The following is a 57671-nucleotide window of genomic DNA, read 5'->3' as shown; positions in this document are numbered from 1 at the left end:
CGCAAATACGGATGCACCATGTCGCCCTGGATCGGCCCCGGCCGCACGATCGCGACCTCGATCACCAGGTCGTAGAAGGTCCGCGGCTTCAGGCGCGGCAGCATGTTCATCTGGGCGCGGCTCTCGACCTGGAACACGCCGAGCGACTCCCCGTCACACAGCATGTCGTAGACTTTGGGATCGTCCTGCGGAACGCTCGCCAGAACCCAGCGCTCGCCCTTGTGCTGGTCGATCAAGTCAAAACATTTGCGGATGCAGGTCAGCATGCCCAGCGCAAGCACGTCGACCTTCATCATGTTGAGCGCGTCGACGTCGTCCTTGTCCCATTCGATGAAGGTGCGGTCGTCCATCGCGGCGTTGCCGATCGGCACATAGGTGTCGAGCCGGTCCTGGGTGAGAACATAGCCGCCGACATGCTGGGAGAGATGGCGCGGGAATTCGATCAGCTCGGTCGCAAGCTCGACCGCGAGGTTGATCATGGGGTTTTGCGGATCAAGCCCGGCCTGCTTCACCTGCATGTCGTTGAGGCCACTGCCCCAGCTTCCCCAGACGGTGTCGGCGAGCGCGGCGGTGACGTCCTCGGTCAGGCCCAGCGCCTTGCCGACGTCGCGGATGGCGCTGCGCGGACGATAATGGATGATCGTGGCGATGATCGCGGCGCGGTGACGGCCATAGCGGCGATAGACATATTGCATCACCTCCTCGCGCCGCGAATGCTCGAAATCGACGTCGATGTCGGGCGGCTCCAGCCGCTCCTTGGAGATGAAGCGCTCGAACAAGAGATCGACCTTGGTCGGGTCGACCGAGGTGATGCCGAGCACGTAGCACACCGCTGAATTCGCCGCCGATCCCCGCCCCTGGCACAGGATGTTCTGGCTGCGCGCATAATGGACGATGTCGTGCACGGTGAGGAAGTAGTGCGCGTATTTCAGCTCGGCGATCAGCGCGAGCTCTTTCTCGAGCGTAGCACGCAGCTTGTCATCGATCTTGCCGGCGAAATATTTATCGACGCCCGCCCAGGTCAGATCCTCCAGATGCCCTTGCGCGGTCTTGCCCGGCGGCACCGGCTCGTCCGGATATTGATATCTAAGCTGGTCGAGCGAGAAGTCGATCTTGTTCGCAAAGCGCATGGTCTCCGCGATCGCGTCGGGGAAGTCACGGAACAGCCGCGACATTTCGCGCGGAGTTTTGAGAAAGCGCTCGGCATTGGCCTCGAGCTTTCGTCCGACCGCCTCGATCGTGGTCTTTTCCCGGATGCAGGTGAGCACGTCCTGGAGGGGACGGCGCGCAGGATCGTGATAGAGCACCTCGTTGGTCGCGAGCAGCGGCACCTTTGCCGTCGTCGCGAGATCGTCGAGCCGCGCCAGGCGGCGTCGGTCATCGCCACGATAGACCAGGCTCGCCGCCAGCCACACGCCCTCGGCGCGGGTCGCTTTGAGCTTTGCAAGGAAATCCAGCGCCTGCGCCGGCTCGAAGCGATGCGGCAGGGTCAAGACCAGGAGCTGGCCTTCCGAAAACGCGAGGAGATCGGAGAAGGCAAGACGGCACTCGCCCTTCTCGATCCGCGTGACGTCGTCGCCGCGCTTGCCCCGGGTCAGGAGCTGGCAGAGCCGGCCATAAGCGGCGCGGTCGCGCGGATAGACAAGAATGTCGGGCGTGCCGTCGATGAAGACGATGCGCGCGCCGATCAGCAGCTTCGGCTTGTGCAGCACCTTGTCATTGTCGAGCTCCTTGTAGGCCCGCACCACGCCGGCCAGCGTGTTGTGATCGGCGATGCCGATCGCGGAGATGCCGAGGATGCTCGCCTGGTGCACATAGGCCCGCGGATCCGAACCGCCCCGCAGGAAGGAGAAATTGGTGGTGATGCCGATCTCGGCATAAGCAGGCGTGTTCATGCGAAGAGACCGTGCACATACCAGTTGGGAGGAGCGGGCTTGCCGTCGGCGTCGAACACCTCTCCCTCGTAAAGACCGTCGCGAAAAATCCAGAAGCGCAGGCCTTCGGCATCCTCGATGCGGAAATAATCCCGCGTCAACTGCTTGCCGTCCTGACGCCACCATTCCATCGCGATGCGCTCGGGCCCTTCCACCCGCACCACCGCGTGTTTCGCGCGCCGCCAGGTGAATTGATGCGGCGGACCATCCGGCACGGTCGCGAACGGCACTGTGACCGGCTCCGGCTTGTCGAACAGCCGCAGGGGGCGCAGCGGCGGCTCGCCCTCGGCGCGCGCCGGCCATTCGGCCTGCATGGCGGCGGCAAGGTGATGCTGCGCCGGCGCGGCCAGCACCGCACATTCAGGGACATGCGTGTCCTGCGGCAGGTGCACGACGACGCGCTTTCCGCCGATCCGCGCCGCGATGCGGTCGATCAGCGCGGCGAGCTCGTCATTGTCGTGGACATGGGCGTCGAGATCGCGCTGCTCCTGCACCACGATCTCGGTGCGGCTCGCCGACAGCCGCACCATGTCGAAGCCGAAGCCGGGATCGAGGGGATCGGCGAGCGCATCGAGCCGCTCGCGGAACAGGCGGTCGATGACGGCGCTTCGCGTCACCGGCCGTCCGGTCTCGACCATGATCGCCCGCACCACGCCGTCGGTGCGGAAGAAGGCGGCTTCCAGCCGCCGCGCGCCCTTGCCCTGCTTCTCCATGGACGCGATCAACGTGTCGGCGAGCCGCGACAGCGTCATCGCGATCATCGTGTCGGTCGCGATCGGCTCGGCAAAGCGCTTCTCCACGATGTAGTCAGGCAGCGGCTTTCGCGGATTGATCGGCGCATCGCCCTGCCCCAGCGCGTGCGCGAGCAGCGTGGAGAACCGCGCGCCGAACCGCGCCGTGATCTCGTGGGCGCCGCGCGATGCGACATCGCCGATGGTCTTCAGGCCGGCACGGCGCAGGCCGGTGGTGATGGCCTCGCCCGCGCCGAGCGCGGACACCGGCAGCCGGCTGATCGCCTCCGCCTCCCCGCCATCGACGACGATGGTGCCGGAGACCTGGCGCGTCAGCGTCCGCGCGCAGACCGAGGTGCCGGCAATCGCCGCGCTGACGGCAAAGCCTTGTCGGCCGAGCGCGCGAATGAGCGTCTGCAACAGCGCGGCTTCGCCGCCGAACAGATGCGCGCAGCCGGTGATATCAAGGAACAGCCCGTGCGGCGGATCGAGCGCCACTAGCGGCGTGAAACGGTCGCACCAGTCGGCGATGTCGCTCAGCGTCTTCGCATCGGCGACGACATCGGCATCGAACACCCGCAAGTCCGGGCACATCGCCCGCGCATTGGCCAGGGGCTGGCCGATATGCAGGCCCAGCCGCGACGCCGCATCGTCAAGCGCATGGATCACCAGCGCATTGGTCTCTTTGATGACGACGATGCTGGGCTCGTCTTTTTGTTTTGACGCGTTTTCTTCACGCGAACCGGTACCCACTTCGCTCGAAAACGCTTTGGTCTTACCCAGCCCGCCGTTGAAGAACCGCTGGATCCGGTCGATGGGCAGGCGCGGCAGCCACAGGCTGAGAATACGTCGACGGTTCACTGAACTGGCACTCATCACATTTCCATTCCATGATCCACCGGCCGCACGGGCCATGACGATTGCGCAACAGCTCGGCATCGAAGCGCGGCGCGCCCCAGGCATTCCACATCGTGCCCGGCGGCGAATGCGCCGCGCGCAGCATCCATCTGGTCTCGGCAGTCGAGGGCAGCGGCTGCGCGGCCATCCGCAACAGCAGGCCGGTGACGCCGGAGCCTTGCGCGGCCAGCGTCAGCTTGCGGCTCGCCACGAGATCGAATTGCCGCGTCTCGCCCCAGAGCTCGAGCACGACCGCGCCGAGCGCATCGCAGGCCAGTGCATCGGCCGAAGTGCGCAGCGCACCCTCCACGTCGGCCGCGCGCACCATCACCACGCGGCGCGGGTCGAGGCCGAGCTCGGCGAGCCCGCTCATCGACAGCGCGCCGGCTTCCAGTTCCGAAAAATCCTGCCGCACCCACAACAGCGGCCGGCGCGCGGTCACGCGTCCCGCAACGCCCATGACAAACCCGGTCGCGGCGGCGCCCTGGCGCCCCTCGCAAAACACCTCGTGGATCGCCGCGCGCGCGAGCCCGCCCTTCAGCGCGCTGTCGACCTCGCCGTGGCCAAGCGCGACGCGATCATGCTGATGCACGACCTCCGCCGTCTCGATGCGCTCGATCTGGCTGCGCAAGGTCGCAAGCGCGCTTGTGCGTGCGCCGCTCATATACGCCGCTCCTTCAGAGGTGATTGCCGGTGGCTCTCAAAAAGAGAACCAGCGGCTGGCTCATTTGTTCATGATATGTTCTAATATAAAGCTAACGGCGCGCCTGGAGTCAATCGAATTGGCGCGCCCATGGATTCATGAGCGGAATCAAGAGGATTCGAGTGCCATGTACCTCGTCACCCTGGACAGCGAGACCGATTTCGACGGCTGGCGTAAAGCCGCACGCGCATTCGCGCTGCACCACGTCGCCCCAGCGGACGTGGTGTGGCACGTGCAAGGCCAGACGAAAGACCAGATGCCGCCCGGCCTGTCCGAAGCGCCGAGCCTTCCGCCGATCGAGACCGAGAGCACGTTCACCGTGCCGGCCAATTTCATCGAGCTTGCCCGCATCGCGATCCTGCATCGCGAGGGCGAGCGTTTTGCGCTGCTCTATCGCCTGCTCTGGCGGTTGAAGGCCGATCACGACCTGCTCGTAACGATGAGCGATCCCGACGTGGCGCAGGCAACCGCGATGGCTGGCAGCGTGCAACGCGATGCACAGCGGATGCGCGATCTCGTCCGCTTCCGCGAGATCGGGCGCGAGCAGAAGGCGCATTACGCCGCCTGGTTCGAGCCGGAGCATTACATCGTCGCATTCGCCGCGCCGTTCTTTGCGCGTCGTTTTGCCGACATGCCCTGGTCGATCCTCACGCCTGACGTTTGTGCCCATTGGAATGGTCACGCGATCTCCTTCACGCCCGGAATCAGCCGGACGGAGTGGCCGGCACCAGGCCGCCTGGAGGAAACCTGGCGGCGCCATTTCCAGCCCGGCCGGCTGATGACGACCGACGCGCCGGTGAAGCGCCGGAGGAACCTCCAGGACGCATCGGTACTTGGATCGATACTTGGACCCCTGCTCGCCGATGCCGAACGCTGGACCGGCGGACGGATCTCCCCACGTCCGGAAGCCATCATGGGACACAAAGCCGCCGCCAACGATCTCGAAGCGCTCCGCGAGGAGGCCGCGCATTGCCGTGCCTGCCCGCTCTACAAGGACGCGACGCAAACCGTGTTCGGCGAAGGCCCGAAAGACGCCACCATCATGCTGGTCGGCGAGCAGCCCGGCGACAAGGAAGACCTCGCCGGCCATCCCTTCGTCGGACCGGCCGGGCAGATGCTCGACCGCGCGCTGGAGGAAGCCGGCGTCGACCGCAAGAAGGTCTATGTCACCAATGCGGTGAAGCACTTCAAATTCGTGCCGCGCGGAAAGATCCGCCTGCACCAGAAGCCGGCAACACCGGAAATCAAAGCGTGCCGGCCATGGTTTGAGCGGGAAGTTGCGGCAATCCAGCCCGAGCTCATCGTCGCGATGGGCGCCACCGCCGCGCAAAGCGTATTCGGCAAGATCACCCCAATCGGCAAGACCCGCGGCCGGCTCATCGACCTTCCCGACGGCCGCAAGGCGCTGGTGACGGTGCACCCGTCCTATCTGCTGCGACTGCCCGACCCGGAAGCCAAAGTGCTGGAATATCAGCGCTTTGTCGAAGACCTGAAGATCGCCGCCAGCCTGCAGAGGAAATCCGCGCGCGCCGCCTAAATACGGGCGGGAAAACGCCTTTCAACCACCGCTTGTCATCCAGCCTTCAAATCCATCGCGGACAATACCCTTACCTGAAAGTTAAGGGGCGTCCAGACATGACCGATGTAGCATTCGACCGCGCGGTAGCCGATCCCGCGCCGATCCAGCCGGCCTCGCGGCCAAATCTCGACAAGGGCTTCAATCCGCTGACGATGATCCTGTTCTTCGGCATCCTCGCCGCGGGCCTGCTGTTCGTCGCCTACAGCATCTATGCCGACGTCAACGCGACCGGCACGCGGGTCACGACCTTCCTGCCCTACATCCTGCTGTTCGTCGCGCTGCTGATCGCGCTCGGCTTCGAGTTCGTCAACGGCTTCCACGACACCGCCAATGCGGTGGCGACCGTGATCTACACCCATTCGCTCCCGGCTGAAGTCGCCGTGATGTGGTCGGGCTTCTTCAACTTCCTCGGCGTGCTGCTGTCCTCCGGCGCGGTCGCCTTCGGCATCGTCTCGCTGCTGCCGGTCGAGCTGATCCTCCAGGTCGGCTCCAGCGCCGGCTTCGCAATGGTGTTCGCGCTGCTGATCGCCGCGATCCTGTGGAATCTCGGCACCTGGTATTTCGGCCTGCCCGCCTCGTCCTCGCACACGCTGATCGGCTCCATCATCGGCGTCGGCATCGCCAACGCCGTGATGCGCGGCCGCGACGGCACCTCGGGCGTGGACTGGAGCAAGGCTACCGAGATCGGCTACGCGCTGCTGCTGTCGCCGCTGGTCGGCTTCGCCTGCGCCGCCGTGCTGCTGCTGGTGCTCAAGTTCATCGTGCGCAACCCGGCTCTGTACGCCGCGCCCGAAGGCAACAAGGCTCCGCCGCTCTGGATCCGCGGCCTCCTGATCCTGACCTGCACCGGCGTCAGCTTCGCGCACGGCTCGAACGACGGCCAGAAGGGCATGGGCCTGATCATGCTGATCCTGATCGGCACCGTTCCAACCGCTTACGCGCTCAACCGCGCTCTGCCGGAATCCCAGGTCGCCCAGTTCCAGAAGACCTCGGATGCCGCCGCCAGGGTGATCTCGGCCAAGGGCGCCGGGCACAGCATCATCGGCGATCCCCGTCCGGCGGTGACGCAGTACATCGCGCTGCATCAGATCAACGAGGGCACCTATCCCTCGCTCGCCGTGCTGGTGAAGGATGTCGGCGACCAGGTCGCCAAATACGGCACGCTGAACAAGGTGCCGGCGGAAGCCGTCGGCAACACCCGCAACGACATGTACCTGACCTCGGAAGCGATCCGCTTCCTGATGAAGGACAAGGAGAACGATCTCAACAAGGACGAGGTCGCGACCCTGAACGCCTACAAGGGCTCGCTCGACGCCGCCACGAAGTTCATCCCGAACTGGGTGAAGATCGCGGTCGCCATCGCGCTCGGCCTCGGCACCATGATCGGCTGGAAGCGCATCGTCGTCACGGTCGGTGAGAAGATCGGCAAGACCCATCTCACCTACGCACAGGGCGCCTCCGCCGAGCTCGTCGCCGCCGCCACGATCGGTGCCGCCGACGTGTTCGGCCTGCCGGTCTCGACCACCCACGTGCTGTCGTCCGGCGTCGCCGGCACCATGGCCGCGAACGGCTCGGGCCTGCAGATGGCGACCATCCGCAACCTGCTGATGGCCTGGGTGCTGACGCTGCCCTGCGCGATCATGCTGTCGGCCACGCTCTACGTGATCTTCTCGCGAATCTTCTGAAGACCTCTCCTCTCCCTCTCCCCGTTCTTACGGGGAGAGGGTTGGGGTGAGGGGCTGCCTCCGCGATCACGGTGAGAGACGGACTCGCGGAGAGTCCCCCTCACCCGGATTTTACGCTTCGCGAAAAATCCGACCTCGCCCCGCAAGCGGGGCGAGGTGAAGGACGCCGCGCCTACGACGCTGCGAGCGACTCCTCGACCAGCTTGACCCAGTAGGACGTGCCGAACACGATCGCCTCGTCGTTGAAATTATAGGCGGGGTGATGCAGGCCGGCGCTGTCGCCGTTGCCGCAGAAGATGAAGGCGCCGGGGCGCGCTTCCAGCATATAGGCAAAATCCTCACCGCCCATCAGCGGCGGCATCTCGTGCACATTGGCTTCGCCCGCGACCTGCCTTGCGATACGCCGCGCCACCTCGGTCTCCGCGGCGTGGTTGTTCACGACGGGATAGTTGCGCTTGTAGTGCAGGTCGATCTTCGCGCCGGTGATCTGCGCCACGCCCGCCACCACTTCGTGCACGCGCTTCTCGACCAGCTTGCGCACGTCCGGCGACAGCGTGCGGATGGTGCCCCTCAGCGTCGCGGTCTGCGGAATGACGTTGCGGGCGTTGCCGGCGTGGAATTCGCAGATCGAGATCACGGCCGATTCCAGCGGATCGACGCTGCGCGCCACGATCGACTGCAACGCGGTGATCACCTGCGCGCCGACCAGCACGGAATCGATGCATTTGTGCGGTCGCGCGGCATGGCCGCCGAGGCCCTCGATCATGATATCGACCTCGTCGGTCGCCGCCATGATCGGGCCCGGCCGGATCGCGAACGAGCCGATCGGGATGCCCGGGCCGTTATGCATGCCGTAGACCTGCTCGATGCCGAAGCGCTCCATCAGCCCGTCCTTGACCATGGCCGCGCCGCCGGCACCGCCCTCCTCGGCCGGCTGGAAGATCACGACAGCATCGCCGGCAAAATTCCGGGTCTCGGCGAGGTAGCGGGCCGCCCCAAGCAGCATCGCGGTGTGGCCGTCATGGCCGCAGGCGTGCATCTTGCCCGGATTCTTCGAGGCGTAAGGCAGGTTGGTCTGCTCCTCGACCGGCAGCGCGTCCATGTCGGCGCGCAGGCCGATGGTCTTCAGCCCTTCGCCGGCTGGCTTGTTGCCCTTGATCACGCCGACCACGCCGGTCTGGCCGAGGCCGGTCACGACCTCATCGCAGCCGAATTCACGCAGGCGGTCCGCGACGAATGCTGCGGTGCGGTGAACGTCATACAGCAATTCGGGATGCTGGTGGATGTCCCGGCGCCAGGCCTGAATATCGGGTTGAAGGTCGGCGACGCGGTTCACGATGGGCATGGATGGTCTCAAGCTTTGTTGGGAATACAGGACTGTCTACCATGCAAGCCGCAGTCCACCTAACCGCCGCGGATCGGGGGGAGCCCTGCCCTCTCGTCATGGCCGGACTTGTCCCGAACCGCTGCGTCTGCCTATTAGGACGGAACATCAAGTGACCATCCGGGTGGAAGCAGAATGCCAAGGCGGCTCGAAGGTGAGTTTGACTACATTGTCGTCGGGGCAGGCACGGCAGGATGCATTCTCGCCAACCGCCTGTCGGCCGATCCGAAAAATCGCGTCCTCATTCTCGAAGCCGGCGGCGACGACAACTGGATCTGGTTCCACATTCCGGTCGGCTACCTCTTCGCGATCGGCAATCCGCGCTCGGACTGGATGTTCAAGACCGAGGCCGAGCCGGGCCTGAACGGCCGCGCGCTGGCCTATCCCCGCGGCAAGGTGATCGGCGGCTGCTCGGCGATCAACGCCATGATCTCGATGCGCGGACAGGCCGCCGATTACGACCATTGGCGCCAGCTCGGCATGACCGGCTGGGGCTATGACGACGTGCTGCCGCTGTTCAAGCGGATCGAGGATCACTTCCTGGGCGCGAGCGAGCATCACGGCGTCGGCGGGGGCTGGCGCATCGAGGCGCCGCGGCTGTCGTGGGAGGTTCTCGATGCCGTCGGCGATGCCGCAGAAGAAATGGGCATCAAGCGCATCCCGGATTTCAACACCGGCGACAACGAAGGCACCAGTTATTTCCACGTCAACCAGAAGCGCGGCCGGCGCTGGTCCTCGGCGCGCGGCTTCCTCAAGCCCGCGCTGAACCGGCCCAACCTGCGGCTCGAGAAGCACGTGCTGGTCGACCGTCTCATCATCGAGCAGGGCCGCGCCGTCGGCGTGCGTTTCGTCCAGAACGGCGAGATCATCGAAGCGCGCGCGAAGCGCGAGGTGATCCTGTCGGCCGGCGCGATCGGCTCGGTGCAGGTGCTGCATCGCTCCGGCATCGGGCCTGCCGACTGGCTGTCGCCGCTCGGCATCGACGTGATGATGGACAAGCCCGGTGTCGGCCGCAATCTGCAGGACCATCTCCAGCAGCGCGCGATCTACAAGGTCGAGGGTGTGCGCACGCTGAACGAGACCTATTACAACCTGTTCCGCCGCGGCCTGATGGGGCTCGACTACGCCTTCCGCCGCCGCGGACCGCTGACGATGGCGCCGTCGCAACTCGGCATCTTCACGCGTTCCGATGCGACGCGCGCACGCGCCAACATCCAGTTCCACGTACAGCCGCTGTCGCTCGACAAGTTCGGCGATCCCCTGCACCGCTTCCCCGCCATCACCGTGAGCGCCTGCAACTTGCAGCCAACCTCGCGCGGCACCGTGCGGCTGCGCTCGGCGAGCCCGGACGAGAAGCCGATCATCGCGCCGAACTACCTGTCGACCGACGACGACCGCCAGGTCGGCGCCGACGCCATCCGCACCACCCGCCGCCTGATGCAGCAGAAGGCGCTGGCAAAATATCACCCGAGCGAATATCTGCCCGGCCCTTCCGTCGGCGACGACGATGCCTCGCTCGCCAAAGCCGCGGGCGATATCGGCACCACCATCTTCCATCCCGTCGGCACGGCGAAGATGGGCGCGGCGAACGATCCGATGGCGGTGGTCGACGAACGTCTCCGCTTCTACGGCCTCAGCGGCCTTCGCATCGTCGATGCCTCGATCATGCCGACGATCACGTCGGGCAATACCAACACGCCGACCGCAATGATCGCCGAGAAAGGTGCGACGATGATCTTGGAGGATGCGAAGTAAGTCAAACTTCCAGTCCTTAGGTCGAATGATTTCGTTTTTGACTTCCCACGTCATCGACCGCCCGTCGGCCTGCAGGTATGAGGGCCAGGCGCAGCGCGGACAGGCGTCTGCGCTCTCAGCGGGTGACGCAAGACGAGGAAGCAAAAAATGAATTTGAACGAGCTTGCCGATCGATATGTGGCTGTGTGGAACGAGCGGGACTCTGAAAAGCGGAAGCGACAAGTCGCGGAATTATGGATTCCGCAAGGTGAGCACTATGTCGAGTCGCGCAAGGTCGTTGGGCATGATGCGCTCGAGCTGCGCATCATTGAATCGCACAACGAATTCGTGCGCGATGCGGGAAATCGCTTTCGCGCAGTGCCCGGCGCTCGCCGGGAAGGCAACGTGGTGGCATTCTATTGGGAGATGTTGCCAGCCAACGCGGATACCGTGCTGGGCAAAGGCCTGGAATTCGTTGTCGTCTCGGATGCTGGAAAGATAGTCCAGGACTACCAGTTCTATCCGGCCTGACAGGCCCGCATCGCAATGTCCGACGACACGAAGGCGGAGTGATTCATGCCCGTTTCATATGCCATCGAGTTTCAAGTTGTCCCCGGCAAGCGGGAGGAATTTCTGGAGCGCCTCTGTGAAGTCCTGGACGCGATGAAGGTCGAGACGACATATTGTGAGGCGGTCCTGCACCAGGATCCGACGTCCGAAAACCACTTCATGCTCTACGAGACGTGGGACAACCACGATGATGTCGTCAACGTGCAACTGAACCGTCCCTACCGGCACGCGTGGCATGATGCTCTCCCGAGAATACTGGCGAGTGAGCGCAAAATCGGCGTGTGGGAACCAATCAGGGCGGATCCGAAGCGCTCCCCGAAGACCAGATGACCTCGTGGAGAGTCGGGCGGCGCTATCTGCGCATGAGCACGTACTCTCTGGCGCCTGCCCGTCCCCTCTCGACAGCGACCGGCGATGTCTGATCGACAAGCTCCGACTGCATCAGGTTTGCAAGCTCGATCGTACGGTTGTCTGCCGGAAACAGCATTTCGAGGGCGAGTTCGGCCAAGGTGATGTCAGTGGCGGTGCCGAAGACGGTCACGGTATTCAAAAAGGACATGGTGCCGAGGCGCGTCGTGATACGCAGCGGGGTGGCTAGCCGCTCGGACTGCTCGAAGCCCATGCTGGTGGTCGAGTCTGACGGGGCGGGATACGCTGCGACCTCTGCGAGCAGATTTTGCAGCCAGGGATCGGCGCCGGCCTCGATCTGCTGACGCAGCACGCTCAAGCAATAGGCGCGCCATGCCGCGAGGTTCAGGATTCGCGGTCCCATGCCTGCCGGATGCAGCATGAGACGCATCGCGTTGATGGGTGGCTCTAGGAGTGCTTCCGAACATCCTTCATAGAGCTGGGGAAGAGCGCCATTTGAAAGCACCACGTTCCAACGCCGATCCACTGCGAAGGCGGGAAAGGGCTTGTGTGCCTCGAGAATGCGATCCATCGCCGCCCTCGCTGCTTCGAGGCCGTCGATCGACGTCTCCTCGTACGCTGGCGCAAACCCCGCCGCGAGCAGCAATCTGTTGCGATCCCGAAGCGGAACATCGAGAAGGTCTGTCAGACGGTTGATGATGGCCCGGCTTGGTTGCGCTTTCCCGGTTTCGAGGCATGACAAATGCCGGGTTGAGCTATTGGCCGCGAGAGCCAGATCAGTCTGCGTGAGGCGTCGCCGCTCGCGCCAACGTCTCAAGAGGATCCCGAAAGGAAGCTGGTGCGCTGTCATGGGGCCAGCCTAGCTTTGAGCCCAGCCATAGAAAATGACCTCCGAGGTCAAGATTTCCATGCTTTCCAAGTCGCGGCACCTCCCGACTTCACGAAATCGTCATCCGATCCGGGAATAAACCCCGCCCTCCCCCAATCACCTCCCCGAAGCCCAATTCCGGGCGAAGTGGAGACGTTGCGATGAGCGGACACGATCACGGGGATGACGGCGTCAACCGCCGCAAGGTGCTGGAATGCATGACCTGGGCCGGCACCGGGGTGCTCTGGACCATCACGGGCGGCGTGCCGCGCTCGCTCGGCATCATCGATTCCGCGCAAGCCGCCACCGCGGCCGCGCCCGGCATGACCTTCCTCCAGATCAGCGACAGCCATGTCGGCTTCGACAAGCCGGCCAATCCCAACGCGCTCGGCACGCTGGAGGAAGCCATCAACAAGATCAACGCGATGCCGGCCAAGCCGTCGTTCATGATCCACACCGGCGACATCACCCATCTGTCGAAGGCCGCCGAGTTCGACAATGCCGAACGCATCATCTCGCAGACCAAGCTCGACGTGCACTACGTCCCCGGCGAGCATGACTTCATCGACGAGGAGGTGAAGCTCTATCGCGAGCGCTACGGCCGCGGCACCAAGGGGCACGGCTGGTACTCCTTCGATGCCGGCGGCGTGCACTTCGTCGGCCTCGTCAACGTCGTCGACCTCAAGGCCGGCGGCCTCGGCAATCTCGGCGCCGAGCAGCTTGCCTGGCTGGAGGACGACCTGCGCGGCAAGTCGAAATCGACGCCGGTCGTGCTGTTCGCCCACATCCCGCTCTGGACCGTCTATCCGGAATGGGGCTGGGGCACCGAGGATGGCGGCCGCGCGCTCGAATACGTCAAGGGCTTCGGCTCGGTCACCGTGCTGAACGGCCACATCCACCAGGTGATGCAGAAGGTCGAAGGCAACGTCACCTTCCACACCGCGCGCTCGACCGCCTTCCCGCAGCCGGCGCCGGGGGCAGCTCCTTCGCCCGGACCGATGAAGGTCGAGGACGCAAGGCTGCGCTCGATGCTCGGCGTCGCCAGCATCAACTTCAAGCAGAACGAGCAGCGGCTCGCGATCATCGACACACCGCTCCAGGGCTGAATCCAAGGTTGAATGGAAGCTGACAATGAAGACACTCAATCGCCGCGACTTCGGCGTCGACCTCGGTCTCGCTCTGGCCGCGGCCGTCCTGCTGCCCGCAACAACCGCCCGGGCCGACGACATGGACGTGCACATCGACAATTTCGTTTTCCAGCCGGCCGAGCTCAAGATCAAGGTCGGCGCCACCGTGACCTGGACCAACCGGGACGACATCCCGCACACGATCGTCTCGGCCGGCAAGTTCAGGTCCAAGACCCTGGACACCGACGACAAGTTCTCGTTCACCTTCACCAATGCGGGCGACTACAAATATTTTTGTTCGTTGCACCCGCACATGACGGGGATGATCAAGGTTGAGTAACGTCTCCAACCAAGGCATCAACGTCTTGCCCGGCCGGTGGTCCCACGCCGGCCGGGCTCGTGTGCGTTCCGTCACACACAGGGACGGAACGAAGCCACAGGCAGAACAAGAGGCAAAGCGAGGAGCGATGCCCGCCACCGACGATCTGCAGAAGGCGCAGCGCTTCCGCGAAGCGGCGCTGCCCTATCTCGACGACGTCTACACGCTCGCGCGCTATCTGCTGCGCGACGCCTCCGATGCCGAGGACGCGGTGCAGGAGTGCTATCTGCGCGCGCTGAAGCACTTCGACAGCTATCGCGGGCCGGCGATGAAGCCCTGGCTGTTCGCGATCCTGCGCAACGTCTGCAACGCAGAATATGCGCGTCGCGCGCACAGGCCCAGCGCGATCGAGGATACGCCCGGCGCCGCCGAGCAGACGCCGATCTGGCAGGAGACCGGGGCAAGCCCGGAAACCGAAGTGCTGCGCAGCCGCGATGCCGGCGCCATCCGCAAGCTGATCGATGCGCTCGCCGAGCCGTTCAAGGAAACCTTCGTGCTGCGCGAGATCAACAACCTGTCCTATCGTGAAATCGCCGAGGCCGTCGGCGCCCCCGTCGGCACCGTGATGTCCCGCCTCGCCCGCGCCCGCGCCATGCTGCGCGCGGCCTGGACGGCGGAAGAGGAGCATCCAAGATGACCTGCGACGAGGCAAGAATCCTGCTTCACGCGCTGATCGACAACGAGCTCGATGCCGGCCACGCGCGCGAAGTCGAAGCCCATATCGCCGGCTGCCCGGCCTGCGCCGCGGAGCTTGCGGCACAACGCGACATGCAGCGCGTGCTGGCCGACACCAATCTGCGCTACACCGCACCGGCGAGCCTGCGCGCCCGCATCGAGGCCTCGATGCCTCAGCCGCAGCGCCTGCAACCGACCCGCCGCTCCGTGCTGCGCGGCTTTGCGATGGGCTCGGCGGTCTCCGCGCTCGCCGCCTCCGGCGTCGTCGCCGTGGTGCTGCGCCAGGACGACCAGCAGCGCATCCTGTCGGAGGTCGTCTCCGCCCATCTACGCTCGCTTCAGGCCGGCCATCTCACCGACGTGATCTCGACCGACCAGCACACCGTCAAACCCTGGTTCAACGGCAAGCTCGACGTCGCCCCGCCCGTGATCGACCTCACCGCGCAGGGTTTTACGCTGGTCGGCGGCCGGCTCGACTATATCGACGCCCGCGCCATCGGCGCCGTCGTCTACCGGCGCCGGCAGCACGTGATCAACCTGTTCGTGTCGCAGACCTCGAGCACCGAACACCGGCCGCCGAAGACCCAGACCATGCAGGGCTTCAACTGCCGCCGCTGGGGCGATCGCGGCCTGAATTTCTGGGCGGTCAGCGATCTCGGCGCCGACGAGCTCGCCGAGTTCGTCGACAAGTTCGGGGCGGCGATGAAGGTGAATGTGGAGGGGTAGCTTCTTCAGTCAAGGTGACGCTGGAGATCAAGCGCTCGCACTGCCACGACAAATGCCACCATCAGGATCGACGCCATGGCGGCAACCATGGCCGCGATCCTGAAGCGCTTAAGGTACATCAAGCAGGCCTCGGACAGAGCAGGCTCGTAAGGAAGGTGCACTGTACGCATGGACGCACGTATGGCGGTGAGAGGTCCGACTATGTGGGGTTTAGGCACCGATCGCTTGTAACTATCATAGCTGAGCCAAGCGAAAGAGACGGATATCGCGAACGTCAGAAATAAGAGAACCGAGACAAGCGCAATCATCGATCGCATAGAACGAGATCTCTACCCTTGCCCGCATTGCGCGAGGCCAAGCGCTCCCGCAAACTATATCGATAACGCGGACGGTGCCTAAGCCGACCTTCGCACCGCGTTGTCCACCAGCGTCTTGCCGAGCGACCAGATCGCACCGGGGACCTTGTGGCTGCCGGCGATGACGTCGTCGAAGGCGCGCTCGATCCAGCCGCAGTCTTCCTCGGTGATGGTGAGCGGCGGCAGCAGCTTGATGGTGTGGCTGCCGTGGCCGGCGACCTGCGTCAGGATCTTGTGATCCTTGAACAGCGGCACGGTGATGAGCTGGCAGAACAGGCCCTTGTTGGCGGCCTCCAGCACGTTCCAGGACGCCCGCAGGCGCAGCGACTTCGGCGGGCCGAACTCAACGCCGATCATCAGGCCCTTGCCGCGCACTTCCTTCATCAGCTCGTAGCCGGGCACCATGCGCGTCAGCGCAAGGCGCAGCTCGGCGCCGCGCTTGGCGGCGGACTCGATCAGCTTCTCGGACTCCATGACATCGAGCGTGGCGATGCCCGCGGCCATCGCCAGATCGTTCTTGGAGAAGGTGGAGCCGTGCACCACCGCGCGATCCATCTGGTTGAAGATCTTGTCGAAGATGCCCTTGCGCGTCAGCACCGCGCCGACCGGCACGTGGCCGCCCGACAGCGACTTCGACAGCAGCACCATGTCGGGCTCGACGTTCCAGTGCTCGACCGCGAGGAAGCGGCCGGTGCGGCCCATGCCGGTCTGGATCTCGTCGGCGACGAACAGCGTGCCGTATTTCTTGCAGAGTGCTGCCGCACCGGGCAGGAACTCGTCGGTGGGCATGTTGACGCCCTTGCCCTGGATCGGCTCGACGACGAAGGCCGCGACCTCGCGCGAGGCCAGCGCCTTTTCGAGCGCGGCGAGATCGTTGAAGGGGACCGGGGTGCAGCCGGGCAGCAGCGGCTCGAAACCGGTGCGGAAGTTCGAGTCACCCGTCAGCGACAGCGCGCCATAGGTCAGGCCGTGATAGCCGTGGGCGCAATAGACGATGCCGGGACGGCCGGTGGCGCCACGTGCGAACTTGATCGCGGCCTCGACGCATTCCGCCCCGGAATTGGCGAAGAACGCCTTGTCGAGATAGGGAACGTATTTCAGGAGGCGCTCGGCGAGCACGCCGGCGAGCGTCGAGACGTCGAACTGGACGAGGTTGGGCAGGTCGGCATCGAGCACGCTCTTGAGCGCATCGCGCATGACCGGATGATTGCGCCCGATCGCAAACACGCCAAAGCCGGACAACAGGTCGAGATAGCGCGCCCCGTCGCGGTCGTAGAGGTACTGCCCCTGCCCCTTCTGGAAGCCGACGTCGTAGCCGATGGTCTTGAGAACCCGAACGAACTGCTCGTTCAGATACCGATTATGCAGGGCACTGCGCTGGGCCTGACGGTCCGCGAACAGTTGAGACATGTCTGGATTTGGGCTGTGCATCCGCTACATACTTCGGTTGAGGGCCGTCTCGTCAACTGGAAACGGACCGTTACAGAAAACGGTCTGTGCGGCCTTTTGCCCTTTTTCGGACCATCTTCGCAAGCACAGCTTTAAACCATGTTGCACTGCCAAGGAACACTCATGCGTTTGGCCCTTTACACCGGAATTATACTGGCTGGCGGTTACGCCTGCCTGACTCCTGCTCTCGCCGCCGACCCCACCGGCGACTGGCGGGTCGCCGACGGCGTCGCCAACATCCGTGTCGCCCAATGCAATGGCAGCATGTGGGGCGCGGTTTCCTGGGAAAAGCAGCCTGGCGGCCGTGACGAGAACAACCCGGATGTCTCGAAACAGAACAGGCCGACGCTGGGCATGGCGACCCTGATCGACATGAAGAAGAAGCCCGGCGTCGATCAGTGGGAAGGACAGGTCTACAACGCGAAAGACGGCCAGCTCTACAGCGCGACCATCACTCCGGCCGGTACCGACCAGCTTGAGATCAAGGGCTGCGTGATGGGCTTCCTCTGCGGCGGCGAAACCTGGACCCGGGTCGGACCGCCGATCCCCTTGAGCCCCGCCAACGCCATGGCCAAGGGCGCGCCGAAGCCCACCGGCGCGGCGCCGAAAGCCCAAGGCACTGCACCACCCCAAGGCACGGCGCCCCAAGGCACGACGGGCGCCACAGCGCCTGCGCCCGCGCCGGCCCCGAAAACCGCCACGACGGCCAAGCCCGGTCAGAAGGGCGCCGCCGACCCCGTCGGCGACATCTGCCTACTCCCTGAGATTGCGGGGCTTGCCCATTAGGGCCGGCTGGAACAGCAGCACGGCGGCGAGCGTCGTCACCAGTGAGAGCGCCAGCAGCTTGCCCATGCTGGACGTGCCGGGATGGCTCGACAGCCACAGGCTGCCGAACGCCGTCGCCGTCGTCAGCGCGCTGAAGAAGATCGCGCGTGTCAGGCTGGTCTGAAGCAGGTTTGTTCTGCCCGAGCGCCAGGCCACGACATAGTAGATCTTGAAGGCAACGCCGACGCCGAGCAGCAGCGGGAACGCGACGATGTTGGCGAAGTTGAGCGGCAGGCCGATCAGCACGCAGATCTCGAGCGTGACCGCGCCGGCAACCAGGAGCGGCACCAGCGTCATCAGCACGTCCACGAACCGGCGGAGCGTGATCCACAGCAGAAGGCCGATCACCAGCAGCGCGTAGACGCCGGCGTGGATGAACGCCTTCACCACGGTGTCGCCGGATTTCAGGATCGAGACCGGCCCGCCGATCGCGGTCGGCTCGGCAACGAGCACCGCCGCCGCAAATCTGCGCAGGGTGTCGTTGTCGTTGGGATCGCCCTTGGGCAGCGCCTCGACGCGGATGATGCCGTCCTTGCTCTTCCAGGCGCTGACCAGATCGGGCGGCAATGACTTCAGGGTGACCGGCTCGGCCTGCATCGCGTTCCTGAGCTGGTCGAACACGATCTTCATCGGCGTGACGAACACGTCCTGCGCCTTGTTGCGCATGGCCTCGTCGGCATTGGCGAGCTTCTCGAGCGCGTCCGCAAGGCGGCGCGAGGCGACCGCGCCCGGCCCCTTCGCATCGCCGGCGGTCCGGCGCAGATTGTCGACCGAGGATTTCAGCGCATCGACGTTCTCCTTGTCCGACGGCGCGGCATCGATCTGGTCGGGATTGAGCGCGGGGTTCAGCACCTTGGCGCCCTGTGCGATCAGCTTCAGCTTCGGCTGCTGGTCTTGCGGCACGAAGCTGTCGAGCGACATCACGCGCAGCACCTCCGGCACCTTCTCCAGCTTCGCCTCGACCTGCCGTGCCTGCTCCTCGGACGTCGTCATCACGTTGATGGCATTGGCACCGGTGTTGGGATCCTTGCGCAGGTCGAGGAAGGTCGCGATCGATTCGGCCTTCGGGTTGCGCAGGTTCATCGGGTTGAAGTCGAACTTCATGAAATAGAGCAGCGGCAAGCCGGCGAGCGCGAGCAGCAGCGTGCCCCCCACCACCAGCACACGATGCTTCTCCAGGAAGTGATCGAGCGGCGCCAGGAAGGCGTAGCCCACCGGCTCCTTCTCGCCGGGTGGGTTGAGCAGCTTCAGCATTGCCGGCAGAACGGTGATCGAAGAGAGGAAAGCCACCAGCATGCCGACGCCGGCGATCTGGCCGAGCTCCGCGATGCCTTGATAGTCCGTAGGCATGAAGCAAAGGAAGCCTGCCGCGGTCGCCATCGCCGCAAGCGACAGCGGCACCGCAGAGCGCTTCGCTGCCAGCACCAGCGCACCCGAAAGGTCGTTGTGCTTGTAGCGCTCCGAGCGGTAGCGGACGCTGTACTGGATGCCGAAATCGACGCCGAGGCCGACGAACAGCACCGCGAACGCGATCGACAGCAAATTGAACGATCCGACCATCATCAGGCCGGCGGCGGTCGTGATGGCAAGGCCGACGAAGAGATTGACGAACACCGCGAAGATGATCTTCGCCGAGTGCAGCGCCAGCCACAGGATCAGCAGCACGACGAGGACGGTGCCGACGCCGTTGACGACGGCGCCTTCCTGGACGGTGGCATATTCCTCATTGGCGATCGGCACCGGGCCGGTCAGTCGCACCCGCGCCTGGTATTTGGTCGCGAAATCCAGATCCGCCGCAGCCTTGCGGATCGCGTCGGTAGCGCCCTTGCCGGGCTCCAGCGCGTTGTAGTCGAGGATCGGCTTGAACTCGATGAAGGCGCGCTTGTCGGAATCCGACAGCGGCTCGTCGCTGACGAGTTCGCGCCACGAGAAGCTCGCATTGCCCTTGTTGAGCACGGTCTCGACCGTCTGCGCGATCAGGTTGAAAGGCCGCGCGGTATTGTCGAGCTTGACCTGGCCGCGCTTGACGCCGGCAAGTCCCGTCTCCAGCGCGCCGGTCAGGCCGCGGATCGAGGGGTCGCCCGCCATGATCTCGATCAGGGGCGCCGCCGATTCGAACTCGCCGGTGACCTTGGCGACCTCCTCGGTCGGCAGGAACAAGAGGCCGTTCTTCTCGAAGAACTCGCCGGTGCCGAGCTGCTGCATCGACTGGAAGTTGGTCTTGTCGTCCTTTAGCTTGGCAAACAGCGCGTCCGATGCCGCGGTCGCCATTTCCGGCGTCTTTGCCTCGACCACTGCCGTAATCGTCGCGTCGCGGTCGAAGGCGCGGTCGAATTGCTGGTCGCGCTGGCGCCAGTCCAGATTCTGGGCAATCAGCGAGTTGATGTCGGTGTTGATGGCGAAGTGCTTGGACGTGTAATAGCCGGCCCCCACCGCAAGCAGGAGCCCGAGAACGACGACGAGGGAGGCAAACCGGGTACAGGCCCTGACGATGGCAACGACTACGCTTTGCAGCACATCTTTTCTTTCTGGTGTTAACAGCTTGCCGAAAACGCCCGCTGTTTATCGGAGTTCCCGGGCGAAACCTATTGCTGTTTTAAGTGGCTCTCGCCGCAAGAAGGTTCGAGGTAAACGGCGCGGACCGTGGCAAAATCATGCGGGGCGGTCGGTATAGCCGGGGAGTTGAGGCGGGAAAGTGACGAAGGGGTGAGCACAAATGTCGCCATTTTGCTCATGGCAATTTCCATACTATAATACCGTGCGATTGAGCCGGCGGGGAACCAAAGGTCTATCCGACCTTTCCTTTCTGCCGATTTTTTGACACAAAGTATTGCGCCTCCATGCGCCGGAGCCCCGACGGGGGTGGGTGGCTACCGCGTGCGCGAAACCAATGGTGCGGATATTGCAACTCATTGGTCAGTATCGAGGTGCCGCCGGGAACTTTGAAGCGGATTGGTGCAACTTGCGTGATGGGCGTCCTATGGAAGTTTATCTAGCGCAACCGCGCGGTTTCTGCGCGGGCGTGGTGCGGGCGATCGAGATCGTGGAACGGGCGCTGGAGAAGTTCGGCCCGCCCGTCTACGTGCGCCACGAGATCGTGCACAACAAATACGTGGTCGAGAGCCTGAAGAACAAGGGTGCTATCTTCGTCGAGGAGCTGTCCGAGGTTCCGCCAAAGGCGGTGACCGTTTTCAGCGCCCATGGCGTCGCCCGCAGCGTCGAGGAAGAGGCCGCCGCGCGCGACCTTCCGGTGCTCAATGCCACCTGCCCCCTGGTCACGAAAGTTCACAATCAGGGGAAGCGCTATATCACCAAGGGCCGCACCCTGATCCTGATCGGCCATGCCGGCCACCCCGAGGTCGAGGGCACGATGGGCCAGGTTCCCGCCCCCGTGCTGCTTGTTCAAAGCGTTGAAGAGGTTAACGCCCTCACGCTGCCGGCGGATACGCCAGTGGCCTACATCACCCAGACCACCCTGTCGGTGGACGACACCAGGGACATCATTTCGGCCCTTCAGGCCCGCTTTACAGATATTCAAGGCCCGGATATCCGGGATATCTGCTATGCGACACAGAACCGCCAATCTGCGGTAAGGGACTTGAGCAAGCTGGTCGACGTGATCTTGGTGGTGGGCGCTGCCAATAGCTCGAACTCGAACCGGCTCCGCGAAATCGGCACTGAAGCCGGTGTCGCGAGTTATTTGATTGCCGACGGCAGCGAGCTCAATCCGGAGTGGTTGAAAGATGCCAGGACCGTCGGCGTCACGGCCGGCGCCTCGGCGCCCGAGGTACTCGTGGATGACGTGATCGAAGCGATGCGGCGGATCGGACCAGTCAAGGTCCAGGTGCTGCCGGGCCGCGAGGAAAACATCGAATTCCGGCTTCCGGCCGAACTGGCTGCGAGCTGACCCACCCGAATTTCAAGCCCAGAAAGAAACGTGTAATGGCTATCCCCTTCTTCAAGGAAATGCGTATCGGCGGCTATTTGCTCAAGCAGAAACTGCTTGGCCGCAAACGCTATCCGCTCGTGCTGATGCTGGAGCCGCTGTTCCGCTGCAACCTCGCCTGCGTCGGCTGCGGCAAGATCGATTATCCGGATGCGATCCTGAACCGCCGCATGACGGCGCAGGAGTGCTGGGACGCGGCCGACGAATGCGGTGCGCCGATGGTCGCCATTCCCGGCGGCGAGCCGCTGATCCACAAGGAGATCGGCGAGATCGTGCGCGGCCTCGTCGCGCGCAAGAAGTTCGTGTCGCTCTGCACCAACGCGCTGCTGCTCGAGAAGAAGCTCGATTTGTTCGAGCCTTCCCCGTATTTGTTCTTCTCCGTGCATCTCGACGGCTTGAAGGACCATCACGACAAGGCGGTGTCGCAGAAGGGCGTGTTCGACCGCGCCGTCTCCGCGATCAAGGCGGCCAAGGCGCGCGGCTTCACGGTCAACGTCAACGCCACCATCTTCGACGGCCATCCGGCCGAGGAGATCACGAAGTTCCTCGACCTCACGGTCGAGCTCGGTGTCGGCGTCTCGATGTCGCCGGGCTACGCCTATGAGCGCGCGCCGGACCAGGAGCACTTCCTCAACCGCACCAAGACCAAGAAGCTGTTCCGCGACGTCTTCGCGATGGGCAAGGGCAAGAAGTGGAACTTCATGCATTCCGGCCTGTTCCTCGACTTCCTCGCCGGCAACCAGGAATACGAGTGCACGCCGTGGGGCATGCCCGCGCGCAACATCTTCGGCTGGCAGAAGCCCTGCTATCTGCTCGGTGAAGGCTATGCCAAGACCTTCAAGGAGCTGATGGACACCACCGACTGGGAGACCTACGGCACCGGCAAGTACGAGAAGTGCGCCGACTGTATGGCCCATTGCGGCTACGAGCCGACCGCGGCGACCGCAGCGCTGAACAACCCGCTGAAGGCGATGTGGGTGTCGCTGCGCGGCGTCAAGACCTCTGGCCCGATGGCGCCGGAGATCGACATGAGCAAGCAGCGCCCGGCGCAGTACATCTTCTCGGAGCAGGTCCAGAAGAAGCTCTCCGAGATCCGCAAGGACGAGGCCGCCGCCGCCGAGCAGAAGGCCGCACGGAAGGCCTCGACGGCGGCGTAAGCGAGAACAACGCCACGAACGAAAAAGGCCCGGTCGCCAATGGCGACCGGGCCTTTTCTTTTGTCAGATCGAGACGCTCAGACCGTCTCGGCGACCAGCGCCTCGCTGTCGACCAGCTCGGTGCCGATCAGGAAGTCGCGGCAGCCGCGCAGGGAGCGCAGCGCGCGGTTGAAGTCGATGCCGGTCGAGACCAGGGCATGCAGCGTCGTCGGATTGCGCACGATGCCACGCAGGACGGCCGCGAGGTCGATCTGGCCGTTCGGCTTGATCGCGGCGCGGGCGAGCGCCGGCAGCGCGCGATGGGCGGGGTCGCTAATGACGCGGACCGCGGCAAAGGGCAGCCCCGCCTCGGCGGCGTAGGCGGCCGCGATGTGGCTTTCCATGTCGACGGCGGAGGCGCCGGTCTCCGAATGCAGCGCCGCCTTGCAGGACCGCCCGGTGACCACTTCCTCGGCGCCGGCGAGGCTGCCGCGCACCACGCGGCGGCGCCCTGACGTGAGGCGGTCGATCAGGTCGTCGCCGAGCGATAGGCCAGCAGCCCAACGGGTGTCGCCTGACAGCACCTCGGTCGCCAGCACGACGTCGCCGGAGCGCAGCGTCGGGTCGAGCCCGCCGGCCACGCCGAACGAGATCACGCCGCGAATCGTCTCAGGATCCACCACGGTCAGGAGCGCCCGCAACTGGGTCGGGCTGCTGGACGAGCAGATGACGGCCATTCCGGGGCCCGCCGCGATGCGGGCCTCCTGAACCAGACCGGTCACAATGAGTATTGGCCGCGGATCAATGGCATTGCCCGCGGTAAGATAGTCCCCCGTCCCCAAAGTCACATTCCGACCCCTACCACCCTGCTGTTGGTGTTCCGCAAGTTCCGGTACCGCGCCAGCGCCCACAGCGGGAAGAACTTCGAGTAACCATGATACCGTAGATAGAATACACGGGGAAAGCCTGTGGCGGTGTACCGCTGCTCGTCCCACAGTCCTTTTTCGTTCTGTGTTGCAATCAGGTACTCCACCCCGCGGGCGACGGCCGGGTGATCAACCTCGCCTGCCGCCATCAGGGCAAGCAAGGCCCATGCCGTTTGCGAGGCGGTCGAGGGGGCGGCTTCCCAGCCCTTGTAGTCCAGCCGGTAGCTGACGGCGTCCTCGCCCCAGCCCCCGTCCTTGTTCTGGATCGAGGCCAGCCAGTCGGCGGCTTTCCGAATCATCGGGTCGTCGTGGCGGACGCCGGCCATGTTCAGGGCGCAGAGCACCGACCAGGTTCCATAGATGAAGTTCATGCCCCAGCGGCCGTACCAGGACCCTTCCGGGTGCTGGGTCTTGCGGAGGTAGGCGACCCCGTCGGCCACATGCTTGCTGGTCTTGGCGGTCTCGCCGAGCTGGGCCAGCATCGAGACGCAGCGCGCGGTGACGTCCTCGGTCGGCGGATCTAGCAGTGCGCCGTGGTCCGAGAACGGGATGTTGTTCAGGTAATATTCGAGATTGTTGACGTCGAAGGCGGCCCAGCCGCCGTCGTCGCTCTGCATGCCCTCGATCCACTCCCGGCCACGGTCGATCGCGGAATCATAGCCGGTGACGCCGTGCTCCCGGCGCATCCGGTCCATCGACATCACCACGACCGCGGTGTCGTCGAGATCGGGATAGTAGGCATTGTTGTACTGGAACGCCCAGCCGCCCGGGCGCACGTCGGGCCGCTTCACGGCCCAGTCGCCCTTCACCTCGAGCTCCTGCTTCGGGATCAGCCAGTCGAGGCCTTGCTTCGCCGCAGGCACGGCCTTGTCGCCGCCGGCTTCCAGCAGCGCGTGGGCGGTCAGCGTCGTATCCCACACCGGCGAGACGCAGGGCTGGCAATAGGCCTCGTCGTCGCCGATCACGAGCAGCTTGTCGATGCCCCGGCGCGTGACCGCGCGCGGCGGATAGTTCTCGTCCTTGCCGAGCGCGTCGTACATCATGACGAGGTTGGCCATCGGCGGATAGATCGCGCCCATGCCGTCCTCGCCGTTGAGCCGCTCCTCGCTGAAGGCGAGCGCGGTGTCGATGGCGCGCTTGCGCAGGCTCTTCGGAAACAGCGGCTCGATGACGCGCAAGATCGCATCGAGCGAACGGAACAGCAGGAACCAGGCCATGCTCTGGTGCGGCGCCTTCGCGGTCATGCCGATCGAGCGCGGATCCTGGAGAAACAGCTCGTCGATGCCGACGCCCTTCGGATTCTTCGCGCGCGGCTTCAGCGCGGCGATCACCATCAGCGGCACCATGGTGGTGCGCGCCCAGTAGGAGATCTTGTTGATGTGGAACGGCGACCAGAACGGCAGCAGCATGATCTCGATCGGCAGCACCGGCACCGCGCGCCAGGTCACGATGCCGAACATCGCGAGCATGAAGCGCGTGAAGACGTTGCTGTGAATAGCGCCGCCGCGGGCGTGGATCGCCTCGCGCGCACGCACCATGTGCGGGGCGTCGATGGAATCCCCGATCATCTTCAGCGCGAAGTACGCCTTCACGCTGGCGCTCATGTCGAACTCGCCGTCATGCACGAGCGGCCAGCCGCCATGGGTGCCCTGCACGCGACGGAGATAATTGCCGATCTTGGCCTCGAGCACGGTGTCGACCGGCTCGGCGAGATAGTGGCGCAACAGAACGTATTCGGCCGGAATCGTGCAGTCGGCCTCGAGCTCGAACACCCAATGGCCGTCGGATTGCTGGAAGCCGAGGACGCCTTGCGTGGCGGACGCAATGCTCGATTCCAAGATCTTCGATTCCAAGATCTTCGATTCCGAGATCTTGGATTCCTGGGCTTCGCGGGCGGTCGCGTTCAAGGAATCCATCTGGCTCGATTACTCCGATAGTTGATTTGAATTGACCGGGACAAATTCCCGTCAGGGCCGCTGTGCGGCCAGCACCAGATCGGCGGCGCGATCACCGGACCGGACCGATCCCTCGATGGTTGCAGGCAATCCCGTAGCAGTCCAGTCGCCGGCGAGGAACAGGTTTTTCAGCGCGGTGACCGGCCCCGGACGCAGGGCATTCTGCGCCGGCGTGGCGGCAAAGGTGGCGCGCCGCTCGCGCACGATCTGCCAGGGAGGCAGCTCGCCGGAAACGCCGCCTGCCTCGCAGACGTCGTTCCAGATCGCTTGCGCGAGTTCCTCGCGCGGCATGTCGACGAGACGGTCGCCGTTGCTGATGGTCACGGAAAGCCGGTTCGGGAACGCGAACAGCCATTCCACGATGCCGCCGATCACGCCCAGGATCGGCGGCGAACCCGGCGGCGGCTCAAAACGGAAATGTGCATTCACGATGGCGCGGAATTCGGTCGGCGTCTTCAGGCCCGGCAGCAGGCTGGCGGCGGCACGCGGCGGCACCGCCATCACGACGACATCGCCGTCGGCGAGCTGGATCACGTCCTCGCCGCCGAAATTCAGCGCGCCGGCCTTGCCGTCACTGGTCACGAACGCGCGCAGCTCATGGCCGAGCTGAACCGAGTGGCCGCGCTCCTGCAAGAACTTCACGGCGGGCTCGATCAGCACGGCGCTAAGGCCGTCGCGCGCGATCAAGGGACGGCAAGCCTGTCCGCCGGCAAGCAGCGTCTCGCGCACGATCGCGCCGGCGAGTCCGGCCGAGCCCTCGGGCGGATCGACGTTGAGCGCGGCGAGCAGCAGCGGCTGCACCAGGCGCTGATAGAGCACGCCTTCGGTAGGAATGGACTTGCCGACCAGCGTCTCCTCCGAGGCCCAGATCAGCGGCGCCAGCTTGAGATAGTCGGTGAGGCCCGTGTCGGGAACGCGGCGGCTCTCGTCGAGCACCCAGGTCGGCAGCCGGCCGGTGCCGAGATCGATCTGCCAGCGCTGCCCGGTCTTGATGTCGACGAAGGGAAACTGCGCGCTTTCAGGGCCGACCAGGCCCGCCTCGGTCCCGATCGAGCGCGCATAGGCGCGCGCATGGCTGTTGCCCGACAGCAGCAGATGATTGCCGTTGTCGATGGTGAGGTTGGTTGCGCCGTCGAAATAAGAACGGCAGCGGCCGCCGGCCTGGTGCGTCGCCTCGTGCACGGCGACCTTGAAGCCGGCATTGGCGAGCCGCACGGCGGCGGAGAGGCCGGAAATTCCAGCGCCGATGATGTGAGCTGTGTTTTGCATCAGATGAAAGCGTAACGGAGCAGGATCAGGATGCGTGTGACCTTCGACACACGCACCGGCTCGCGCGGCGCGTTGAAGCCGCGCGCGATCAGGAGGTCCAGAATGGAATGATAGTATTTCGACATGATCCGCGGCGCACGCACGGTGCGGCGCTTGTTGCGGTTCATGATCTCGTCCGACTTCTCGAAATGGACCTTCGCGCGCTGCGCCAGCGGCAGGCAGACCTTCGGCAGCGCACGCTCGGCGATGACGCGGTTCGGGTCGTTGGAGGTGATGCCGGCATGCAGCAGCGCTTCGCGCGGCAGATAGAGCCGGCCGAGGCCGGCGTCCTCGTCGATGTCGCGCAGGATGTTGGTGAGCTGAAGCGCGCGGCCGAGATGATAGGCGAGCTGGATGCCGTCCTCTTCGGGCAGGCCGAACACCCGCACCGACAGCCGCCCCACTGCGCTGGCGACCCGATCGCAATAGAGATCGAGCGTCGCCATGTCGGGTGCGCGGATGTCCTGCGGCACGTCCATCTCCATGCCGTCGACGATGGCCAGGAAATCCTCGCGCTTGAGCCCGAAGGTCTTCACCGAGGCGACGTAGTCCTTCAACCGCGGCGGCGGATTGCCCTGATAGAGCGCGTCGATGTCGGTGCGCCACGCCTGAAGCGCGGCGAGCCGCTCCTCGCGCGGGCCGTCGGAATCGGCGATGTCGTCGACCTGCCGGCAGAAGCTGTAGATCTGGAACATCGCTTCGCGCTGGTCATGCGGCAGGATGCGCATCGCGGCGTAGAACGAGCTGCCGGATGCGGTCGAGCCATAACTGGCGCCGGGCGAGGTCGCCTCAAGCGTCATGTGCAGTCCCCGGTCTGGAAATGGCCTTGCGTCCGATCGCGCGGCGGCCGACTTCGCCGATCATGCCGGCGAGGCTGAAGGTGAGGAGCTCGAACTTGTTGAGATGCACGCGCTCGCGCAGGGGATCGCGCACCTTGAGCAGGCGCACGATGCGGTCAGCATAGGCTTGGATCACCGCGACGTCGATGCCGAGGCGGAAATCCCGGATCTCCGCAGTTAACGACCTGCCCTCGTCCAGCAGCGCTTCGTTGCGCACGGCGAGCCCCTGAAGGCAGGCCAGCATCGCCGGCGGCGACTGGGCAAGGCCGAGCTGCTCGACCGAGGCGCCGCTCGCGGCCAGCGCATCGCGCGGCAGATAGACGCGGTTGAGCTCGCGAAAATCCTTGCCGCAATCCTGGAGGTGGTTGTTGATCTGGAGCGCCGCGCAAAGCGCGTCCGACGCGGCCCAGGTCGAGGTGCTCTCGCCGTGGACGTCGAGCATGAAACGGCCGACCGGCATCGCCGAGTAACGGCAATAGTGGATCACCTCGTCCCAGTTCTCGTAGCGCAGCTTGGTGACGTCCATGCGGAAGGCGATGAGCACGTCGAGCGCGTGGCGCGGCGCCATGCCGCGCTCGGCGAGCGCGCGCCGCAAGACGACGGCTTCGGCCTGGGTGTCGCCCTTGCCGAGCAGTTCCGCCTCGAGCAGGTCGAGATAGGCGAGCTTCTGGTCGCCTGGCAGCGTCGCGTGGTCGGCGATGTCGTCGGCAGTACGGACGAAATTGTAATACGCCAGGATCAGCGCGCGATGACGCGGATGAATGATCCAGGACGCGACGGGAAAATTCTCGTCGCGGTCACCCTTGCCGGATCGCAATTCGCTCGCAGAGGTCATCGAGGGCTGGTTTACAATCGTTTGGACAGGAAGAGCTTTTTCGCTCGCGCGGGCTCGTGCCGGCGATGCCGCCGCGGCCCCCATATAGGGGAATACGGCCGCAAAACCAATCCTGTCTCTCGAAGGCTGCCCTGCGGATCCGGCCTGAAAAAGGCGGCCCCGGGGCCGCCCTTGTGGGCCAGTGGCCGAGCTTACTGGTTGTGGTTCTTCAGAACTTGGTCGCAGGCCTGCGAGATCTTGGTCCGGTTCTCCTTCAGGCAGGCCAGGATGGTGAAATCGCCCTGATCGATGACCGGACGGCAGAACTTCTGCACATCGCGCGTGCAGGCCTTCTGCTCGGAGTCCGTGCCACGCCCTTGCTGGGCAAATGCCGCCGTGGAAAGGGACGCCGACAGCAGGGTGAGAGCGACGAGAAGCTTACGCATTGTATTCCTTCATTCTGACGGCAGAATCGCACCAATCCCGGACAGCACAGGGCGGACGACCGGAACGGAATGTTCTGATGGCAAGTCGCCGCGGAGCGTGCGGCCTCGGAGAAGGCACAAGCACTGGCAAATGCGGCCAAATTGGCGCCACATCCACCAAATCAGGTCTTCCCTGCGCCTTCATTGGCAGATGTAAGGGATTGATACTACGTCATAATTCAGGCGGCCCGCATTTTACTGCACGCCTGTTGCAGAGCTGCATCGCTCAGCCCCTCCGTTTCGGCCGGAAACATGCCGAAACACGGGAAATCGCAGCCGCCGGGCATGGCGCAAGGCCTCATGAACCGCCATCTCTGGCGGCCAGGCTTTGAACCTGACACGGGCTCGAAGCACTAAACCTTCGATGTGGCGAGACGTCCCGATCTTGAGCGGACGTCGTTCCAAAACGGGATATTTGTGATGAAATTCTTTGGGCGATCTGGACTGGCAATCAAGGCGGCCGGCATCGCGGCTGCGCTGCTCTTCTCGGTTTCGGCAAGCCACGCACAGTCGTCCGGACCGTTTGCCGGTTTTGACGGCGCGTGGACCGGCACCGGCACGGTGTCGCTGTCCGACGGCTCCACCGAGCGCATCCGCTGCAAGGCCGACTACAAGGTCGCCGGCAGCGGTCTCAACCTGAAGCAGGCGCTGCACTGCGCGTCCGACAGCTACAAGTTCGACCTCACCAGCGACGTGACGAGCCAGGGCGACCGCATCTCCGGCAACTGGAGCGAGGCCAGCCGCAACATCTTCGGCAATCTCCAGGGCACCGCCGGCGGCGGCCAGATCGAGGTGTTCGTCGAGGCCAACGGCTTCGCCGCCAACCTGTCGCTGCGCACCAACGGCACCAAGCAGACGGTGCAGATCAGTTCCAAGGGCGAGATCCGCGGCGTCAACATCACGATGACGAAGGGCTGACGCCCTTTCCGCATCGAGAGAAACACGCCCCCGGTTCTCGCGAGCCGGGGGCTTTTTGCTGACATTGTTGCGGACATGGACCCAATTCGCAGACATCTGCTCAAGGCCGCCGGCCTTATCGTCGCCAGTCGCGCCTTCGCAAATGACCAGCAAGGAACGAGCATGCAGCCTTCGTCCGTGAAACCACGTCACGTGCTCTGCTTCCTCGGCAAGGACGACAGCCTGCTGCAGCCACCGAAGGCGGTGGCCAGGACGATCGCGGATTTCAACTTCGAGATCGACCGCACCTATTCGCAAGCCAAGCCCGATCCGCACCTGGAGCGGTCGTTCGGCGTGTGCTGGGACCGTGTCTTTCCCAATGCATGGTCTGCCGCCGACGAAGCAGCCGTGGCCAACCACAAATCGGTGCTCTACGTGCTGAGCCCGCCGATGGACCAGCAGAAGACGGTCGCCTATTCGGCAGCGGCCTTGCGCATCGTCGAGGAGATGATCGAGGCCGGTGCCACCGCCGTGAAGGGCGAAAGCGCAGGCGTTGCCCACGGGCTTGCGCGATGGCGCAGTCTCGCCGATCAGGCACGCACAGGCGCAAAGACCAGCGAGGGCCTTGGCATGACGCTCGCCCTCGCGAAGGCCTGTCGTCTTGCCTTCGCCAAGCGCCCGCTCGGCGGCGATCGCTATTACGAGACCGTCGGCTATCACCTCCTCGGTTTGCCGGAGGTCTATGTCGCGAAATCGCGCGGCAACGAATGGTCCGCGGTGATGCTCATGGAGGAGATCGCAAACGCGATGGCCGAGCGCGGCATCGACGCGACGCTGCGCGATCGCAAGCTTACGCTCTCGCGGGAACAGGACTACGCCGAGGACGACTTCAAGTTCAACCCGTACGGCATCATCCGCATCGAAGCCTGAGCACAGGGCAGCGTTCGCCGCCCCGCGCTTAGATCGCGCGCTTGTCCGCGCCCTGAAGCTTGGCGTGCAGGTTGATCAGCCACATCGCCGTCGGCCGCAGGATGAAGAGGTCGGCGACGAGGGCCATGACCATCGAGAAGGCGCTGAGCCAGCCGAACAGCCGCAGCGACGGCAGGTCGGAGAACACGGTGACGACGAGGCCGCAGGCCAGCACCACCGTGGTCAGGATCAAGGCCGGTCCGACCAGCACGGTCGCCCGCTCCACCGCGAGCGCCGAGCCGACGCCCGGCTTGCTCTCCAGCCTCAAGCGATTGAGGAAGTGGATGGTGGCGCTCAATCCCAGGCCGAACGAGACTGTGAGCGCGACGACGCTGGCGAATTGCAGCCCCTCGCCCATCGCCCACAGCACCGTCCCCGACATCACGACAGGGAAGATGCCCGGCAGGATGCAGGCGAACATCACCACCCAGGAGCGGAAGGCGAGGCCGATGAAGATCGCGACCAGTGCGAATTCGACGGTGAGCCCGCGGTTCAGCTTCTCGATCATGCTGGCGGAATTGCGCGCCGCGATGGCGGCAAGGCCCGTCACCGCGACCTCGTAGCCGGGATGCTTCTTGCGGACGGCGTCGAGCTCGGAATCGAGCTTGTCCACGATCGGCAGGAGTTGGCTGGAATCCTTGTCCGGCACGCGGCCTGCGACCACGACCGCATCCTGCTCGGCGTCGATGAACCGCCGCACCAGATGCTCGGGAATGACGCCGATATATTCCTTCAGCGTCGCAACGTCGGCGCTGCCGGCCTTTTCCGCGAGCCAGCGGCGCAGGGTCTCGACCGACCAGACGTTGCCGACACCGGCCGCCTTCTCCACGGTCGCATGCACGTCGGCGATCGTCTGCAGCGTCTCCGGCGAATAGAGCGATTCACCCTTGGGGAACTGGACCAGCACGTTGACCGGGTTGGCGCCGGTGAGCTTGGCGTCGAGCCGGTCGCTGGCGGCGACCGCCTGGCGCTTGTCCGGCACCTGGTCGGCAAGCCGGTAGCGCGGCTCCAGATTGGCGTAGATGACGCCGAGGCCGCCGACGAACAGCACCGCGATCAGGCTGAACAGGCCTGGCCGGCCGACCATGCGCACCGCGATCCAGTAGCAGAAATTGCGTAGCGCCTGGACGCCGGCGTCCGCCCCCTGGAACTTGACCGCGAAGACCTTCTCGTTGCGCACGAACAGCACGCCGAACACCGGCACCAGCGACAGCACCGCGACCAGCGCGATGATGGTGGCGGCGAGCCCCGCCTCGCCGAACTTGCGGATCAGGTCGGAGCTGGAGAACTGGAGCGCGATGAAGGAAATACCGGCGGTGCCGTGCGTCAGCACGCAGGCGGGTCCCACCACCAGCACGGCGTTCTTGAACGCGGTGAACTTGTCCTGGCCCGCGATCAGCCTGTCGCGCGCGGCGAAAGTCAGCTGCATCGAGTCCGAGAAGCTGATGACCATGATGAGCGGCGTCATCACGTTCAGGAACATGTTGAGATTGAAGTTCGCCCAGCCCAGCGCGCCGAGCGCCAACAGGATCGCGATCATCGGCGGGAACGCGGCCGCGATCATGAACGAGATCTTGCGGAAGAAGATGATGGCGATGACGCAGCCGGCGAGAATGCCGAGGATGTTGTAGGTCAGCCCGTCGCGCTCGACCGCGTTGCGGATCTCGAGCTGCATCACCGGCACGCCGGAGAGCTGCACGTTGAGCCCGGTGTCGCCGAGATCCTCCTTCATCAGCGCGCGGATGTCGGCGACGGTCTTGGTCAGCTTGCTGGAGGCGACCACCTCCGGATCGAGCGACAGCACGATCAGGGCCAGCGTGCCGTCCTCCGACAACAACTTGCCGCGGATGATCTCGTTGTTCTTGACGGTCTCGATGAACTTGTCATAGGCCGCGCCCTCGGGCAGCTCGGGCGGGAACAGCGCCGCCGGCAGCTTGCCCGGCGCCGGTGCCTGACGCGCCGAGAACAGCGAGACGAGGCCACGCGTGCCCTCGACCAGCTGCATGTCGGTGATGAAGTCGCGCAGCTTCTCGAGGTTGTTCCGAGCCAGGAGGTTCTTGCCTTCGACCACGACGAGGACGTCGAACTCCTCGGCCGGAAACTTCTTCGTCACCTCTTCGTACTGGTGGAATTCGCGGGTGTCGGAGCGGAACAGCTGCGACAGCGAATCGTCGATCTTGATCCGGTGGATGCCGAAAACGGCGCCCACGATCAGGACGAGCAGGACGATGCAGGAGACGATCGGCGCCCGGACGGCGATCAGCCCGATGCGCTCCAACCCGAAGGCGATGGAGGACGCGGGTCCCTGCTCGACCTTGTCGACATGAACCTCACTCTCGCTGTGCTTTTCGAGCATGCCTTATCCAGTTCCTAAATCGGCTCGGTCTGTGAGCTTATTGCGCTCCGCGAACGGCTTGAAAACGCCATACCAATGGGAGGCTTGCCCCTTGAAAATGCGCGGAAAATCGCCGCGAGGGGTTTAGCAGGTCCATAGCCTCCCTCGCAAGCAGGCGAAGTGTGGCCAAATCGATCAAGATGTAGCGATTTTGCCGGAATGCCCGTTATTCGGGCAAGGACGTGCCAATTCGACGCGGCGCCCGGTCCGCGCTCTCGTCTTTCAGTGCGACGCCGGTGACCTCCCTTGCCAGCCCCTCCCGGAGGAGCCAGGCGATCTTGAAGGCGGCCTCGTCATAGCTCAACCCAGCGTGGTGGATGTTCGACACGCAATTGCGCTCGGCATCGGTGCGGCCCGGCGTCGGCGCGAAGGTCAGATAGGCGCCGAGGCTGTCGGGCGCGGACAGGCCGGGTCGCTCGCCGATCAGCGTCACGACCATGCGCGCGCCGAGAATGGCGCCGATCTGGTCGCCGAGCGCGACGCGCGCGCCGGAGGCGACGACAACATGGCCGAGCGCGACAGCATCGTCGGCTGCGAGCAGCGGCAGCAGGCGCGTCACCAGCGCCACCGCATGGGCGTGGACCGCCGCCGCCGACAGGCCGTCGCCGATCACGATCGCAAGCTGGCATGGCCTTGAGGCAATTCGCGCCAGAGCCTCGATTGAGCCGGCATCAAGCTGCCGCCCCAGATCCGGCCGCCGCAGATAGTCCCTGCGGTCGGCCGCCTGGCTCCTCGCCTCGGTGACGGCGAGGCCGAGCGCACCGAGATCCGCGAGCAGCCGCGGTACGTCGAAGACTGCATGCACGGCATCGCGGGCCCGGGCGTGGTCCAGCGTGAAGTCGAGCAGCGCGCGTGTCGGCACGCTTGCGCCGCTGCGGCCGAGCGCAACGCGCGCAGGCGTGAACGACCGCAGATCGAGAGTCGGACGGCGCGGGACGGCCGGATCAGACATGTTGCGTCATTCGGCGGGAACGGAAGCCTCGCGCAGCCGGATCGAATAGTTCGAGGCGTTCTGCTTGCCGCTGGAGGCCGCGCGGGCAAAGGTGATGAGATGGTGCGCGATCAGGGTGCAGCCGATCAGGCCTTCGAGGTCGCCGCGCTTGATGCGACCCAACGCGAACTTCCAGAACACGCGCCTGTAGTCGCCGAGCACGCCGACCTTCCAGAAGATGTTGCGCAGCATGACGAGACCGCGCCTGATGTTGGGCCAGGTCTTCATCTCGTCCGCCACCGGCATCTTGAGACGATGAGGATAAACGTGGTCGCATTGATACTGGAAGCGCGCGAACACCTTCTCGGGCTCGTAGGCGACGCCCATGGCGTGCTTCCAGGATGCGACGACGTCGTCATAGGGCAACAGGAAGTCGACGTTGGAATCGCGGCCGTCGTCCTCGATCAGGCGCCCTTCCCGCTCCAGACGGTCCCACAGCGGCGTCTTCGGCAGCGCCTGGAGCAGGTTGATCGTGAGCAGCGGAATCCGGGACTCCTCGACAAAGGCGAGCAGCGCCTCCGAGGTGTTCGGCTTGTCGGTGTCGAGCCCCATGATGATGCCGGACACCACCTCCATGCCGTAGGAGTTGATGGTGCGCACGCCCTCCAGGATCGGGACCATCATGTTGTGGTCCTTGTGCATCGCCTTCAGCGCATCGGGATCGGGCGTCTCGATTCCGCAGAAGATGGTGATGAAATAAGCCTCGCGCATCTTCTCCAGGATCTCGGGGCGCTTGGCGATGTTGAGCGTCGCCTCGCAGGCGAGCCGCACCACGTAGCCGGTCTTCTTCTGCCATTCGATCAGATGCGGCAGCAGGTCCATCGCCGCCTTGCGATTGCCGATGAAATTGTCGTCGACGAAATAGACCGTGTCGGTCATGCCGCATTCGCGCAGGCGATCGAGCTCGGCGATGATCTGCTCCGGCGACTTGATGCGCGGGTTGCGGCCGTAGAGGCCGGGGATGTCGCAGAACTCGCACTGATAGGGACAGCCGCTTGAATACTGGATGCTGCCGAGGAAGTATTTCTTCACGTCGGCAAGCTCGTAGGCCGGGATCGGAAACTCCGTCATCGGCACCCGGTCCTTGGTGGTCAGCACCACCTGGGTCTCGGGGCGCGATATGTCGCGCGACAGAATCTCGATCAGCTGGTTGGTGGCGTCGCCGAGCTCGCCGACATGCAGATAGTCGAAGGACGGATAATAATCCGGGCAGGCGCTGACGGAGGGCCCGCCGAGCGCAACCGGGAGATCGAATTCATGGGCGCGGCGGCAGATGTCGTTCATCTGCTGGCGCTGGATGTGCATGCCGCTGACGAAGACGACTTCCGCCCAGCCGAACTCCTCTTTCGTGGTGCGGCGCAGGTTCTCGTCGACGAATTTGACCTGCCAGTCCTCGGGCAGATAGGCCGCGAGCAGCAAAAGCCCCTGCGGCGGCATGAAGGCGCGGACGCCGTCGGTCAGCGGATAGGAATGCTCGAACGTACCGAACGACGACGTGTAACGCGGAAACACGCAAAGAATCCGCCGCGACGTACCGTTGCTTTCAGCTCGCATCAAAGCTCCCCCGCCACGCTCGACCTGGTTGCGGAAATTGCCAGCCAGACACATAGCGTAATGCTGTCGCCGGAATTTCTCAATATTGTGGCGTGAGCTTAATTCCGAGAGCGGCCAATGGTTTCCGGGGGCGAGCTGCGCCTCCCTCACCTCAGGCGATCAGCCGGGAGGCAAAATCGGGCAGCAGGCCTGCATCGCCGGCAAGGCGGAAATCGGCGCCCACGATGCCCGACTGCGCCAGCCAGTCGTCGAATTCCGGCGCGCGGCGCAAACCGAAGACGTCGCGGACATAGAGCGCGTCGTGAAAAGACGTCGACTGGTAATTCAGCATGACGTCGTCGGCGCCGGGGACGCCCATGATGAAGGTGACGCCGGCGGCGGCGAGCAGCGTCAGCAGGTTGTCCATGTCGTCCTGGTCCGCCTCGGCGTGGTTGGTGTAGCAGATGTCGACCCCGAGCGGCAGGCCGAGCAGCTTGCCGCAAAAATGATCCTCCAGCCCCGCCCGGATGATTTCCTTGCCGTCGTAGAGATATTCCGGGCCGATGAAGCCGACCACGCTGTTAACCAGCAGCGGGGCATAGGCGCGCGCGACCGCATAGGCGCGCGCCTCGCAGGTCTGCTGGTCGACGCCGTGATGGGCATTGGCGGACAGCGCCGAGCCCTGGCCGGTCTCGAAATACATCACGTTCTGCCCGACCGTGCCGCGCCGCTGCGACAGCCCGGCCTCCTGCGCCTCCCGGAGCAAAGCGAGATCGATGCCAAAGCTACGGTTGGCGGCCTCGGTGCCGGCGACCGACTGGAAGACGAGGTCGACCGGCACGCCCTGCCCGATCAGCGACAGCGTCGTCGTGACATGGGTGAGCACGCAGCCTTGCGTCGGAAGCTTCAACCGCGCGATGATCTCGTCGAGCAGGCGCAGCAATTGGGCGATGACGGTCGGGTCGTCGCTGGCGGGATTGATGCCGATGCAGGCATCGCCGGCCCCCAGCAGGATGCCGTCGAGGATCGAGGCGGTGATGCCCCTGGCATCGTCGAACGGATGGTTGGGCTGGAGCCGCGTGCTCATCCGGCCCTTCAGCCCGATGGTGTTGCGGAAGGCGGTGGTCACCTCGCATTTCCGCGCCGCCAGGATCAAATCCTGGTTGCGCATCAGTTTCGAGACCGCGGCCGCCATTTCCGGCGTGATACCGGGGGCGAGCTTGCGCAGGATCTCGGGCGTCGCTGCGTCCGACAGCAGCCAGTCGCGGAAGGCGCCGACCGTGAGCGAGGCCACCGGCGCAAAGGCCCTTGCGTCATGGCTGTCGATGACGAGGCGGGTGACCTCGTCGGTCTCGTAGGGGATGAGCGCTTCCTGCAAGAACTGTCCGAGCGGAACATCCGCGAGCGCCATCCGCGCCGCGATCATCTGCTCGGCGCTGGCAGCGGCAATTCCGGCCAGCCGGTCGCCGGAGCGCGGCGGCGTCGCCTTGGCGAGCAGGTCGCGCAGATCCGGGAAGGCATAGGTCGTGGCGTCGATGGTATGGCGGTAGACCAAGGTCCCCTCCGGGGTTCGTCGGCCAAAGGCCGACTCCAGGACTATCCTGAAACTATACCTTCGGATCAAGACGCTGAAATAACTTACCTTTCTTTCGACCAAGGACGAAGGCGCGTTAACGCCGCGTCCATCTTCGTTCTGCATAGTTTTGCATAGATTTTTACACGACCGCGCTCACCGGCCGCCTCAGGCCATTCGGGCCCCTGAAAACCATGACCATCGACCAATCTGGGAATGCCGCCGGCCTGGCCGGCCGCTTCACGCTTGCCACCAAGCTCTATGCGATCTTCGCGCTGTTCGCACTGCTCACGGCGGCGATCGCGATGCTGTCGGACTACAACAGCCGCCGCAGCGCCGACCTGATCAGCGCGATCGAGACGGCGAACGCGGCCGCGCTGAACGTCGAGCGCGTCAACTCGCTGGTCTATGCGGTGGTGATGGAATCGCGCGGCGTCTACATGTCGACGGAGCCTGCCGTCGTGAAGAAATACGGCGAGGGCCTGCTCAAGTTCAACGCGCAGATCCTCGACGTCGTGAAGCGCTGGGAAACCATCGTCAGGGACGACGATGCCGAGCAGTTCGCCACCTTCAGGAAGCGCATCGAGCAGTTCGTCGAGTTTCGCAAGGAGCTGGTCCGCCGCGGCGTCGAAATCAATGCGGCCGCGGGCCGCGAATGGGGCGACAACGACGCCAACCGCGCCGTGCGCTCGGCGCTGAACAAGGATCTCGAGGCACTGTCCAAGGTCTATGCCGAGCGCGGCAAACAGATCGCCCGGCAGACCGAGACCAACCGCACCCTGTCCTTCGTCCTGACCAGCCTTGCCGGCGTGGCGCTGGCGCTCGTCGTGATCGGCATCGTCATCATCGCCCGCTCGATCGCCCGGCCGCTCGCCTCGATCACCGCCACCATCAAGCAGGTCGCCGATGGCGCCGAGAACGTCGTGGTGCCGTACGGCAACCGCGCCGACGAGATCGGCGGGCTGGCCCGCGCGATCCAGATCTTCCAGGACGCGATGGGGCGCAACCGCAACCTCGCCTCGCAGGTCTCGCAGGATTCCGCCGCGCGCGAGCAGCGCGCCCGCCATATCGAACAATCCGTCGAGGAGTTTCGCGACGCGATCGGCGCGATCATGCGCGGCCTCGGCGACAACGCCTCGGTCATGCGCGAGACCGCGCAGACCATCACGCGCGTCACCGCGGATGCAAGCAACCGGGCCGGCATGGCCGCAAACGCCAGCCAGCAGGCCTCGCACAACGTCACGGCGGTCGCAGGCGCGGCCGAGGAGCTGTCGGCCTCCGTCGAAGAGATCGGCCGGCAGGTCCGGCAGAGCGCCGGCGCGGTCGAGCAGACCGGCCAGCGCACCCAGAAATCGATCTCGGAGATCGAGAGCCTCGCCGCCGCCACCCAGCGCATCGACGGCGTGCTCAACCTGATCCAGGCGATCGCAGAGCAGACCAATCTGCTCGCGCTCAACGCCACCATCGAGGCCGCCCGCGCCGGCGATGCCGGCCGCGGCTTTGCCGTTGTCGCGCACGAAGTGAAAGCGCTCGCAGGCCAGACCGCCAAGGCGACCGCCGAGATCGGTGAGAACGTCTCCATGATCCAGGCCTCCACCCGCAACGCGGTCGATGCCGTGCGCGAGATCGGCGGCGCGGTGCGCGAGATCAACGAGGTCACCTCGGCGATCGCCGGCGCCGTCGGCCAGCAGGACCAGGCGACGCGCGAGATCTCCTCCAACGCGCAAAGCGCCGCCCAGGGCAACGAGACGCTGGTCGCCAACATCACCTCGCTGCGCGACGCCATCGGCGAGACCGATACGGCGGCATCCTCCGTGCTGACCGCGGCGAGCAGCCTGACCGCGACCGCGGAGACGCTGTCGCGCGAGGTGGAGAAGTTCTTCCAGAACCTGCGGTCGGATGCCCGCGCCGCCAGGGCGGGATAGCGCGCCTTTGCCGGCGTGAAGCCGGCGGTGGCACGCCCCAGACAAAAAACGCGAAAACAACCCCATGCACAGTAGCCGGGGACAGTTTTTTCAATAGCTTGGCCGGCGGCGCGACACCTTGCGGATTTTACGAAGTCGATTTGACTCGTCGGGCAAAACACCGGCATGATGTCACCATGGCGGCGGTGCAGTTCGCCGAACCGTACCCTTCCGCCCCGAAGATCGACCTCTTCGTTGACGATCCCCGCGAGAAGACCATCGAGACGTTTCCACCGTCCCGAACGGCTGTGCTCTGCCTCTTTGTTCAGCCAACCGGTCCGGGGATCCAATCGTCGCCGGAAAGCGGCCTGACTGTTACGTCGGGAATGACCCCGAGCTCCAGGCTCGGATCGAAATGGCGCATCGTCCGCTCATTGAGATCAATGATGCGGCCAGGCCTGAGCGGCCCCACGTCGTTTATCTTGACGATGACCTTCTTGCCTGCGGCCTCGACGAGAGCATATTTCGGCCGAGCGCCAAATTGGACCCCACCAAATTTCTGACGCAAACTCGTCTTGATGGCAGCCGTCCACAGCGAGGGATCATAACGCTCGCCGGAGGCTGTGCTTGGGCCGCCCTCCTCCTTGCCGGGCTTGAACGGATTGTACATGGATGCTGCGCCAACGATCGCATCCCCAGAGGCGGCATTGACGATAGCGCTTGAGTGAGCTCCACCCGTTTCACTTCGAGCAACGGTAACAGAAACGGCAAGCGCAACCACGGCGCCGCAAATTGCGGCGCTCGAGCGGAACACCATTATATCTCCTTTGATTTTCTCGATCGTCCGGTTCCGGATGCCGCAAGACATGGACAAGCGAACGCGGAAGCGTTCAGGAACTTGCGCCAATCTTTTGCGGATTCGAGCCAACCCCTGGCTACGGAACCGTTGTGGGAACCAGAGCGGTCCCACGGAGTGTTTTAATTCTCGCCGTCTAAGACAGGGATTGCGTCAGCAGAATGACCGACGAGAGCGACGCGCGACCGCACGAGTACGGCGGTAAAAGTGCGCAGTATCGAGCTTGCAATCCCGAGGAGTCCCGCGAAGGGATCGTCCAGCTCCAAGATCAAAGAGATCGCGCAGGCAAACAACCGCACACATACAAACAACGAGATCGCGACGACCTGGAGGTATTGACGCGCTCCCAGCTTTGGAGTCGCCGAAAGGGTTAAGTCTTTAGCGTGCAAATATCGTGTTGCCGGTTTGTCGATAGCATCCGAAGATAACGCATTAGGCCGAAACCGTCGTCAGGCGGAGGCCCCGCGCACGCAATGCGCCGCAGCCAAGCTACAGGAGTACTGTTTCGGCCCATCCCAACCGAAGAGGAGGCACGACCATGAAATTCGCAAGATGGATTTTCATCGCCGCCCTTTCGATGTGCGCCACAACGGCGATCTCTCCGGCCACCATCGCAGCTGAGCCGAACGGCAGGATTACGATCTTGTATGACGCGTTCGGCGCCGATCCAGCAATGACAAAGGACTGGGGTTTCTCTGCGCTGGTGGAAGTCGCAGGAAAACGCATTCTCTTTGACGCTGGAGATAACGCCGAGATCTTCGAGAAGAATGTCAAGGCGAAGGGGGTTGATCTTACCACGCTCGATTTCGTCGTTCTCTCCCATCGTCACGCCGATCACATGGCTGGATTGAGCTACGTCCTGAGTGTGAACCCGAAGATCACGATTTACGCACCCAAGGAAGGATTTGGCATCTACGGTTCATCGCTCCCCTCGACGTTCTATCGCAAGGACGATTCCCTGCCCGAGGAGATGCGATACTACGGCGGAAAACCGCCGAAAATCATGGAGTTCGGCACCGCCTGGCCCACTGCCAACTTCCAATTGATCGATCAGACGACGGAGATCATGCCGGGCATCACCCTGATCGCTCTGATCTCCGATCTTCCCGGGACGAAGGAACTCAAGGAACTTTCTCTTGCCGTGAACACGCCGGATGGTGTGGTTCTCGTGGTCGGCTGTTCGCATCCCGGAATCGAACGCATCGTAGAGGCCGCAACAGTCATCAATCCGAAGATTCATCTCGTTGCCGGAGGCTTCCACCTTGTGGTTGCCACCGACGACGCCATCGAGAAGATCGTGATCGCCCTCAAGGACAAGTTCCGGGTCGAGAACATTGCCCCCGGTCACTGCACGGGTGAACCGACATTTGCGGCGCTGAAGAAGGCATTCGGCGCGCGATACATCTATGCCGGTCTCGGCACATCGCTGGTTATCGGGCCCGACATCAATTCCAATGTCCGGCGTGGCGAGGCGCCGGCGCTTGACGATTTCGCGGTCTATCGCAAGCTTGCCAGTCGCGAAGACTGATTTCCCGCGGAAGAGCGGCGCTGCCATCGGCCGATCAAGTCGAAATCCGGGAGCGACTGGGTTAGTTCACGGCGCCCGCGTCGTTACGCCACGCCCACCCCGCCCCGCCTGATCAGCTCCTTGCCGACCGCGGCCAGATGCACCTGGTCAGGCCCGTCGCCGATGCGGATGAAGCGGGCGTAGACATAGGCGCGGGCGAGGAAGGTGTCCTGCGAGACGCCGGCGGCGCCGTGGATCTGGATGGCGCGGTCGATGACGCGGGCGGCCATGCTGGGCACCACGATCTTGGCCGCGGCGATCAGGTCGCGCGCCGCCTTGTTGCCCTCGCGATCCATCTTGTCGGCGGCCTGCAGCGTCAAGAGCCGCGCCTGCGCGATCTCGCAGAAGGAGTTGGCGATGTCCTCGCGCACCGAGCCCTGCTCGGCCAGCGGCTTGCCGAAGGCTGTGCGCGAGACCGCACGCTGGCACATCAATTCGAGGGCACGCTGGGCGCAACCGATCAGCCGCATGCAGTGATGGATGCGGCCGGGGCCGAGCCTCCCTTGCGCGATCTCGAAGCCGCGGCCCTCGCCGAGCAGGATGTTCTCCGCGGGCACGCGGACGTTGTCGTAGACGATCTCGGGATGGCCGACCGGGGCGTCGTCGTAGCCGTAGGTCAGCATGTCGCGGACGATGCGCACGCCCGGCGTCGCCTTCGGCACCAGGATCATGGATTGCTGACGATGGCGGTCGGGATGATCGGGCGCGGTCTTGCCCATCACGATCAGGATCTCGCAATCCTCGTTCATCGCGCCCGACGTGAACCATTTGCGGCCGTTGATGACGTAGCTGTCGCCGTCGCACTTGATCTCGCACTGGATGTTGGTGGCGTCGCTGGAGGCGACCTGCGGCTCCGTCATCGAGAAGCCGGAGCGGATGCGCCCCTCCAGCAGCGGCGTCAGCCAGCGCTCCTGCTGCGCCGGCGTGCCGTAGTTCGCCAGCACCTCTATGTTGCCGACATCGGGCGCCGAGCAGTTGAAGACCTCGGGCGCCCAGAGGATGCGGCCCATGATCTCCTTTACGGGCGCGTATTCGAGGTTGGTCAATCCGGGTCCGTGCTCGCCTGACAGAAACAGGTTCCAGAGCCCCTGCTCGCGCGCCAGCCGCTTCAGGTCCTGGAGAACCTGCGGCGTCTTGTAACGCGTGGCTTCCGGTTTCACCTGCTCGTAATAGAGCTCCTCGACCGGCTCGACATGCGTCCGCATGAACCGGCGGACGCGCTCCTGCAATTCAAGCGAACGTGCGGAGTGTTGAAAGTCCATTGGGGTCTCCTGTTCGTGCCGCCAAAGCAGATGCCTCTTCCCTTCTCCCCTTGTGGGAGAAGGTGGCGCGAAGCGCCGGATGAGGGGTTGTATCCGCGCATTCAAATGTAGAGACGAGTCGCGGAGAGATACCCCTCACCCGGCTGCGCTTCGCGCATCCACCCTCTCCCACAGGGGGGAGAGGGTGCACCTTCTCCGTGGTTCCTTGCCGGCCTATTCGCCTCACGTCCCGCGCAACAGCTCGCTCGCCACGACCCAGTCGTTGCCGTCGAACTGGAGCATATAGCCGTCCTTGATGGGGCGGAAATCCTGCGGCGTGGTGTTGAGCGTGATGCCGGGCATCAGCAGCGACAGCGGCACGTTCTTTAAGTTGGCCGCCTGCGCCATGATGTTCTCGCGCGTCAGATTGTCCTTGCACTGCCTCAGCAGGACCACCAGGGCCTCGGCGACGGTGTAGCCGTAGAGACCCGCGACATTGTTGATGTCGGCATTGGGCAGGCGCTTCTTCATGAAGTCGATATAGGCCGTCATCGCCGGATCGTCCTTCGGCGCCTCGACGAACGGCTTGAGCGAGCCGAGCGACAGCACGCCCTTGCCGGCATCGAGGCCGGCCGGCACCATCACGGTGGCCTTGTTGGCGCAGCCGCTGGCGATGAAGCGCTGCGGCTGCCAGCCGACCTCGTGCGCCTTCCGGACCGCCTGCGCGCAGGCGCGCGGCGTCACCGAATAGATCAGGAAGACATCGGCCTTGGTGTTGGCGAGCGTCAGCACCTGGGAATCGACGGTCGGATCGGCAACCTCGAAGCTCGAGGCCATCGCAATCGCCTTGTCGGCATCGGCGCCGAGCGCTTCCTTGACGCCGCGCAGATATTCCTTGCCGGCGTCGTCGTTCTGATAGAGCACGGCGAACCGCGCATTCGGGTTCTTGGCGCGGGCATAGGCGACGTCGATCGCGGCCTCGCTGGTGTAGTTCGGCGCCCAGGGCAGCGCCATCGACCACGGCATGTTGACGGGATCGTTCCACTTCGAGGCGGAGCTGATCAAGAAGAGCTGCGGCACCTTGTTGCTGTTGAGATATTTCGCGATCGCCGAGCTCGGCGCCGTGCCCATGGTGGCGAAGATGAAGGCGACGCCGTCGCTCTCGACCAGCCGGCGCGCCGCCTCCATGGTCTTGGGCGGCGAGAACGCGTCGTCGAGCGAGATCAGATTGAGCTTGCGGCCGTTGACGCCGCCCTTCTCGTTGACCTCGTCGAAATAGGCCGCGATGACCTTGCCGGTGATGCTGAGCGGCGAAGCCGGCCCGCTATAGGGCATGGTGTTGCCGATCTTGATCTCGGTGTCGCTGACGCCGGGACCGTAGGATTTCTGTGCGGAAGCGGGCGTGGACAGGCAGGCGGCAGCCAATGCTGCGGCCAGGGCCAAAGCGGCTTTCATGGTTTCTCCCCGATGATTATCGCCGCGCGACGCCATCAGGCGAACGCGCGACGCGCTGCTTTTTGTCAGCGCATCAGATCACCGGAGTTCCGCAACACGGTCTTGCGTCGAGTTGCTGGTTAGCTAGTGTGGCGCCGCCGCAGGCTGAAGCCCAGGCTGACCCAGCCCGCGCCCGCCATGATCAGGTCGATGCCGAGGAACAGGCCGAGGATGTAGACGCTGTTGACCGGCCAGCGCGCCAGGATCAACAATCCGAGCAGCAGCGTAATCACGGCCGAGAGCGCCACCCACACCCACGGGCTTTCGCGCTTCATGCTGAAGGCGAGAAACAACCTGACCGCGCCGGAAGCGAGCAGCGAGGCGCCGAGGAACAGCGTCAGCAGGACGGCGGCGAACAGCGGATTTTCGAAAGTCAGGAAGCCTGCGACGACGTAGAGCACGCCGAGCAGGGCCCAGATCAAGAACTTGCCCCAGCTCTTCATCTGGAACGCCCCGATGATTTCGGTGACCCCGGCCACGATCATCATCGCACCGACCACGATCACGCTCGCCACCGTCGCCATCACCATGCTGCCGAGCGCTACGAAGCCGGCGACGAGATAGACGACACCGAGCGCGACGATCCATCCCCATTTGGCATGCAGCGCGGTGATGCCCGAGCCGAGACTGGGATGGTGAGACGTATCCGAAGCACTTGTCATGGCGGCCACTCCTGCATGCGAAGCCCGCGGGCACACGCCAGACTAGCACGCACCGCACCCGGGCAACAGCCAGCAGAGCAGCCTTCACCGGCAGCAACATTGACGCAAATCAAGATCGAATGCGGCGCTTCAGTCCGGAATGCTGAAATAGAACGCCGTCCCCTTGCCCACCTCGGCGCTGGCCCAGATGCGTCCGCCATGGCGTTGCACGATGCGCGATGCAATCGAGAGGCCGATCCCCGTGCCCTCGTACTGATCGGAGTCGTGAAATCGCTGAAACGCCGCGAACAGCTTGTCGGCCTGCTGCATGTCGAAGCCGGCGCCGTTGTCGCGCACGCAATAGACCGTTTCGCGCCCTTCGGTCCAGCCGATCACCGTGACCAGCGGCTTCTCCCGGGCGCGGGTGAACTTGAACGCATTGGAAAGCAGATTGACGAGCACCTGCCGCAGCAGTGCCTGATCGCCGACGCATCCGGGAATTTCGCCGACATGGACGAAGACCTCACGGCCGGCATGCTGCCGGCGCAGTTCGTCGACGACCTCGCCGACGAGTGCTCTGGTATCGACCGGCCCCTTCGACAGCGGCTGGCGGCCGAACCGCGACAGGCGCAACAGTCCGTCGATCAGGCGCTGCATGTGCTCGCCGCTTGCCAGGATGGCGCCGGCCAGCTGCCGCGGCTGGTCCGGCCATTGCGCGGAATGATCCTCGATCAGCGTCTCCGCATAGCCGACAATGACCGAGAGCGGACCGCGCAGATCGTGCGCGACGGAATAGGCGAATGCCTCGAGCTCCCGGTTGGCGGCTTCGAGCTCGAGGGTCCGCTCGCGGACCCGCAGCGCCAGCTCCGCATTCTCCAGGTGCAGGCGCCGCACCGCGAGCGCGCGCTCCAGCACGGGAATGACGACGCTGAGCTTGAACGGCTTGAGAATGTAGTCGAGCGCCCCCGCCTTCATGGCCTCGACCGCCGTCGCGATGGTGCCGTCGCCGGTCATGATGATGCCGACCAGATGCGGATCGATCTCCCGCGCGGCCCGCAGCAGCTCGATGCCGTCCATGCCCGGCATCATCAGGTCGGCGAGCAGGAGGTCGCATTTCGTGCGCTGCAGCTCCGCCAGCGCGGATCTGGCGTCGGTGAAGCCGACCGCATCGTAATCCTCGGCGGGCAACGTGTCGCACAGCGCCCGCATCTGCGCAGCCTCGTCGTCAACCACCAGGATGCGGGCCTTTGACTTTGCGGTCGGCATTTCCTATTCGCTCACCTCTATCGCACCCTGTGCGCGGCCAGGCTCGCAGCATTGCGCCAGCGTTTCCCTCAATTCGCGAAGCTTCGGCGGCTTGCTCAGGAGGTGGTCGACATGGGCCGGAATGTCATCCTCGGACATCAGGCGCTTGCCCCATCCTGTCAGCATGATCACGGGCGTGGCGGGCGACGCGGCCTTGATCGCGCTCGCCACCTTGCGGCCGTCGACATCAGGCATGCCGAGATCGGTGATCACGGCGGCGAAGGTCTCGCCGCGCGCGGAGGCGGCGCGGAACGCGGCGATGCCCGCGACGCCGTCATTGGCCGTCGTCACGACGTGCCCCTCCGCCTCCAGCGTATTGCACAATGATTTCAGCAGGAGCGGATCGTCGTCGACCAGCAGCAGCCGCAGCCGGGAGAGCCTCGCGGAATCGAGCCTGTCCTGCGACGGCGTGGCCGGCGCCGCCTGCGGGACCGGAAAATTCAACGACACGGTGGTGCCGCGACCGACGGCGCTGTCGATCTCGATCTCGCCGTTGTGCCGCCGCAGGACACCGTAGACCATCGCGAGGCCCAATCCGGTTCCGCGCTCCCCCTTGGTCGTGAAGAACGGTTCGAGGCAGCGCCGGCGGGTCTCCTCGTCCATGCCCAGCCCGTCGTCACCGACCTCGACCCGCACCTGGCCGTGCCCGTCCGCGCCGCCGGCAAGCCTGGTGCGCAGCGTCAGCGTGCCGCCGCCGGGCACCGCATCGACGGCATTGAAGATGAGATTGATCAACGCTTCGCGGATTTCGCTCTCGATGCCGGAGATCGCAGGCAATTGCTCCGCGAGCTCGGTGCGCAGCGCGATCACGGTTCCGCGAAGCTGCGGCATGTCGCTCCACCGCGCCCGCGTGAGGTCGACGACCTGCTGCACCAGCTGGTTGAGATGAACCGGCATCAGCGTCAGTTGCGGCTCTCGCTGCCGGTAGAACTCGCGCATGCGCGCCACGGTATGGGCCACGTCCTCGACCGCCCGCTGGATCGTCTCCAGATAATCGCGCGTGCGCGCACTCAGGCCCGGCTCCCGTTCCAGCAGCGATTGGGTGTAGAGCGACACCGGCGAGAGCGCATTGTTGATGTCATGGGCAATGCCGCTCGCCATCTGCCCAAGGGCGCGCAGCCGCTCCTGCTGCATCACGGCCTGCTGGGTCTGCCGCAGATCCTCGTAGGCCTGTTGCAGGGCGCCATGGAGCTGCGCCTGATGGGCGGCGAGCGCGACGTGCTCGCTCAACTGCCGCAGGAACTCGCATTCGCCGCTGCTGAAGCTGTCCCGCTCCTTCCGCGCCGCGACGAGGACGCCGAACACCCGGCTCTCCACCTGCAGCGGGGCCAGCACCATCGCCCGCAGCCCGCCCCGCGCGAGCCGGACCGGGAACGGAAAGGACGACCGCGTGATGTCAGGCTCATAGACGAGCTGACCCATCACGCAACGCGAAAGGCCGTTCTCGTCGATGTCGATCCGCGACCGTTCGGGCATCGCCAGCTCCATGGCCAGCGCACCGCTCTTGATCCCGACGCATTCCACCGTCAGCACGTGATCGACCGCGTCGTGAAAGCACAGGCAGCCGAAATCCACCGGCAACTGGTCTTCGAGACTGCGAACCACCACCTGGAAAATGCTGTTGAGATCCTGCCGCTCGCCGATCGCGCGAGTGATCTGGTGCAGCAGGCTCAATCGGGCGAGTTGCGCCTGGGCCTTCTGCTCCGCGTGCCTGCGCACGAGAACTTCGGATTCCAGCGCAAGATTGGACGCTGCAAGCTGTGCGGTCCGCTCCTCGACACGCACTTCCAGCTCCTCGTTCAAGCGCGCGAGCTGGGCTTCCGCCCGCATCCGCTCCAGCATGTCCGACGAGGCCATCCGCATCATCGAGAGCAGCAGGACGAGGCGCCCGGCGACCTTGCCGAGGTGAGCGACCATCGCCTCGGTGTCGTGCGGTGCCTGCGAGTAGAGCATCGCGACGTGGCCGAGCAGAACGACCGCGCCCATCAGGGCCAGCGGCCCGAAGATGCGGTCCGTCGCTCGCAGCCGCCAGCACAGAACGCAGGTGATCGCCCACAACAGCGGCGCCACGATCAACACCGGACGCGTGATATCGAGCAGGCCCGGCGGGCGATATGGCGGAAGGCGCTGGAAGATCGCAATCAGCAGCACGGCGACGACGGCCATGAACAGTGCAAAGGCCGGCATCCCGACCCGATCCCGCCGCGCCGACCAGATCGCGGCGAGAATTCCGATCGCGAGGATGTGGGCCGCCGGCGGCCATGTCGCCGGCCGGAGAAATTCCCGCAGCTGCATGACGAACGCCAGCGACCCCGACCATTCCACGATCACCAGGACGTGGAGGAACTCCAGGACGAAGGTCGCGCCGAAGGCGATCGCGAGCCGCTTGGACAGCGGCTGTTCGATGCGCGCGCCCATATCCCAGAGCAGCAATGCCAGCAGCCCCGTGATGAGGGTGATGCTGGTGTCGAGAATGGTGTGGAGTTCCGGATAGTTCTGTCGTCCGGCGCCGAGCAGAAACACGCTGCCAATGCCAAAGGCGATCAGGACGCCCGCGACACTGAGCGATCGATTTGCAGTGCTGGCCCCGCTGTCCATATCGCTATCTTTGAGAAAGGGACGGCTCGAATCGAACGTCAGCGATGTTTCCGCCTTTTTTGCAACGTATGCAATCTATACGTGCAGCAGCCGCGAGGGAAGCGGCAGAGCCGCGACTGCTCGCCTGCGACGATCCGGCAGGTGAATTGGCGCGCCGGGGGCACCGCCGGAGCGACGGCGGCGGCTCACAGGCCCCGCCGCTCCATGTCGAGCTCGGCCTTGAGGCTGTCGAGATCGCGGTAAATCGAGGCGACCGCAAGCACGCGGCCGGCCTTGCGGTACTTCAGCAGACAGTCCCTGCCGGCAATGCTGCCGTCGATCGCGATGTCGTCAAAACTCTCGGCGTGGCCGACATAGTTGATCGGCACATCGTAGTGCTGGCTCCAGAAGAACGGCACGGCATCGAAGCGTTCGCGCCGGCCCAGCATGTTGCGCGCCGCGGTCTGGCCCTGCCGCTCCGCCACCACCCAGTGCTCGACGCGGATGGTTTGCCGCGAATGCGGATCGGGCCAGCGCGCGATGTCGCCAGCCGCAAAGATGCCGGCGATGCTGGTTTCGAGATATTCGCTCACGCTGACACCGCGATCCGCCGCAAGCCCCGCCTTCTCGGCCAGCGCAAGGCGCGGCTTGACGCCGATGCCGACCACGACGAGGTCGGCCTCGATGACGCCGCCGCTCTTCAGCGTCGCGCGCGTACCGTCGAGCCTCTCCACAGTGTCCCCGAGGTGGAAGTTGACGCCATTCTCTTCATGGAGCGCGCGAACGAAATCGCCCATCTCCGGTCCGAGCACGCGCTGCATCGGCCGCTCCTCCCGAGCGACCACATGGACCTCCAGCTTGCGTGCCCGTAACGAGGCCGCGACTTCGAGGCCAATGAAGCTGGCGCCGATCACCAGCACGCGCGTGGCGCTGCCGGCGGCCTTGATGATGGCCCGGCTGTCGGCGACGGAGCGCAAGGTGTGGACATGGGGCTGGTCGGCGCCCGGAATCTGCAATTTGACCGGCTCGGCGCCGGTCGCGAGCAGCAGCCGGTCGAACGGCAGTCTGTCGCCATTGCCCAGCGTGACGCTGCGTGTCTTCGCATCGATCGCGGAGACATTCGTGTTCAGCCGGAGATCGATGCCCGCATCCCGATAATAGTCCTCGCCCCGCAGCGGCAGCCAATCCTCCGGTGCGTTGCCGGCAAGATAGTCCTTGGAGAGGTTCGGCCGGTCGACCGGCATGGCGCCGTCATCGCTGAGCATGGTGATGGCGCCGGCAAAGCCCTCGCGCCGGAGCATCTCGGCCGCCGCGAAGCCGGCCGCGCCGCCGCCGACGATGACGAATTTCTCGGGCGCCGGCGCGCTGCGGGCGGTCGGCTTCGGTGCCTCACGCTTGCGCTGAACGATGATCCTGTCCTGGTCCCGCGTCACCTCCCATACGGCCAGCGCGCTCAAGGCCGGCGGGCGCGTCGCCTCGCCCGATCGCAAGGAGAAACAGGCGTGATGCCAGGGACAGCGGATGGTGTCGTCCACCACCAGGCCTTCGGCGAGCGGGCCGTGATAATGGCTGCAGGCGGGTTCGATCGCGAAGACCTCGCCGCCCGCCTGGACCAGCAGCACATCTTCCGCGCCGACATGGCCGAGCAGCTTGCCGTCCCTGAACGCGGTGAGCGCCACGCCTTCGGTCAGATCCGGTCCGCTGGGCTTGCTTTCCTCGCTCATGGTCATCTCCCTCGCAACTCAACGCGCAGCTCAGGATTGGACGGCGGGACCGGCGAAAAGTTCCCGCGATCGCTAAAATCAGGACCCGGCAACCGCCTTGCGCACGTCGGCCACGGCCTGCGCCCATTCGGCCGGCCGCTCCTGCGGCAGGTTATGACCGGCGCCTGCGAACACGCGCCGCTCGAAAAAGCCCTCGAACTTGCGCGCGTGATGGGCGGTGCCGGTATTGACGCCGTCGCTGTCGCCGTCGATTGCGATCGTCGGGACGCGGATCGGCGGCTGTGCCGCAAGCTTTTCCTCGATCCCGGCATAGGCGGGATCGCCCGCGACCAGCGCGTAACGGTGGCGGTAGGAGTGGATCACGACCTCGACGAAATCGGGATTGTCGAACGAGGTTGCGCTCCGCTCGAACGTCGCATCGTCGAAGGCCCATGTCGGCGACCACATCGACCAGAGCTGGCGGGCGAAGCCGCGCCGGTTGCGCTCCAGCGCGCGGCGGCCGCGCTCGTTGTGGAAGAGATATTGATACCAGAGCGCCGCCTCATGCGCCGGTGCCGCGGGCTCCATGGCGCGGGCGATGTCCTGGATGTTGTAGGAATTGCCGGAGACGAGCCCGACAACGCGCGCGGGGTGCAGCGCCGCAACCACGCAGGCCGCGCGGCCGCCCCAGTCATAGCCGCCGACGACCGCGCGTTCGATGCGAAGCGCGTCCATGAAGGCCAGCAGATCGGCGCCCAGCGCCGCCTGCTCACCGGAGCGCAGCGTTTCCGGGAAACGAAACCGCGTCGGCCCGTAGCCGCGCAGCCAGGGCACCAGCACCCGCGCGCCGGCCTGCGCGATGATCGGCGCAGTCTCGGCATAGGCATTCACGTCGTAGGGGAAGCCGTGGCCCATGATGCAGGGCCAGCCGTCAGGCGTGCCGTATTCGAGATAGGCGATGTCGAGGACATCCGTAGTGATGGTTTTTTGTTGCATGATTTGCTTACGGATTTGGGACTTCGTAGCCCGGATGGAGCGCAGCGCAATCCGGGGACACCTGCATCCGCGAATCCCGGATGTCGCTGCGCTCCATCCAGGCTACAACGGGGCTATTTCTGCGGGCCCGACAGCGAGATGTCGCGTTCGGCGCGGAACACGTTGCTGTAGAGGTTGGCGATCCACTGCCGGCCGATCTCGGTCTTGTTGAGGTAGCCGATCTCGGTCTGGATATGCGGTGCGACGCTGTTCCAATAGAACTGTGGATAGCGGTTCACGATGTCGGCGGGCGAGTCGTAGCCGAGTTGTCGGTTCATGCCGACCTCCTCGAACTCGTAATAGAGCGCGTTGGCCTTGCGCAAATAGTTGGGATCGCCGAGCTGGCCGATGAAGTCGGCGGCGCGCAGGATCGAGGCCTCGTCGTCATAGTCCTGGCCTTCGCGGGCCGGAAACCGCGTGCCCTCGATGGCGCGGGCAATGCGTTCCGGATCGAGTCCGGGAATATGTCGCAGCCGCCGCGTCACGTAAAGCTTCGACCGATCGACGTGATACATCATCAAGCTGGCATCCGATGCGCCGCGCGGCAAACAAATCTTGGTGTCGGCGGCATCGATCACGAAGCCGTCGACGTCATCCTCCTCGAACAGGCCGCGCACATAGCCGATGTCGTGGGCAAGGCAGGCGATCAGGATATGGACGTAATCCGCGGCCGACAGATGCGTATGAAGACTTCGGCCACTGAGGATGGAATGGCCGGCCAGCGTCACCAGCATCGTATGCTCGATATTGTGATAGAGCGCATCGCTATTGCCGATGCATTCCATCGCGGTGCGGGTCGCGCTCTCGACGATACTTGCAGAAGTCTCATCGTACCGGCGACGCATGAACGTACCGAGCAACTTCTCCAGGGATTCGGCCGCCAGCCTCGGTAACGTGATCATGGATGCAGCCCCGCTTGTCGGTGGTGTTCCACGCCAACTCCCCACGTCTCATTCATGTCCTCGACGCAAAGGCCAGCATAGCCCATCTTTTGCCGGGTGACCAAATCCCGGAACAAAAATACGGAAATATGTTGCGTTGCGCGCTGCGACATCGCGTTTGCGGTCACGGCGCGATACACCCGGGGCGAGCCCGGCAGGACTGCGGCCGCCCAACACAAATCAAATTCGCTTTATCGGATGTTGACAAGAGACCACGGGAACGGGCCGCCGCCTGGCGCATGCGCCTGCATCGTCCTGGACGGCGGAGACCCGCGGTCATTCCACCAGCAGCACGTCGACGGCGACGCCGAGCTTCTGCTTCGGCGAACCGACGATAATGCCATCGACCGGGGAGACGTCGGAGAAGTCGCGCGCGACCGCGAGCACGATATGGTCGCCAGCGACCAGAAGATCGTTGGTCGGATCGAAATCGACCCAGCCCAGCTCCGTCCCGCACCACAGCGACACCCAGGCGTGGGTGGCGTCGGCGCCTTGCAGCCGCGGCTGGCCCGGCGGCGGGATGGTGCGCAAATAGCCGCTGACATAGGCCGCCGGCAGGCCGAGCCCGCGCAGCCCTGCGATCATCACATGGGCAAAGTCCTGGCAGACGCCGTGCCGCTTGTCGAAGACCTCGTTGAGCGGCGTCGAGATCACCGTCGCCTTGGGATCGTAGCGAAACTGGTTACGGATGCGGTGCATGAGATCGACCGCCCCTTTGAGGATGCCCTCGCCGGGTGGAAAGCTCTCCGCCGCATAGGCGCTGACCGGACGCAGCACCGGCACCAGCGGACTCGCAAAGACGTAGCCGACCGGGGATGACGGCCCGAGGCTGGTTGCCTCGAATGCGATGTCGCGGATGCTCTCCCAGGACGGGCTGACAGCATCGCGCGCCGGCGGCCGGCGCGAGACGGCGACGCGCGAGCGCGAGTCGATGCGCAAATTGCGATGCGCGGCTTCGATGACCACGCTCTCGGTCAGCGTGCCGAAGAAGTCGCGGCGGATATTGCGCTCGGACGGGCGCGGACGGATCTCGACCTGGTGCGAGATCAGCTCCTGACCGCTGCCGCTCTTCGGCTCCAGCCGCAGCGTGCAGCGGGCGAAGCTGACCGGACTCTCGTATTCGTAGGTGGTGACGTGACGGATGTCGTAGATCACGCCAGCCCCGTCAGCTTTTCCGGCCGGCTGGCATTGGGGCCATGCGGGAAGTAGTGCAGCCCGATCGCCTCGGCGAGGCTGAGCAGATCCTGCTCCAGCGAGAACAGCGTCTTGACCTCGAGCTTCTCGGCCTCGGCCGTCGCCAGCATCGCCTGCACCGCCACCGCGAGCCGTTGCGGCTGCTCGATCAGGCCGTGCTCCTTCAGGCTCGGCAGCGCCGCGATGTGCTCGTTCAGCGTCGCCACCTGGAACGCGACCGAACGCGGGTTGAAGCCGTCGAGCACCGCGAGGTCGCGCACCGGCGCCAGGATCGGCGCCAGCAGATAGCGCGAGCGGTAGGTGATCTGGGAATCCACCAGCGTCAGCAGGATGTCGAGATCCTCGTCGCCGGCCTCGTCATAGGCGAACTGGCGCGCGAATCGCGCCGTGTTGATGGCGCGCTCGGTGCGGCGGCCGATGTCGAGGAAGCGCCAGCCGGCGGCGCGGTTCATGTTCTCCTGCGCAAGGCCGGCAAAGCTCGCCAGTTCCTGCAAGGTCAGCTCGGCCGCGCTCAGCACGCTGTCGTCGTCCTCGACCTCGTAGGCGAGGCGCTCGGCCATCTCGGTGATGACCTGCCAGGCATCGGGCGACAGCCGCTCGCGCAAGGAGGTCGCGGTGCGCAGCGCCGCGCGCACCAGCGACAAGGCCGAGCCGAAACGCTCCGCGCTCTGCAACGCCTCGGCGGCGATCCGCCCGGGGGCCGCGCGCGAGGTCTGCGAGATCGCACCCCAGGCCACCAGCAGGCGCTGGATGCGTTCGGCCGATTGCAGCGAGGCAGCGGTGCCCTTGTTGGGCCCGCTCGGCGAGCCCAGCGCGCGCACCAGCCGCAGGGTCGCCTCGGCGCGCTCGAGATAGCGGCCGAGCCAGAACAGATTGTCGGCGGCGCGGCTCGGCAGCACGCCGGCGATGCGGCGGATCCGCACCTTGTCGGTCGCGGGCAGCAGCGTCGCGGTCGAGACCTGCTTGCCCGAGACGACCCAGACGTCGGCGGCGCGGGCGCCGTCACCCATCGACACCGCGCGCGCATCGGCCTGCTCGGCGATGCGGCAGAAGCCGCCGGGCATGATGGCCCAGCCGTCAGGTGTGGCGGCTGCGAACACGCGCAGCACGAAGGGGCGCGGCGTGATCTGGCCCTGCTCCCACACCGGCATGGTCGAGAGCCGCACCACCTCCTGGCCGACATAGTCCATGCCGCGCGCGCCGATGGCATCGATCAGGCGCTGGCGCCCGCCGGCGTCGAGCTCGCTCGCGAGCACCGGGCCGTTGCTGTCGAAACCGGGAACGCCGCGCCGGTAGGCGCCCTCGATCGCGACCTCGTCGAGCCGCGACAGCACCTCGTCGCGCGCGATGCGCTGGCCGCACCACCAGGTCGCGATGTGCGGCATCTTCAGCTCTTCGCCGAGCAAGCGGCGGCTGAGCGCCGGCAGGAAGCCGAGCAGCGCCCGCGCCTCCAGCACGCCCGAGCCCGGCATGTTGGCGACGACGACGCCGTCCTTGCGCAGCACGTCGATCAGGCCGGGCACACCCAGCCGCGAAGACGCATCGAGCTCGAGCGGATCGAGCGAGTTGGAATCGACGCGGCGAAGCAGCACGTCGAGCCGCTTCAGGCCCGCTACGGTGCGAATGTGGACGCGGTTGTCGCTGACGGCAAGATCGTCGCCCTCGACCAGGAGGAAGCCGAGATAGCGCGCCAGCGTCGCGTGCTCGAAATAGGTTTCGCTGAAACTGCCGGGCGTGAGCACGCCGATCCTGGGCTCGTCGCGATCGGCGCGTGCGCGCAGGCTGTCGCGGAACGCCTCGAAGAACGGCGCGACGCGCGGCACGTTCATCGACTTGTAGAGATCAGAGAAGGCGCGCGAGAGCACCAGGCGGTTCTCCAGCGCATAGCCCGCGCCTGAGGGCGCCTGCGTGCGATCGCCGAGCACCCACCAGCGACCGTCGGGTCCGCGGCCGACATCGGCGGCGTAGAGCGAGAGATAGCGCCCGCCCGGCGGCGGCACGCCGCAGACGGGACGGAGATATTCGGGACTGCCGGCGATCGCGGCCGCCGGCAGCGCGCCTTCCGCGACCAGCCGGCCCTCGCCATAGATGTCGCGCAGCACGAGCTCGAGCAGCTCGGCGCGCTGGGTGATGCCGTCGCAAAGCTGCTTCCAGTCGGCCTCGTCGATAAGCAGCGGCAGATGGCTGAGCGACCACGGCCGGTCGGCACTGTCGCCGGGGGCGCGGTAGGTGACGCCGGCTTCGCGGAGGTGGCGGTCGGCCATGCCGAACCGCCGCTCGATCTCGTCGGGCGCAAGCGCGCCGAAGGCATCGAAGAAGCGGCTCCAGACCGCGCGCGGGGCGCCGTCGGGCCCCAGGAACTCGTCGGGAATGCCGGGCAGGCGGCTATAGTCGCGGACCCATTGCGCGAGCCGGCGCTGGCTTTGCGCCTTACCCGCCTTGTCGTCCTCTTCGGCTGCGCCCTCGCCCATGCGCCTCTCCCTGCCCCACCCTCATACTCATTGCAGGAGCGGGGTTCGCAAGTCGAGGGTCAGCGGAAACTCATTTGTGCGTTCCTCGGGCGGCGGCTGCATCGGCCCCGGCGTATGGCCATGGTCCTGGAAGCGCGCCAGCCGCCGCGCCTCGGCCTCATAGGTGTTGACCGGCTTCGTGTCGTAGCTGCGCCCGCCCGGATGGGCGACGTGATAGACGCAGCCGCCGAGCGAGCGGCCGTTCCAGGTGTCGATCAGGTCGAAGGTCAGGGGCGCGTGAACCGGAATGGTCGGGTGCAGGCCGGAGGCCGGCTGCCAGGCCTTGAAGCGGACGCCGGCCACGGCCTCCGAGGAGCGACCGGTCGAGGTCATCGGCAGGCGGCGGCCGTTGCAGGTCACGATGTGGCGGCCCTCGACGAAACCCTCCGCCTTGACCTGGAGGCGCTCGACCGACGAGTCGACATAGCGCACGGTGCCGCCGGCCGACCCCTCCTCGCCGAGCACATGCCAAGGCTCCAGCGCCTGGCGCAATTCCAGCGTCACGCCGCCATGATGGACGCGGCCGAAGGCGGGGAAGCGGAATTCGAGCTGGGCCAGATACCATTCCGGCTCGAACGGATAGCCGAACTGCTTCAGCTCGGAGAGCACGTCCAGGAAGTCTTCCCAGATGAAATGCGGCAGCATGAAACGGTCATGCAGCGCCGTGCCCCAGCGCACGAACTTGCCCTGCTGCGGCTCGCGCCAGAACTTTGCGATCAGCGCGCGGATCAGGAGCTGCTGCGCCAGCGACATGCGCGGATCGGGCGGCATTTCGAGCGCGCGGAATTCGACGAGGCCGAGCCGCCCCGTCGGACCATCGGGCGAATAGAGCTTGTCGATGCAGATCTCGGCGCGGTGGGTGTTGCCGGTGATGTCGACGAGCAGATGCCGGAACAGCCGGTCCACCAGCCACAGCGGCGTCTGGTAGCCCGGCGGCGGCACGTG

General features: G+C 65.1%; 45 protein-coding genes (2 of these 45 running past the window's edge). 16 read left to right on the top strand and 29 right to left on the bottom strand.

Going from position 1 to position 57671, the window contains the following annotated elements; all coding sequences use genetic code 11:
• The 3 genes in view from WN73_RS44155 to WN73_RS44145 are tightly spaced (each overlapping or abutting the next) and all read right to left on the bottom strand, a layout consistent with a single transcriptional unit that may run on beyond the window.
• Positions 1 to 1895: the 5' portion of an error-prone DNA polymerase gene (locus WN73_RS44155; protein WP_028172314.1), read on the bottom strand. The gene continues 1558 nt to the left of window position 1, outside the view; the window shows 1895 of its 3453 coding nt (coding positions 1–1895); its start codon is at positions 1893 to 1895; its stop codon lies off the left edge, out of view.
• On the bottom strand, positions 1892 to 3541 hold the full coding sequence (locus tag WN73_RS44150; protein WP_039184086.1) for a Y-family DNA polymerase: 1650 nt from the start codon (positions 3539 to 3541) through the stop codon (positions 1892 to 1894). The genes WN73_RS44155 and WN73_RS44150 overlap by 4 nt, the downstream gene beginning before the upstream one ends.
• Positions 3441 to 4226, bottom strand: a complete 786-nt coding sequence (locus WN73_RS44145; protein ID WP_028172316.1) for an ImuA family protein — start codon at positions 4224 to 4226, stop codon at positions 3441 to 3443. Before WN73_RS44145 ends, WN73_RS44150 begins: the two co-directional genes overlap by 101 nt.
• A gap of 166 nt (positions 4227 to 4392) precedes the next feature.
• Here WN73_RS44145 and WN73_RS44140 point away from each other — a divergent pair, with 166 nt between their 5' ends.
• Complete coding sequence (locus WN73_RS44140; protein WP_028172317.1) at positions 4393 to 5802, top strand: UdgX family uracil-DNA binding protein; 1410 nt, start codon at positions 4393 to 4395, stop codon at positions 5800 to 5802.
• 98 nt (positions 5803 to 5900) lie between these two features.
• Complete coding sequence (locus WN73_RS44135; protein WP_028172318.1) at positions 5901 to 7529, top strand: inorganic phosphate transporter; 1629 nt, start codon at positions 5901 to 5903, stop codon at positions 7527 to 7529.
• A gap of 172 nt (positions 7530 to 7701) precedes the next feature.
• On the opposite strand, the gene WN73_RS44130 is transcribed toward WN73_RS44135, so the two are convergent.
• Positions 7702 to 8874, bottom strand: a complete 1173-nt coding sequence (locus WN73_RS44130; protein WP_011085805.1) for a M20 aminoacylase family protein — start codon at positions 8872 to 8874, stop codon at positions 7702 to 7704.
• A gap of 174 nt (positions 8875 to 9048) precedes the next feature.
• Here WN73_RS44130 and WN73_RS44125 point away from each other — a divergent pair, with 174 nt between their 5' ends.
• The 3 genes from WN73_RS44125 (at position 9049) to WN73_RS44115 (ending at position 11547) form a co-directional block, all read left to right on the top strand.
• A complete protein-coding gene (locus tag WN73_RS44125) occupies positions 9049 to 10668 on the top strand; it encodes a GMC family oxidoreductase (RefSeq protein WP_028172319.1) in 1620 nt (539 codons plus the stop codon).
• Between the two features lie 147 nt (positions 10669 to 10815).
• Positions 10816 to 11178, top strand: coding sequence for a hypothetical protein (locus WN73_RS44120; protein ID WP_011085803.1), 363 nt, complete (start codon positions 10816 to 10818; stop codon positions 11176 to 11178).
• Positions 11179 to 11223: 45 nt separating this feature from the next.
• The gene (locus WN73_RS44115) at positions 11224 to 11547 is read left to right on the top strand and encodes a putative quinol monooxygenase (protein ID WP_011085802.1); all 324 of its coding nucleotides are present in this window, start codon (positions 11224 to 11226) and stop codon (positions 11545 to 11547) included.
• Between the two features lie 22 nt (positions 11548 to 11569).
• On the opposite strand, the gene WN73_RS44110 is transcribed toward WN73_RS44115, so the two are convergent.
• Positions 11570 to 12436 (bottom strand): helix-turn-helix transcriptional regulator, encoded by an 867-nt coding sequence (locus WN73_RS44110; protein WP_271558446.1) that lies wholly within the window; start codon positions 12434 to 12436, stop codon positions 11570 to 11572.
• Positions 12437 to 12615: 179 nt separating this feature from the next.
• Between WN73_RS44110 and WN73_RS44105 the strand changes: the two genes are divergently transcribed.
• From WN73_RS44105 to WN73_RS44090, 4 genes are all read left to right on the top strand, one after another.
• On the top strand, positions 12616 to 13560 hold the full coding sequence (locus WN73_RS44105; protein ID WP_011085800.1) for a metallophosphoesterase family protein: 945 nt from the start codon (positions 12616 to 12618) through the stop codon (positions 13558 to 13560).
• Positions 13561 to 13585: 25 nt separating this feature from the next.
• Positions 13586 to 13921: a cupredoxin domain-containing protein gene (locus WN73_RS44100; protein ID WP_011085799.1), complete on the top strand. Its 336-nt coding sequence runs from the start codon at positions 13586 to 13588 to the stop codon at positions 13919 to 13921.
• A 127-nt stretch (positions 13922 to 14048) separates the two neighbouring features.
• Positions 14049 to 14597 carry a sigma-70 family RNA polymerase sigma factor gene (locus tag WN73_RS44095; RefSeq protein WP_211433399.1) on the top strand — a complete coding sequence of 183 codons (549 nt, stop codon included), beginning with the start codon at positions 14049 to 14051 and terminating at the stop codon, positions 14595 to 14597.
• Positions 14594 to 15361: an anti-sigma factor family protein gene (locus WN73_RS44090; RefSeq protein ID WP_028172322.1), complete on the top strand. Its 768-nt coding sequence runs from the start codon at positions 14594 to 14596 to the stop codon at positions 15359 to 15361. The genes WN73_RS44095 and WN73_RS44090 overlap by 4 nt, the downstream gene beginning before the upstream one ends.
• 395 nt (positions 15362 to 15756) lie before the next feature.
• Here WN73_RS44090 and hpnO read toward each other — a convergent pair whose 3' ends face one another.
• Positions 15757 to 17148, bottom strand: coding sequence for an aminobacteriohopanetriol synthase HpnO (gene hpnO, locus WN73_RS44085; protein WP_011085794.1), 1392 nt, complete (start codon positions 17146 to 17148; stop codon positions 15757 to 15759).
• A 141-nt stretch (positions 17149 to 17289) separates the two neighbouring features.
• On the opposite strand from hpnO, the gene WN73_RS44080 reads away from it, so the two are divergent.
• A complete protein-coding gene (locus WN73_RS44080; protein ID WP_028172324.1) occupies positions 17290 to 17952 on the top strand; it encodes a DUF2147 domain-containing protein in 663 nt (220 codons plus the stop codon).
• Here the strand turns inward: WN73_RS44080 and WN73_RS44075 are convergent.
• Positions 17920 to 20508 (bottom strand): MMPL family transporter, encoded by a 2589-nt coding sequence (locus tag WN73_RS44075; RefSeq protein ID WP_011085792.1) that lies wholly within the window; start codon positions 20506 to 20508, stop codon positions 17920 to 17922. The genes WN73_RS44080 and WN73_RS44075 overlap by 33 nt on opposite strands.
• A gap of 463 nt (positions 20509 to 20971) precedes the next feature.
• On the opposite strand from WN73_RS44075, the gene ispH reads away from it, so the two are divergent.
• Together ispH and hpnH are read left to right on the top strand one after the other, a co-directional pair.
• Positions 20972 to 21898 carry a 4-hydroxy-3-methylbut-2-enyl diphosphate reductase gene (ispH, locus tag WN73_RS44070; RefSeq protein WP_011085791.1) on the top strand — a complete coding sequence of 309 codons (927 nt, stop codon included), beginning with the start codon at positions 20972 to 20974 and terminating at the stop codon, positions 21896 to 21898.
• Positions 21899 to 21933: 35 nt separating this feature from the next.
• Entirely contained in the window at positions 21934 to 23094 is a 1161-nt protein-coding gene (hpnH, locus tag WN73_RS44065; protein ID WP_271558445.1) for an adenosyl-hopene transferase HpnH, read from the top strand.
• A gap of 77 nt (positions 23095 to 23171) precedes the next feature.
• On the opposite strand, the gene WN73_RS44060 is transcribed toward hpnH, so the two are convergent.
• The 6 genes from WN73_RS44060 to WN73_RS44035 all read right to left on the bottom strand — a co-directional run bounded on the left by WN73_RS44060 (position 23172) and on the right by WN73_RS44035 (position 29361).
• Entirely contained in the window at positions 23172 to 23921 is a 750-nt protein-coding gene (locus tag WN73_RS44060; RefSeq protein ID WP_028172326.1) for a phosphorylase, read from the bottom strand.
• Entirely contained in the window at positions 23918 to 25915 is a 1998-nt protein-coding gene (gene shc, locus WN73_RS44055; RefSeq protein ID WP_271558444.1) for a squalene--hopene cyclase, read from the bottom strand. Before shc ends, WN73_RS44060 begins: the two co-directional genes overlap by 4 nt.
• A 51-nt stretch (positions 25916 to 25966) precedes the next feature.
• Positions 25967 to 27223, bottom strand: a complete 1257-nt coding sequence (gene hpnE / locus WN73_RS44050) for a hydroxysqualene dehydroxylase HpnE (RefSeq protein ID WP_011085787.1) — start codon at positions 27221 to 27223, stop codon at positions 25967 to 25969.
• Positions 27223 to 28062 (bottom strand): presqualene diphosphate synthase HpnD, encoded by an 840-nt coding sequence (hpnD, locus tag WN73_RS44045; RefSeq protein ID WP_011085786.1) that lies wholly within the window; start codon positions 28060 to 28062, stop codon positions 27223 to 27225. The genes hpnE and hpnD overlap by 1 nt, the downstream gene beginning before the upstream one ends.
• On the bottom strand, positions 28052 to 28936 hold the full coding sequence (gene hpnC / locus WN73_RS44040; protein WP_271558443.1) for a squalene synthase HpnC: 885 nt from the start codon (positions 28934 to 28936) through the stop codon (positions 28052 to 28054). The genes hpnD and hpnC overlap by 11 nt, the downstream gene beginning before the upstream one ends.
• A 191-nt stretch (positions 28937 to 29127) precedes the next feature.
• Positions 29128 to 29361 carry a hypothetical protein gene (locus WN73_RS44035; protein ID WP_028172330.1) on the bottom strand — a complete coding sequence of 78 codons (234 nt, stop codon included), beginning with the start codon at positions 29359 to 29361 and terminating at the stop codon, positions 29128 to 29130.
• A 459-nt stretch (positions 29362 to 29820) separates the two neighbouring features.
• Between WN73_RS44035 and WN73_RS44030 the strand changes: the two genes are divergently transcribed.
• Together WN73_RS44030 and WN73_RS44025 are read left to right on the top strand one after the other, a co-directional pair.
• Positions 29821 to 30318 carry a hypothetical protein gene (locus tag WN73_RS44030; protein WP_271558442.1) on the top strand — a complete coding sequence of 166 codons (498 nt, stop codon included), beginning with the start codon at positions 29821 to 29823 and terminating at the stop codon, positions 30316 to 30318.
• Positions 30319 to 30393: 75 nt separating this feature from the next.
• Positions 30394 to 31227, top strand: coding sequence for a hypothetical protein (locus tag WN73_RS44025; RefSeq protein ID WP_271558441.1), 834 nt, complete (start codon positions 30394 to 30396; stop codon positions 31225 to 31227).
• A 28-nt stretch (positions 31228 to 31255) separates the two neighbouring features.
• On the opposite strand, the gene WN73_RS44020 is transcribed toward WN73_RS44025, so the two are convergent.
• From WN73_RS44020 to WN73_RS44005, 4 genes are all read right to left on the bottom strand, one after another.
• Positions 31256 to 33622: an efflux RND transporter permease subunit gene (locus WN73_RS44020; protein ID WP_011085781.1), complete on the bottom strand. Its 2367-nt coding sequence runs from the start codon at positions 33620 to 33622 to the stop codon at positions 31256 to 31258.
• A 205-nt stretch (positions 33623 to 33827) separates the two neighbouring features.
• Complete coding sequence (eutC, locus tag WN73_RS44015; RefSeq protein ID WP_271558440.1) at positions 33828 to 34613, bottom strand: ethanolamine ammonia-lyase subunit EutC; 786 nt, start codon at positions 34611 to 34613, stop codon at positions 33828 to 33830.
• A 6-nt stretch (positions 34614 to 34619) separates the two neighbouring features.
• Positions 34620 to 36206 carry a B12-binding domain-containing radical SAM protein gene (locus WN73_RS44010; RefSeq protein WP_028172333.1) on the bottom strand — a complete coding sequence of 529 codons (1587 nt, stop codon included), beginning with the start codon at positions 36204 to 36206 and terminating at the stop codon, positions 34620 to 34622.
• 151 nt (positions 36207 to 36357) lie between these two features.
• Positions 36358 to 37740, bottom strand: coding sequence for an ethanolamine ammonia-lyase subunit EutB (locus tag WN73_RS44005; RefSeq protein ID WP_028172334.1), 1383 nt, complete (start codon positions 37738 to 37740; stop codon positions 36358 to 36360).
• A gap of 212 nt (positions 37741 to 37952) precedes the next feature.
• Here WN73_RS44005 and WN73_RS44000 point away from each other — a divergent pair, with 212 nt between their 5' ends.
• The gene (locus tag WN73_RS44000; RefSeq protein ID WP_271558439.1) at positions 37953 to 39683 is read left to right on the top strand and encodes a methyl-accepting chemotaxis protein; all 1731 of its coding nucleotides are present in this window, start codon (positions 37953 to 37955) and stop codon (positions 39681 to 39683) included.
• A 304-nt stretch (positions 39684 to 39987) separates the two neighbouring features.
• Here the strand turns inward: WN73_RS44000 and WN73_RS43995 are convergent, their stop codons facing one another.
• Positions 39988 to 40479: a septal ring lytic transglycosylase RlpA family protein gene (locus tag WN73_RS43995; protein WP_011085776.1), complete on the bottom strand. Its 492-nt coding sequence runs from the start codon at positions 40477 to 40479 to the stop codon at positions 39988 to 39990.
• 616 nt (positions 40480 to 41095) lie between these two features.
• On the opposite strand from WN73_RS43995, the gene WN73_RS43990 reads away from it, so the two are divergent.
• A complete protein-coding gene (locus WN73_RS43990) occupies positions 41096 to 42046 on the top strand; it encodes an MBL fold metallo-hydrolase (RefSeq protein ID WP_049832432.1) in 951 nt (316 codons plus the stop codon).
• A gap of 83 nt (positions 42047 to 42129) precedes the next feature.
• On the opposite strand, the gene WN73_RS43985 is transcribed toward WN73_RS43990, so the two are convergent.
• The 11 genes from WN73_RS43985 to WN73_RS43935 all read right to left on the bottom strand — a co-directional run.
• Complete coding sequence (locus WN73_RS43985; RefSeq protein WP_271558438.1) at positions 42130 to 43347, bottom strand: acyl-CoA dehydrogenase family protein; 1218 nt, start codon at positions 43345 to 43347, stop codon at positions 42130 to 42132.
• Positions 43348 to 43569: 222 nt separating this feature from the next.
• On the bottom strand, positions 43570 to 44781 hold the full coding sequence (locus WN73_RS43980; protein ID WP_038965753.1) for an ABC transporter substrate-binding protein: 1212 nt from the start codon (positions 44779 to 44781) through the stop codon (positions 43570 to 43572).
• A 119-nt stretch (positions 44782 to 44900) separates the two neighbouring features.
• Complete coding sequence (locus WN73_RS43975) at positions 44901 to 45482, bottom strand: HdeD family acid-resistance protein (RefSeq protein ID WP_028172340.1); 582 nt, start codon at positions 45480 to 45482, stop codon at positions 44901 to 44903.
• A 129-nt stretch (positions 45483 to 45611) separates the two neighbouring features.
• The gene (locus WN73_RS43970) at positions 45612 to 46727 is read right to left on the bottom strand and encodes a sensor histidine kinase (RefSeq protein ID WP_271558437.1); all 1116 of its coding nucleotides are present in this window, start codon (positions 46725 to 46727) and stop codon (positions 45612 to 45614) included.
• A gap of 3 nt (positions 46728 to 46730) precedes the next feature.
• Positions 46731 to 49364, bottom strand: coding sequence for an ATP-binding protein (locus WN73_RS43965; RefSeq protein WP_271558436.1), 2634 nt, complete (start codon positions 49362 to 49364; stop codon positions 46731 to 46733).
• A gap of 185 nt (positions 49365 to 49549) precedes the next feature.
• Positions 49550 to 51067, bottom strand: a complete 1518-nt coding sequence (locus WN73_RS43960) for an FAD-dependent oxidoreductase (protein WP_271558435.1) — start codon at positions 51065 to 51067, stop codon at positions 49550 to 49552.
• Positions 51068 to 51145: 78 nt separating this feature from the next.
• Positions 51146 to 52042 carry an alpha/beta fold hydrolase gene (locus WN73_RS43955; protein ID WP_028172343.1) on the bottom strand — a complete coding sequence of 299 codons (897 nt, stop codon included), beginning with the start codon at positions 52040 to 52042 and terminating at the stop codon, positions 51146 to 51148.
• Between the two features lie 113 nt (positions 52043 to 52155).
• The gene (locus WN73_RS43950) at positions 52156 to 52983 is read right to left on the bottom strand and encodes a metal-dependent phosphohydrolase (protein ID WP_028172344.1); all 828 of its coding nucleotides are present in this window, start codon (positions 52981 to 52983) and stop codon (positions 52156 to 52158) included.
• 315 nt (positions 52984 to 53298) lie between these two features.
• Positions 53299 to 54177 (bottom strand): transglutaminase family protein, encoded by an 879-nt coding sequence (locus WN73_RS43945; protein WP_271558434.1) that lies wholly within the window; start codon positions 54175 to 54177, stop codon positions 53299 to 53301.
• Positions 54174 to 56687 (bottom strand): circularly permuted type 2 ATP-grasp protein, encoded by a 2514-nt coding sequence (locus WN73_RS43940; protein WP_271558433.1) that lies wholly within the window; start codon positions 56685 to 56687, stop codon positions 54174 to 54176. Before WN73_RS43940 ends, WN73_RS43945 begins: the two co-directional genes overlap by 4 nt.
• A gap of 27 nt (positions 56688 to 56714) precedes the next feature.
• Positions 56715 to 57671: the 3' portion of a transglutaminase family protein gene (locus WN73_RS43935; RefSeq protein ID WP_271558432.1), read on the bottom strand. Its footprint extends 2313 nt past the window's final position; 957 of the gene's 3270 nt are visible here — the last part of the coding sequence; its start codon lies beyond the right edge, outside the window — the gene reads right to left on this strand; it ends in the stop codon at positions 56715 to 56717.

Source organism: Bradyrhizobium sp. CCBAU 45394 (assembly GCF_028128655.1).
Taxonomy (GTDB): Bacteria; Pseudomonadota; Alphaproteobacteria; order Rhizobiales; family Xanthobacteraceae; genus Bradyrhizobium; species Bradyrhizobium diazoefficiens.
Note: the sequence above shows the minus strand (reverse complement) of the source record. Positions and strands in the feature narration are given on the sequence as shown.

Bases quoted from the DNA above. Each gene is read 5' to 3' on its own strand.
- WN73_RS44095 (WP_211433399.1), top strand. From the start codon at position 14,049: ATGCCCGCCACCGACGATCTGCAGAAGGCGCAGCGCTTCCGCGAAGCG.
- WN73_RS44025 (WP_271558441.1), top strand. From the start codon at position 30,394: ATGGACCCAATTCGCAGACATCTGCTCAAGGCCGCCGGCCTTATCGTC.
- WN73_RS44140 (WP_028172317.1), top strand. From the start codon at position 4,393: ATGTACCTCGTCACCCTGGACAGCGAGACCGATTTCGACGGCTGGCGT.
- hpnC (WP_271558443.1), bottom strand. From the start codon at position 28,936: ATGACCTCTGCGAGCGAATTGCGATCCGGCAAGGGTGACCGCGACGAG.
- WN73_RS44035 (WP_028172330.1), bottom strand. From the start codon at position 29,361: ATGCGTAAGCTTCTCGTCGCTCTCACCCTGCTGTCGGCGTCCCTTTCC.
- WN73_RS43950 (WP_028172344.1), bottom strand. From the start codon at position 52,983: ATGATCACGTTACCGAGGCTGGCGGCCGAATCCCTGGAGAAGTTGCTC.
- WN73_RS43970 (WP_271558437.1), bottom strand. From the start codon at position 46,727: ATGCCGACCGCAAAGTCAAAGGCCCGCATCCTGGTGGTTGACGACGAG.
- WN73_RS44105 (WP_011085800.1), top strand. From the start codon at position 12,616: ATGAGCGGACACGATCACGGGGATGACGGCGTCAACCGCCGCAAGGTG.
- hpnD (WP_011085786.1), bottom strand. From the start codon at position 28,062: ATGACGCTTGAGGCGACCTCGCCCGGCGCCAGTTATGGCTCGACCGCA.
- WN73_RS43995 (WP_011085776.1), bottom strand. From the start codon at position 40,479: ATGGTGTTCCGCTCGAGCGCCGCAATTTGCGGCGCCGTGGTTGCGCTT.
- shc (WP_271558444.1), bottom strand. From the start codon at position 25,915: ATGGATTCCTTGAACGCGACCGCCCGCGAAGCCCAGGAATCCAAGATC.
- WN73_RS44030 (WP_271558442.1), top strand. From the start codon at position 29,821: ATGAAATTCTTTGGGCGATCTGGACTGGCAATCAAGGCGGCCGGCATC.
- WN73_RS43990 (WP_049832432.1), top strand. From the start codon at position 41,096: ATGTGCGCCACAACGGCGATCTCTCCGGCCACCATCGCAGCTGAGCCG.
- WN73_RS44080 (WP_028172324.1), top strand. From the start codon at position 17,290: ATGCGTTTGGCCCTTTACACCGGAATTATACTGGCTGGCGGTTACGCC.
- WN73_RS44100 (WP_011085799.1), top strand. From the start codon at position 13,586: ATGAAGACACTCAATCGCCGCGACTTCGGCGTCGACCTCGGTCTCGCT.
- WN73_RS44090 (WP_028172322.1), top strand. From the start codon at position 14,594: ATGACCTGCGACGAGGCAAGAATCCTGCTTCACGCGCTGATCGACAAC.
- hpnO (WP_011085794.1), bottom strand. From the start codon at position 17,148: ATGCACAGCCCAAATCCAGACATGTCTCAACTGTTCGCGGACCGTCAG.
- WN73_RS43980 (WP_038965753.1), bottom strand. From the start codon at position 44,781: ATGAAAGCCGCTTTGGCCCTGGCCGCAGCATTGGCTGCCGCCTGCCTG.
- hpnE (WP_011085787.1), bottom strand. From the start codon at position 27,223: ATGCAAAACACAGCTCACATCATCGGCGCTGGAATTTCCGGCCTCTCC.
- WN73_RS44125 (WP_028172319.1), top strand. From the start codon at position 9,049: ATGCCAAGGCGGCTCGAAGGTGAGTTTGACTACATTGTCGTCGGGGCA.
- eutC (WP_271558440.1), bottom strand. From the start codon at position 34,613: ATGTCTGATCCGGCCGTCCCGCGCCGTCCGACTCTCGATCTGCGGTCG.
- WN73_RS44145 (WP_028172316.1), bottom strand. From the start codon at position 4,226: ATGAGCGGCGCACGCACAAGCGCGCTTGCGACCTTGCGCAGCCAGATC.
- WN73_RS44130 (WP_011085805.1), bottom strand. From the start codon at position 8,874: ATGCCCATCGTGAACCGCGTCGCCGACCTTCAACCCGATATTCAGGCC.
- WN73_RS44115 (WP_011085802.1), top strand. From the start codon at position 11,224: ATGCCCGTTTCATATGCCATCGAGTTTCAAGTTGTCCCCGGCAAGCGG.
- WN73_RS43965 (WP_271558436.1), bottom strand. From the start codon at position 49,364: ATGGACAGCGGGGCCAGCACTGCAAATCGATCGCTCAGTGTCGCGGGC.
- WN73_RS44000 (WP_271558439.1), top strand. From the start codon at position 37,953: ATGACCATCGACCAATCTGGGAATGCCGCCGGCCTGGCCGGCCGCTTC.
- WN73_RS43960 (WP_271558435.1), bottom strand. From the start codon at position 51,067: ATGAGCGAGGAAAGCAAGCCCAGCGGACCGGATCTGACCGAAGGCGTG.
- WN73_RS44020 (WP_011085781.1), bottom strand. From the start codon at position 33,622: ATGCTCGAAAAGCACAGCGAGAGTGAGGTTCATGTCGACAAGGTCGAG.
- ispH (WP_011085791.1), top strand. From the start codon at position 20,972: ATGGAAGTTTATCTAGCGCAACCGCGCGGTTTCTGCGCGGGCGTGGTG.
- WN73_RS44010 (WP_028172333.1), bottom strand. From the start codon at position 36,206: ATGCGAGCTGAAAGCAACGGTACGTCGCGGCGGATTCTTTGCGTGTTT.
- WN73_RS44135 (WP_028172318.1), top strand. From the start codon at position 5,901: ATGACCGATGTAGCATTCGACCGCGCGGTAGCCGATCCCGCGCCGATC.
- WN73_RS43940 (WP_271558433.1), bottom strand. From the start codon at position 56,687: ATGGGCGAGGGCGCAGCCGAAGAGGACGACAAGGCGGGTAAGGCGCAA.
- WN73_RS43955 (WP_028172343.1), bottom strand. From the start codon at position 52,042: ATGCAACAAAAAACCATCACTACGGATGTCCTCGACATCGCCTATCTC.
- WN73_RS44120 (WP_011085803.1), top strand. From the start codon at position 10,816: ATGAATTTGAACGAGCTTGCCGATCGATATGTGGCTGTGTGGAACGAG.
- WN73_RS43985 (WP_271558438.1), bottom strand. From the start codon at position 43,347: ATGGACTTTCAACACTCCGCACGTTCGCTTGAATTGCAGGAGCGCGTC.
- WN73_RS43975 (WP_028172340.1), bottom strand. From the start codon at position 45,482: ATGACAAGTGCTTCGGATACGTCTCACCATCCCAGTCTCGGCTCGGGC.
- hpnH (WP_271558445.1), top strand. From the start codon at position 21,934: ATGGCTATCCCCTTCTTCAAGGAAATGCGTATCGGCGGCTATTTGCTC.
- WN73_RS44110 (WP_271558446.1), bottom strand. From the start codon at position 12,436: ATGACAGCGCACCAGCTTCCTTTCGGGATCCTCTTGAGACGTTGGCGC.
- WN73_RS44150 (WP_039184086.1), bottom strand. From the start codon at position 3,541: ATGAGTGCCAGTTCAGTGAACCGTCGACGTATTCTCAGCCTGTGGCTG.